Here is a 57671-nt window from a genome sequence, read left to right on the forward strand (position 1 = left end):
TGCATTCATACCCACCGGCGAGGCCACCACTGGCAGTCCACAGGCCATGTATTGAATCAGTTTGTAGGCGCATTTGCCCCGTTCCCAGGGATCGTCCGGCAGTGGCATGATGCCTACATCCAGGCGCAAAAGGGCAGCTGCCTCCCCCGCTTCGGTCCAGGGGATCGTTTGGACATTCCCCGGAAAGGGAGGCTTGCTTTTCTCATTGATAAGCAGCAATACCAGGTCAAATTTCCGATGCAAGCGTTCCCATACCGGTACCAGGGCGTTCAGGTACTTTCGGGTGCTGGGCGAGCCAATCCAGCCGATCGTAAGTGTCGCCTTTTGTTCGTGAACTTTTTTTTGGTAGCGTTTCGGATCGATCACGGTGGGCAGTTGTACCACCTGTTTTGCACCGGCCGCCTCCGCCCGCTGCATCAGGTAGGCGCTTCCTGCCGTAACAAGATCTGCCCACTGCATGACCCGATCAATTTTCTTTGGCATTAAACGGGAAACCAGGCTGTATTTTCCCCGATCGTAGTTGTGAAACACGGCATCGTCGTAGTCGACCCAATATCCCTTTAGTCGGGAGAGCATCCACTCCGGAAAGGCCGGCAAATAGGGAAACAGTTCTTTTTCTATACAAATGAGGTCGTACTTTCCTGCCGACAGCAGGATTATCAGCCGGCGCCAGTAGCAGCCAAGCACGTGGAGGTAGCTTGGTTTTTTGTTGGCATAGATGGCATTCAGGTAGGTATCGGTAAAAAAGGGGCAAACGGTATAGCCAACTCCCTGGGCTGACCAAAGGGGTAAAAACTGATAGGTCCGTAAGCGGCTACTCGCTCCTTTTCTGGGGTATTTGGGAAGGAAAAGGATTTTTTTTTTGCCCGGCTCAGTCATGATCGGAAAGCGCCTGTTTTTGTTCAATAATGGCCTGCCTGCGCTGGAAGAACCGCTGCCGATCCACTGCGCGCAGGTAGCGTTGCTTTTTGTTGTGTGCGATCAGAAAGAAGCAAAAAAGCAAAAAGTAAATCATGGTCATGTTTTTCATGCGCATGATTGCTCCCAAATTTCCCAGACTATTGGCGAAAGCCAGGCTCGTTGGAATAAACACGATGATCCCGGTTTTTAAAAAAACCGGCATGTCACGCAACGCTTCGGGACTCCAATTTCGATAAATAAAAAAACTAAGGTATAAATACAGGGCATTTTCAAAGGAACTCAAGATTGCCATGACATTGTGCGCATCAAAAAAGATCGGGCGAAACATAAACGTAAAAATCCGCATCGGTATCGAATACGATGCAACATCTATACCTGAATGACCCGAAGCCAACAATCCCGCCGTCTTCGAGGCGAGTGAACCCAGTTCTTCCAATGAAAATTCCTCCAGCTTTAAAAAACTTAAGGTTGTCGCACTCAAGTAGATGCTCCCAAATAAGGCAAGTATACCCAAGACAATTTTATATTCCTTCCTAATTTCAGACCCGAACAAAATCGAAATCGCTGCACCCGCGATCAATGCCTGACCCATGTGAGGCCTTGCCATGTAAACGAAAAACAAGGCAAGCAACCCCTGCCACCACCTTTTTCTATACGCCTGAACTGCGTAAACAAACCAGGCAATCCCCCAGAAACATATCGAATCCTTGCCCACTCCTGCCGTCCAAAAATGCATGTTTGGAAAGTAAAAAATAATCGGGAACAAGGAAATAGTTAAAACCTTATGGTTGTAGGGAAAATAAACTGCGGTCATTACGAACAAGTACCTGATCCCGATGAACCCTAAAGCGCCAAACAGAATATTCCCAGTCAGGTAGCTCAAACCAAGCACCCTACTCGGTAGGTAGGTCAACCATAAAATAAACGTAGTACTCGTCCCAAAATAACGCCCCCAGTATACATCGCCTCTAATCAATATTTGCTCCATGGTAAAATACCAATATCCCTGAGAGTCTCCACCGAAATTAAGAATATACCAAGTGAAAAATAAGGAAAAGAAAAGATGATACACTAGCAAATAATGCAGGTGTAGCTGGTATTTCCAAGGCAACCTAAACTTCTTGGAGATGCTCTCATTCGACTTGAATAAGGCCAGAAGCAAGATTACGATGACAATGATATCTAACAAATGAATAGCGTTTAAATTATTCCTTTTTCCCGAAGTAACCGTTGATACAGGTTATCCAAATTTTTGGCATACAAGTCACTGCTGTAGTTTTCCATCGCTATCCTGTAGCCATTTTCCCCAAATTCTTTTCTTAATTCGGGGCTTTCAAACAGCACTTTTAGTTTTGACGCCAGTTCCTGGAAACACGCTGGAGGAACTAGAAAACCACTTTTACCATCCGCTACAATGTCTTTCAATCCTCCAACCCTGCTACCGACGACCGGTAGCCTGTGAAGCATGGCCTCTACCGCTACCAATCCAAAGCCCTCCTGAAGGGAAGGAACACAAAAAATATCCATAATCGAATAGAAGCGGTTTGGATCTTCCTGGTACCCGACAAAATGCACCCGCTGCTCCATACCCAGTTTTTGCGTCCTTGCCTTTAATTTCTCTAAATCCGGCCCATTCCCCACCAATACCAATTTGAGCGTTGGGATGTTCAACATATGCAGGGCATCGACGATGTCAGAAAATCGTTTCACGCGATTGTAAACCCTTCCAACCGCGCCCACAACTACCTCCCCTTCTTTGATACCAAGCGTATCTTTGAGTAATTTACGTACCTCCGCCTTTGCCTTACCGGGAATGTCCAATCCATTCGGAATACACGTCAACTTGGATTCCCGTACGTTTACCTGCTTTCTCAAATAATCCATCACCGCGGGTGAAATACCAATGACTCCTTCCGCGAACCGACTGTAAAACGAGAGAAGTCGATTGGCCCGCCTTGAACGTGTGATCGGGTCAGAGGTTTCTTCCAAAATAGCAATGGGCACCCGACCGATTACCTTCCCAACAAATGCCATGGAGTTTCCTTCGAAAACCGCTCCATGAATAATATGCGGCTTAAATTCCCGTATTACCCGTAAAAGCTTTTTGTATTTTCGGATTTCCAGCGGGTGCTTAAAGGTTCCGACCGGGATTATTTCGATACCTAAGCGTGTTAAATCCGAAAGAATTTTACCCTTTGCCTGGGTACAAACAATTTTCAACTCATAGGTTTCCTTATCCATTTTGTTGGCATAGTTGAGCCGGACTCGCTCCACACCTCCAGAGGAAATCGTTTCAATACAGTGCAATAGCCGAATTTTTTCCATTGGTTCTCTCAGAAACAACACCAACCAAACCCTCGAGAAATGAATTTCTGTTTAGCGCATGGACGCAACTTCGAAAAAAAATCTGCATTGGATTGTGTTGGACAAATACCAGAATTACTGGCAAATGCGCCAATATCGCTAACCCCTGCTATATACCTCTTCCAAACGCTTGATGTAATTTTCCACGGAATACTTGCTCCCCGATTGTTTCGCACGCTCCCCCATCATTGCTCGTTCCCGCCCGGATGTCAACAATACCTCAAGCATCTTTTTTTTGATATCCTGCGAGTCCCGAGGATCAATTAAATGACCCGTTACGCCATCTTCAACGATCTCGGCAGGCCCGCCCTGGTTTGTGACGATACAGGGCAAGCTGCTGAGCATCGCTTCCACCAATGAAATGGAAAAACCTTCGGAAAATGAGGGCAAAACAAAGCAATCTGCTTGCTTTAAAAATGAACCCACCCCGGATTGAAATCCCCAGAAAACAACATATTCGTTTATAGACAAATCCTCACAAAGCGATTCCAACCGAGCCCTATCCGCACCGTCCCCAACAATCCAAAGCCTTGGTTCGAATCCCTGATTTTCTCCAAGAAGACTGGAAAAAACCAGGATCAATGTATCTAAATTCTTAATCGGAACAAGCCGACAAACGGTAATAAAGACGAATTCATTGGAGAGATTTCGATCAGATTTCCTCACATTTTGGGAAATACCGTCTCTGGGAAACCCCTCGTTACCGATTTTGGAGCGGAAGTTCGGGCCTACGTCGGTACGTGCATCTTTGCCCAAACTTGTTGCTTGCAACTCAACCGGATTATTTACCACCACCACCTTAGCTTCTTCGACTTCTCCCAAAGCGACGATCCTGGATTTAACCGAATAGGAAATGGCAATCACCCGATCTGCCAAACCGTATACCAGCTTAAACAATCTTCGCCACTTCCAATCGTGATTTGGAAAGCCAATCTCCTCACCAATACATACCGATACACCCGCTAATTTTGCGGCAATCAAGCCATGAAAATTAGCTTCCGCTGCAGACGTATGTACCACATCCGGACGAATCTCCCGAATCAGACGATACAACCTAAGAATTAGCCTAAAATTGGGAATCCTTATTTGCTCATGAAAATGATACACCTCCACTCCGGATTGCAAGAGATCCTTTGAAACGATTCCTTCGTTTCCAAGAACCAATACCCGTAGGGAGTGCGAAGTGAAGTCACGAAAACCAGACGCGGTGTGTACGATCCGCTGTTCAACGCCTCCAAAATCCAGATTTGGTACGATTCTAACGATGTTCAAAGGCTACAAATCGCTTTAATCCGATCCTTGGATGCTTGCCAGGAGTAATACGAAGAAATGATTTGCCGGTTCCTTTCCTTTTGATCATGTTCTAAAGGAATTTCTATCAGGCTTGGGTTGTCTTCTAAATCCTCAATGGTATACACCGACATATTTAGCTCCCGCAGAAAGGCGTAAACCGGGTTATCTTTGTATAAAAAAAGCTTGGAGCCAGCGTAAAGAAGTGCATAGATATTACCCATGGCCTGTTGTCTCAAGTGGCCCATGATGGTGAATTCACATTGCGTGACCTTGGTAAAATAAGCTCTCCGCGGCAAAAACTCGGTTATACACTCAGCTTGATTCGAAAAATGCTGCTCACAATACCTCACGATATGATTTCGGTAATTTTGATCCCCGTAGTTTAGCGGGAGAATGATTTTTTGAGCAACTCGCAGCTTTTTTAATAGCTTTAAAATATCAAGATGGTTGCCAGCATAGGTTGCACTGTTGTTCACCAGTATGTGGCTTTTTTGTTTGGTCGGAGCATAATCGGCAAACAAATAATCCAAATCACCAAAGGTGAAGCCGACGTTTGTCAAGTTGGAAAACGAATGGGTTTCTGCGACCATATCAAATTCATTGGGAATAATCGGGCTAAAATAGTCCAATGTTAGAATGGCTCGCCGAACCCAAAGGTTGAAATAGATAAACTGGTAGACTTTCAATCCCAAATTTTTCACCAAATTTCGCCGGTAATGCTGGTTAAAAATTTTCTCCGTCTCCTCCCGATACAATGATCGGTAGTAGGGAGGCCGAAGCAGGTAATAATAATAGTCTGATCCATAGCCAATCCAAAGCTTCTTAAACCTACGCTTCCGGTGCTTTATTAAAAAATCAATGGAATGCCGATGTAGGTAATAAAAAATAAACAAGTCGCTTTCCCTGGGAATAACCTCATCCAAAAACCGCTTTTTGGGAATAAATTCAATCCTCGGATCATCCAGGTAACCGGAGGTATTCGAATCACTCACCATTAGAAAAATATTTTTGGAAGGATTAACTTTTTCAAAAGCATCGATGACCCAATCCGAAAATTTTTCATCATTTAGAATGTGTATGATCACGAATAGAAAAATTTATACTCCCGAAACATAGCGTTCACGCCATAAAAAGAATGTATACCAATTTGCTTGACCACTTCAGAATAATTCGAAAAATGAGGATGTCTCTTCCGAAACATCTCCACGAGCAAGATCAACCGCGCCTTAGCTTGGTGAAAACTGTAACCAGCCGTATTCGACGAACTCAACCGCAAATGACCCTTTCTAACGAAATAGACGACTTCGGTAAGATTGAAAATTTCGTGGGGCCCAACAGTTAACAAGTACCTACCGTGCAGCAGCCATTCCTGTGAATTGTTCAAATTCGCGCGAAACGGATCACCGTCGAAAACAGCTCTATTCCACAAGATCCCCCCGATAGGCCACCGAATCTTACTTCTAATATGGTCAGAAAAATAATCGTCAGAAGTAGTACTTCTGGACCACAATCCCTGCATAGAAGAGCGGGTATTAAAAAAAATGGATCCATAACCCAAACACAACTTAGTTCCAGGGTTCGTTTTAAAAACTTCTACTTGACTACGTAGCGCATCCTCCGCTAATAAATCATCAGAATCGACCCATTTTACAAGTTCGCCTGAGGAAACCCTGAATCCGAGATTTCTGCAGGAATTTGGCCCTTTGGGTACGCGCGATGGTCTTTGAAAAAAGCGTATTCGGTCGTCCCGATCGCAATAAACGCCGACGACAGAATCCGTTCCATCGGAAGACCCATCGTCAACAACAATCAATTCCCAATCGGTATACGTCTGATGAATAATACTCTCGATCGTTTCACGGATGAGCGCGCTACGATTATAGGTTGGGACGATGATGGACACTTTCATACCCGCTGCAACCAATAGGTAACGCGTTTAAATAAAAGTCCTATTTTCAACCGCCTGCGAATGCTTTTAACAACACCAGGTTTTCGTTCTTTCTTTGCCTGTAGCTCCTGAATAACGGATTCAAATTCACTCGAATACCTAAACCCGTGAAATTCATTCAGATGTATTAAAATCCGAATCTTTAAGGATACATTGTTCCGATTGTAAGCGTCCGAATTGGTAATGCCGGTATCATGAACCCGGTAGGTGCTCATGCATCGATCAATCCTTTTAAATGGACCATATGCGGACAAAATTGAAGCCAGGGCAAAATCTCCGCTGAGCATGGTTCCGTACCAGTTCGGGAAAACCAACGCTTCCCTTCGAAAGAAAAGTGATGAGGTATGCATCAATGACTTCTCAGAAATTAAATCTTTCGTAGCTAAAATGGGCGCAACCGCACTGCCGTACTCACCGGTTAAATAGGGCTTACCCTCGTAATGAACGGCTACTCGATGAAAAGATCCAGCTAGTTCCGGATTTTCCTCCAACAAAACTGCCTGCCTGGCTAATTTTTCAGCATCCGTCCAAAAATCGTCCCCCTCGCAGATGGCAATGTATTTTCCGGTGCACTTTTTTAGCGCAAATATAAAGTTAGCGATAACTCCGAGATTCTGCGATTGGTAGTAAACCTCAACGTCCATTTTTGAACCGAGACTCTCAGACATTTTTTGGATGATTTGAGCTGTACGATCCGATGAACAGTCGTCGGAAATAACCAGCTGCACGTTGAACGCTACCTGCTGCCTTAAAATACCGTCCAGGGCAGCTTCAATAAACTTTTCGTGATTGTAGGAAATCACACAGACACTTACCAATGGCACATCTTCTGACCGATTTGCCATCATTTTAAGTAGTTTACGTGTTTCATGAAAAAGATTCTCAGCGCATGCCTATTGATAAGCGAGAGGTACATGTTTTTTAAATAAAACCTAAGCGCAACGGAATAGTCACCCTGTTTTAACGCGAAAATAATGATGGAATTAACAAACACTGCCATGGTTGCGATCCCACGTCGATCCTTAAAGTAGGCATATATTTTGGAGTAGGTGGTGTAACTCATTTTTGATCGCGCGTATGCATCCTTCATGCTCCATATCCCTCCTTGATGAATCGAATGAACGGCTCCGGAAATATCGGCGTGAAAATACACATCGCCGCCTTGGGCGACGAATAAAAACAAAAACGTATCACAATTCGTGATTTCAAAAAATTCCTTCGGCAGCTTATTACCAATGGTATTTCTAAAAAAAGTAGTAAGCGTAGGAATGGTATACTGCCCGGTTAGTAACGCACCAAAATCCAAATTCCGCCTGGTAGGCGGGGAAGGTATCACGCGTTCGTCACGTCCGTCTGCAGACACCGCACGTGCACAGTGAAAACTCATGACAAACCGGGGGTTATTTTCCAAAAAATCGAATTGCCTTTGAATCTTTGAAGTATCTGTCCACCAGTCATCTCCCTCGCAAATCGCAATATACTCGCCATTGCACGCATACAATGCATTCACAAAATTTCGATTGACGCCGACATTTCGCTGGTTTCGAATAAAACGGATTTGAATCGTACCCGTATATTTTAAGATTTCCTCCTGAATTAGTTCCGCTGTACCGTCCGTGGAACAATCATCCGCAACCACCAGCTCCAGGGGGAAGTTAACCCTTTGACTGAAAACCCCCTGCAAGGCTTTTTTAATATATCTCGCATGATTGTACGTAATCATGCAAACACTTACCCTACTGGTCGCCATTTTTGATGGGATCGATTTTACCCACAACCCTGCCCGGAACACCAACTACTTTACAAAAATCCGGGATATCACGGGTTACAACCGAACCCGCGCCAACTACCACATGATCGCCAATGGTAACATTTGGCAGTACGACCGCCCCACTTCCTACAAATGAGAAGTTACCAATGGTTGCCCTCCCCAGGATAATTGCGCCAGGGCTTATTTCGGAAAATTTCCCAATAATTGCCTCATGGTGCACCTGTGCACCTACATTTACAAGCGTTGCTGTACCAATAGCCACCGAGGACCCGATATAGGCAAAATGCATGATATCACAGTTTTGGCATTGGCTACGGTCACTGAGAACAGTATGCTGACCAAGGATACCTCGGTACCGCCCACCGAGACCGGATAAAAACCCATGCAATGCATACCTTATTTTGGGCGTTCCAACACCCAAAACAAAAGCAAATTCCGACCTAAAATTGGCCTGAATTTCGGCCGCTGATTTCAATACCGGACGGTTACGAAGCGAAAGCAGGTTCTCTCGTACGTCATCAAAGAAAAAAAGTGACGAGTCCGGGTGCGTAACAAGCAACGCATCGTAGACTTCCAGGGCGTGCCCCCCAGCACCAGCGATAATCATCCTAGGTACCATTTAGATGCGAATGGCGCCTTTAATAAATAAGAACTCATTTGATTCGTACACGCTTTGTGCAGTTTCCGATTGATACCATCTCTGCGGCTGAATAATCACGCGGTGCTCATAGTCGTTTAAATACGCTGCCCACCAGCTGAATGTGCTATTGGAAATAATTTGGTGTTTGCAACATCTCATCAAATCAAATTCATGGTAGTCTTCCAAAGATTCTACATCACTAACCAGGGTGTATGCTTGATCAATAGAGAAATATCCATTTACCCAATCCGGATCGTCAGAAAAAACGAAGAAGTAAGGGTTGCCTACTTTTCGTCTAATTTCCTCGATTGCGTCTATATAATATTGGATTGGCAAAACACCGAATATACTATTATATTCCCTATCCGATACATAATCCCCTCTCCGAATGTGAATAGCTACCGCTTCGGTACCCAGAATTCGCTCCTTAAAGGTCACATAAGAAATGTTAAAAAAAATCTCCTTAACAGTACACTTCGCAACAAGTTCACCACGGATTTCTTCGAAGTACCTATTAAACGACCAGTACCCTATCAAAATTAAGTTACCGCTCCCGCTTAACTCCAGCGGCCGCCATATCGGATCCCTGATTACTTTGTGGTAAAAATTAGATTGAAATAATCTTGAAATGGAATAAACGAAATTGGAGGAAAGAAACCACAATGTAAATTTCGATATAGAATTATAGTTAAGATTAAAGTAATTTAGTCTTAATATTCTATTGCCCTGTTTGAAGAGACTACTATCGAAAAGGAGCGGAGTATTCTTTTTCCTGGATAGGCTCAACCCCATCGCATATTGGAATAGTTGATTTCCTAAACCACTCTTCAGCCTGACGATGATCAACGAATTTTCACCTTTAAATAGTGGGGATGAAAAAAGATTGAGTTTATAAAGGTATCGGAATGGTGTGTATAACCATTATCCTTTAAATATTCGATTAATTCCAGATTCTTCTGCCATTCGCTGTCGTCAAGTTTCCTAATAGTCTCCACACAAATGACCTTCGGCAAACCAAATTGACTACTTACTGAAAAAATAGACTTCAAAATCTCCTCGTCCATCCCTTCCGTATCCAAACTTAAAAAATCTGGTATTGCTGAATATTGATGACGGAAAAGGACGTTTGCAATGGTTTCCACCTTTACCCTTTCCGTAGCTACCACACCACCTTGAATATTCGCTACTTTGCTATCAAACGTATTCAACATGGAATTGCCGAAAATATAAAAATCTTTTATTCCTTTTTCACTTCCGATACCGCAATGTACATTGATATCCTTTCTCCGCTTTTTATTGAACAATTTAATGGACTCCCTATTGGGATCGATATTTATACCGCTACACCCATTCCGATAAAGCTTGAAGGTATTGTTAAATAAAATCGGGTCATTTGCACCAATATCTAAAAAGCTAGGTTTCTCAATTTTTAGTAAATTTTTAAATACAAAGTCAACAATCAGATCTTCACCGCATTGAGAATAACTTGACTTTCCCCTTACAAGTATGTTATTAAAAACGAACATTAGCTTAAAAGTATGGTTTTAAACAATTCTATTCTTGGAATTATTTGATTTCGAAACGAATAATCATTTTTTACTTTTTCTCTAGCATTTAGAGCAATCTTCTTTAGTTTCTCCCTATTGTTTATGTATAAAATAATCTTATTACAACTATTGTCTAAATCCCCATCTAATTTACAAAAGTTGTACCCATCTATCCATCCAGTCGAATGCGATTCTTCTAAAAAATCCGTTAAAAAAAGACCATTTATAAAATATCCTGCTATCACACATGTACCCAAAGGAAAACCATCGAAACTTCCCGGTTTTAAAACAAAAGGTTTATTTGGTGAAATTATCATATGGGTCTCATTTAGAACAGCCGGGAATTGATCCTCATTTAACCTACCATGAAAGAAATAGTATGATTGGTCTGTTTGACTATCCAAATCTGATTCGTCAAAATTTCCAATTATTTCGAAACAGACATCGTATCCTTTTCTGATTAAAATTTTAGAAATACTAATAAAAAAATCAAATCCTTTGTCCTTTCCTCCTGCCATATTCTTTTGTGCCATGAATAGAATTTTCAGCTTGCCCGAAAACTCTTTGAGAAAATTCACTTTATCCAAATAAACAGTATCATTGAAAGGAACCCCCGGTATCAAAAATATACTCTCTTTCTTAATAGTAAAATTCGATTCAATATAATTTCTTGTTGCGTATTGATTTACAATCACTCCTTTAAAATTAGAAAGTGAAAAAATCTCATGTAAATTTTTATCTACAATTGGATTATTGAATAAAAAGCCACCACCCGGATAAAGAGTAAAAATAAAAGGTGTCTTGCTTTTTCTTAGAAAAGAAAGGTTTGCTAATAGATTATCATAGAATAAACAATAAAATAATTTCGTATTATATCCATTGAATAGTCTTTTCATATGTAATTTCCTATGCAAATTGGGGTAACCTTCAACTAATTCATTTCTTGAATGTGAAATAGTGGCTTCGTTAGAAAACTTTTTAAATCCAGTTAGACTGCATACAATTTTCGAGTTATCAATCAATTTTACTAACCATTCAAACTCGAAATTTCTCCAGGGAGAAAACGATAAAGGTAGAATGTTATCAAAAATAATTAAATCATACTTTCTGTTTAATAGGTGATAAAAAAAATAATTTAATATTTTCTTTTTTATAATTGAATAAAAATAAAACAAAGACATAGACTCAAAAATTGATTTCAATTAAGCTACTGGCTACAACTAACCGATTACTTGGGGACAGTTTTAAAGTTTATTTTTCTAATTTAGCACATAGATTGTCGATCCTCAGACGGTACCCGCTACGCTAACACCGCGTTTTCTAAAAATCTACGCGCAACGAAAATCACGTCAATCTGGCGTAAACTACCATCTCCCGCATAGGATGGATTGTAAACATCATAGAGGGAATAGTCCAAATCTGCCAAATAGCCAAGTATATCCTGAAATTTCGCTTGCTGTTTATACGTAGGTTTTAACAGTACTTCTAAGTAAATAATTTTAACTTTTCGGTGTTTCAGCGCATCAAAAGCTCCTTTCAAAATCAGAAATTCAGCACCTTGCGCATCAATTTTTAGTAGGTGAACCCGATCAATATTTTCGGCACGAGAAAAATCATCAAATGAGTAGCAATGCACCAACGCGTCTTTACGGTGCTCCAGGTTCGATGTAGGCCAATTTATCTCTGTTTCCGCGTCCAATGCCAATAGTGAGTTTGTTCGCAAATTTTTATTTACATAAAAATTTGCTGTCTCACTTTTCTCGGCCAATGCCGCGTTGTAGGTCCTTATTTTTGTATCCGTTCGAAATCTATCTTTTAAAATTGAATACGTTTCTTCGAAGGGTTCAAGGGAATAAATGGTAGAATTCGGAAATAGCTCCCGGTACAGTTCAGTAATATCCCCAATAAATGCACCAACGTCGATGATTACCGGGCATTCTATACCACGCAACAACCTTCGTTTGACCTCAAATGGATTCTTTCGTAAAAACTGCTCGTTTTTGTTGGAAAGAATTTCAAATCCGAACGTCGAAAATATTCTTTTTATTTTTCTCCTAAAATTCACTGACCTAATTCGCTTTTTTGTGCTGCGTTTGATAACAATCACTTTAGCGGGCGTATCAACCCGCTACATTACGCCTATCGGGTGTGCACTCGAAGATTTCAAATCACCTCTCTCAATTATTGCTAATGAAGCCGCAGCATTTATACTTTTTACGTAAACATCAAGAGAACAAACCTACTTTCCAATACCCTTAACGAGGCTTTTGCAGACAAGGTCCTTCTAAGCCATTTCAGCATAGCATTTCCCTGATGAATAGCGATGGCTCAGCGGCGCAAAATGGTCATTTCTGAAGCGTATCCGTCAGGATGGGTCCAAACCCATTAAACCAGTGCGTGTTCCTGAACGGTCACACTACCATTTTTTACCGAAATCACCTTATTGCAATTTTCAATCGTCTTGACCCGGTGTGTGGCAATAACCATCGTTAACGTCCCTTTTAGGAACTCGATGTTTTTTTGAATCAACGACTCCGCTTCAAAATCCAACGAAGAAGTCGCCTCATCCATTAAAAGGATGGCAATATCCTTGTACAGTTCTCGTGCGATTGCAATCCGCTGCCTTTGACCGCCGCTTACCATGATTCCATTGTTCCCCATTCTCGTGTCTTCCTGAAGTTCCAGACCGCTGACAAACTCATCAATTAACGCCTTTCGGCATGCCTGATTGAATTTACGTAAATTTTCTTCTGTTTTCTCGGCCCAAAAGGTCACGTTATTAAATATCGTATCATCGAAAATAACCGGCTCCTGTGTGATGTAGCCAATATGGGAATTGAAGGTAGAAATATCAAAATCGCTTAACCTTTGGCCATCCAGCAGGATCTCACCTTCATCCGGTCGAATCAACCCGGAAATCATATTCATCAAGGTAGACTTTCCACTTCCACTCGGACCAAGTATCGCAACGTTATCAAATTTTTTGATGGAAAAACTGAGATCTCTTAAGATCGTTCTTCCGTTAAATTGAATGGTGACATTTTTGAAATCGATACTTTTCTCAAATTTTTCAAAAACCAACGCTCCTCTTCGCTCCGCACCCTCCAATAGCTCCTGATTAAATGCCTTCATATTTTTCAGGGAACCGTAGGTGGCCATATAAGTATTCCAATAATTCTGAAGATTCATCAAGTGGGTCAAGGCCCGGTAAAAAAACAGCAGACTTAGCACAATCAAACTTAATTGACCGCCAAAAATTTCGACTTCGATGACAATCACAATAAATATCACCGTAACTACCAAGGGCTCCCTTAATGCATTGATTATGGCATTTAATTCACCAATCTTTTTCTGATAAACCTCGATGTCGGTAATTTTCCTAATTAATCTTCTTTTATACCGATTAATCAAACCAGAAGCTTTGAGGTATTTAAAGGAGGCAACATGCTGAATCAGTAAGCCTTGAAACTCACTGTTTGACTCGGTAAATGCCACTGAATACTTCTTCGTTTTGCTATAAATCACTTTGTAAATAAAGTTGGTACACAATCCACCCACTACCACCAATAGCGTAAACTGAAAATCTACCGTAAACGCTAAAACGATGTACACCATTACCACTAAAACACCATGAATCGTCTGAAAATAAGCTGTATAGGCCGTGAGGACCCTGTGAACTTCCCCGGTCACCGTGTTTTGTATTTTGCCGCTATCCGCTTCTACGAACGACCGATAACTTAATTGACTCAAGAGTTCAACATGAGACAGCCTCAGACTCGTAATGAACTGTCGTTGAAGAATGGTTTTATAAATGCCTTCTACATATTTTACCAAACCCTTGACAACAAAAAAGAATAGCATGATAGACAATACGCCCAGAAGGGTCATGGGGATGCGAAGCGTTTCCATCCAGGTTAGAATAAAACTTAAATTGCCTAAACCTGCTATTTCCTCATTGCTGCCAAGGCTTTTCATTAGCGGTAGGAACATCGCTATGCCAAAACCATCCAGGATAGCCACTAAAATATTCAACACAAAAGAAATAATCAGCTTATTTCCTAAATAGCCGTAGAAATAGCTAAAATCTGATAAATTTTTATTTAGTATTCTCTTTAAACTGCTCATTCCCCGGTAGATTTTTCTATTTTACCCAACTAACCCATGCGGAAACTAAGATCGACCGAATGCTGAACCAATGCTCGCATGTCATGGCTAGTCGAAAAATTGTAGCTATATTTTTGTCTTAGTACCGGTTTAACCCCATTTTATTATCCGGTGTGGTCCTCTATTGAACCAATTTAACTGACTGATTTATAAGTTATTCTGAACTCTCAGTAATAACCTCGCAACCATTCGTTGCTCTTCCTTTGTCAACGAATGGTACAGGGGTAAACAAATAACCCGCTCAGAAATGCGATCCGAAACAGGGCAAATTCCCTCGTTGAACCCAATATTATTCAATGCGGGATAAAAATACCTTCTACTTCCGATACCATTTTCCTCCAACAGGTGCATGCATTTTTTTAACAAAATCACGTCATTGAATATAATCGGAAAATACGCGTAATTGTAGTTCTCTAGTTGACTGGTCTCGGGATACCTCACCTGTAAGCCCTTCAATAGCTCTTTGTAGTATACAAACTGATTTTGCCTTTTCTTCCGAATTTCGTCCAAATAAGGAATAACCGCCAGCCCCATTCCTGCATGAAATTCCGAATTCTTTCCATTGATGCCAATCCCATTGAATTTTTCAAATCCATCGTGCCCGAAATTTCTTAAATAGGCCATCTTTTTTAGGATTTCCGGACATTTGGTCATTACAGCCCCTCCCTCAATGGTGTGGAAGAGTTTGGTCGCGTGAAAACTACAGGTGGAGATATCCCCGTATTCAAAGATCGATTTGCCATTTACCTGCACACCAAACGCATGTGCCCCATCGTAGATGACTTTCAGCCCATGCGCATCTGCTATCTGCTGTATGCGTTCAACTTCGCATGGAATTCCGTACACGTGAGTCGCTAAAATCGCCGAAGTATCGGGAGTAATCGCGGCCTCGATCAAATCGGGATCCATGGTCAATCTATCCTCTAAAATATCCACAAATACGGGCTTGCATCCCTCCCAGATAATCGAGGTGGTCGTAGCCACGTAGGAAAAAGGAGTGGTGATAATTTCACCCCGAAGTCCGAGGGCTTTAATCGCCAACTGAAGGGCAATGGTACCGTTCGACACAAAAAGCAAATGGTCCAGGTTCAGGTGTTCCTTGAGCTGGAGTTCCAGTTCATTGACAAGCGGGCCGTTATTGGTTAGCCAGTTTCTTTCCCAGATACCATCCAGGTATCGGTTGTACGCCTCCCGCGGAGGTAAAAATGGTTTGGTAACGGGAATCATCGTTCGTTTATCATTTTAGGTACGCTCAAACGAGCACAGGCATCAACTTTTCGGTATACTTCCGCAAACGAGGCAATACATTTTCGGCAGGTTCTTCATGAGCCTTGCATTAAAAATCGGTGCAATCGCACGAAATTTTCACCGTACATAGGTGCTGGATTTTGGCAACATAAAACCTATTCGGGTAAGGTAAAACTGGCGGAAATCATGCTGCATCCCGGCCGATCAGCTACCAAACCGGGATGAACCCTGCACTAAACCGAGGGGCAAATTGCCACTCGCTTTCCTGCACAAGTCCTCCCTCACATTGCTTCGTGTACATCCCCTTTCCAGCCCGCATACACCCTTTCAAACTCCTTTACCATACGTACCCCGTGTTCCGCAAGCAGATCGGGGGAGGAAAATTCGTCTACAAACCTGCCCAGAAATTGCCCCATACGCCCGGGGTGCTGCCGGCCAATGTCCTCGGTCAGATGCCGCACCTTGTGCCGGGGCAGGATTTCTACAAAGCCGGCAGCCAGGGCGGTAGGGATGATCATGTGCGAACCGTGTACCCCCATCACCAGATGACTCTGCCGGTGAATCTCATTCCAGCCTCGCTCCACTTCCAGATCAATCTGCTCCACCCGCTCGTCCGTCCAGCCTGCAGGAAGCCTACCCTGCTTGCCCAGGCCGGTGAGGTAAAAACGGGCCTCCGGAAGGGCTTCGCGGAGCTTTTGCCTCAGCCGTCCCAACAACCTGCCCTGCCGGTAGCACAGGATGCCGCGTACCCAGGACTGCAAACCAAACTTGATGGATGCCTTGTCGACCAGGGCAAGAAGCCGGCTATTCAACCAAAAGCGGTCGGAACGCCAGACAAAGGTTAGCTGCAAGGGGACCCGCATAAAGTCCTCCAGATCAAAGGGCCTGGCCTGCAGGATTTCTCCAAGATCCAACGCTGCTGGGTTTGGATGTACCGGAACCCGACTCAAGGCCACCGAACGAAACCGCGCAAACTGTTTCCTTACCCAGGCATCCAGTCCTTTTACGCCCTTGTGCAGCTCCTCCAAGGGCAGGTCTACCGACCAAATCTCCACCGTCGGATCCGTCAGCAGCCAGTGAAAACGGGAAGGCAACAGCACCGCCAGGGTTTTGGCTGGAAATTTCTTTTGTAGCAAATACACGTTCCAGAGTTTGGTAAACACGTGCCCAAAACACCCGTCCAGGCAGTTGACCACTACCAGGTCTCCTCCGGGATTTGCCTGCAACAGTTGCATGCCGGCCGCTACAGCGGTAGCCTCGCGCACGGAACGGATCAGCGGCAGGGCCATCCAGGAACCTTCCTTTTTGTCAAAGTGGGTAAATCTTCCATCCCGGCTAAAAGCAACGGGAAAAAGGGCGGCATGACCAATGGGCAAGGTCGCATAAAACGCCAACCCACAATCGGTACAGGCATGTTCTCCCAACACATGAGGCCCCTGAAAAAAGAGCGCTGTACCCGGCATTTCCTTTCCCGCACAGCGGGGACAGTCGGCGGTAATCGGATCGCTTTGCGGATACAGCTCAATCACTCCTTACCATTTTCGGATTCCCCACCGGTTTAGCAAGTAGGCCAGCAGCGTCTTTCGACGAGACCAGGCAGCCGCCCGGCTTTCTACCAGGGAATAGGGCAAGTCGGGCTGAAAAACCAAGGCTGCATAAGACAAATTCGAAGGGGATAGGATTAGCTCCTGGCAAAAAGAAAGCGACAGACAATCCAAAAGTGCTTGTTCGCCCAATAAAAGGCCAGTTTTTCCACTCCTATGATCGTGTACAGCTTGCTTGTCGTTAGATCGGTAAAAGTCATGTGCCAGTACCTTCTCTGGATACAACCGCTTCAGTGCTTCCAGAAAAACCGCATCATCCGTTGCCACAAACAAGCGGTCAAATTCCTGTATTTTTTTCTTAATTTTCAGCAGAAATACCTCCTCATCAACCGAAGGAACCTCTAAATAGTGATCCGTTCGCCGGGCATGTAGTCCTAAAACCCGGAAAGGTTTGAATTTTTCCTTTAGGGTTGCAATTTTTTCAGTCAGATTTTTCTGAAAGCGTATTTCAGACCGCAAGGTTTGATGCAGACTTCTAAGGAAACCCCGATGCCAAATTCTAAGTGGGTAGGTTTCGTACCTAAGGTTATAGACAGGAGAGCGATCTGGAGAAAGCGCTTGGGGTACCATCAACTCCTCCCAAAAATTGGTAGGAATTTCCTCCCCGGCATTGCTATAGGGATAAGTAGCGTTTGAAAAATCTACCTTGTATGGCAAACCGTATTTTATCGCGAAGGTCATTCCGTTGAGCGCTTGTATAAAAAGCGAGAAAAAACCTCTCATGCATCTACCATCCGGATGATCGTTGCAGTAAAATTCATCCTTAAAACAAGTAATGTGGTAGTAAGAGTCTTCCCTACGAAGTTGTGTTAGTCGTTCCCTATCCGGGGTGGATCGTTTGGGCATTTACCGGGGCGTTGTACGTTCTGCTTCGGCCAATTGCTTCCAGGCTGCGGTGGGTACCCGGTATTGTACCTGAGGGAAGGGCTCGGCGCCAAAGCTTTGTTTCCACCGAAAAAGAGACCGATTGATCGCACCGCCCTTTGGCTCATGGGAATGGCCAAAGTCCAGGTAGCGTTTTTTTCCGGCTACCTCGGTAGCCAGGTGGTATACGAGTAAATCCAGCGCATGCAACTCCCTGCCTCGGGCATTGCTTGCCAGATACTGGGTGTGCAGGCAGGTAGGTGTTTCGTACACCGTGGAGCCAGCCACCGGAGTTTCCGCTTCAAATACGGTGTATTGGTAAATTGAATCCGGATGCATGGACTTCAAGTAACGCATTTCTTCCCGGGTATGGGTGGGTTTCCTGCCGTAGCGTAGCAGCAGGTTGGGTACCAGGAGGTCATCCCAAAACTCGCCTACATCTTCCTGCAATCGTATTTCCAGGCCGGATTTGCCTGCCCGGCTAACGGTAGCTTTCCGCCCCTTGTGGGCCAGGACGAGCGGCAACACAATGGCTTGGGTTACTTTCATATCGATTGTCTCCGCTCCGGCCAGGTACATCAGGTAGGGAAGCGGGTCTGCGCATTCGCTTGCATACACGATTGGTGTTGGGTGGAGGACAAGTGCCGACACTCCCTGCTCCGAATAGTACTGCAGCAGGTGCCGGTAAAGCTGCATGGTTTGGTGAAACGAGCAGCCACGGTGAACAAGCCCCGCGTAGCTAAGCCCTCGGTGGGAATACACCTCGCTTCCTTCCCGGTGTGCGGGAAAAACCGCCAGGGGATGGTTCCTGGAAAAAACAAGTACCGATACGTCCCGAAAACGCTCCTCGTGGTATTCCAGGTACGATCGCCGATGCAGGAGGGTTGCGTTAGGAGCCGCAACCAGCACCTCCTGCCATGCGCTGGCAAACCGGGGGGAGTAGGGAACTACCTGTAGTCCTGTATCGGTATGTGTGATCAAGTAAGCGATGCTTTCATCCGGGGATTTCCGGCCGCCAGTGCGCAATCAAGGTTTCCTTCAGGGACTGAAATCCAGCACTTCGGTAAAATGCCATGGCCCGTTGGTTGGCTTTTTGCGTGGACAATCCCACTTGTACCAGGCCCGTGGCGTATACTTCCTGAAATACCTTGCGCATCAATTTTCTACCAATTCCTTTTCCTTGAGATTTGCCCTCTACGGCAAATAGGTCTACGTAGGCACGCCCCCGCAGCAGGCGAAAGGTGATAAAACCGAGGAGGCGGTCACCGTTTCGGGCCACCATCACCCGGTGGTTTTGGCTCGTGATGGTTTCCCACCAGGTACTATAGAGTTTTTCGTATTCCTTATTGGCAAGCAAGGGATCCTGCCGGAATCGGGAACATTGGCCGCTGGTAAAGACCAATTCCCGCAGTTGCTGCTGATCGGTATCGGAGAGCGAGCCGGAGAGATCCTGCTCACCTATCTCCACCTCGTCCAGATCCTCGGAATCGGCTTCCAGGTCCGATTTCAAAATCGCTTTCACCAGGTCCACCCGGGTACTGATGGGCGGCCAGCCTCCCAGCTTTACCAGGCCGGGCTTTCCCATTACGTAAATTAGCTGGTAACCGTGTGCTGCTGATTGGATGCGATCCATATCGGGAAGCGATTTTTCAAGGAGCAACTTACCAACCCGGTAACCAAACAAGGACGAATCAAAGGGTAAAAACTGTATCATATCAGGTTCGTTGGGCCACTACGTATAGCGGACGATTTTTGACCCCGTCGAATATTCTTCCTACATACAAACCCACGACTCCCAGCGTCATCAGGATAAGGCCCGACAACATCCAGATAGAAACGATCAGGCTTGCATATCCCTGTATCGCAATGCTTCCCGAGAAATACCGAAATAGGGTGACCAATGCAAATATAAACCCCATTAAGGCAATAACAAAACCCAATTTTACCGTTAAGCGCAGGGGCTTATCCGAAAAGGACAGCACAGCGTTTACCCCCAAATGAACCCTGGAGCGAAAGCCATAATTCGACTTTCCAGTGACCGAGTGCCCGTGTTGCACATCGAAGGTGCCCTGACGAAAACCCAGCCAATGGACCAGGGCAGGAAAATAGCGGATCGATTCCCGCATTTGCACCAGTTCCCCGATCACTTTTCTGTGGTAAATACCAAAATTACCAACCGCCGGATCTTGGGAAAAACCGCTCATATACCGAAAAACCCGATAAAATAGGGTTGAAAGCAACGTTTTATGCCAGACATCTTTCCGATGCATCCGCCTGCCCAATACCACCTCGTACCCGTGCTGGGCCTTGCTCAACAGGTGGGGAATCTCCTCTGGTAGATCCTGTAAATCGGCATCCATCACCACGGTCCATTCTCCAACCGACGCATCCAATCCGGCCGCGATGGCATGATGTTGTCCAAAATTTCGGCTCAACCGCAATCCCCGTATACGGGCATCGGTATCCGCGGCTTTTTGGATCAAATCCCAACTGCCATCCGAACTACCGTCGTCTACCAGAATCAGTTCCACTTGCGCACTTATCCCCTGAAGTACGGAACCCAGGCGCCGAATCAACGCTTCCAGGCTGGAGGCCGATTGGTATACCGGGATGACTACCGATAGAAAAATACCCGATTTTTCGTTCATGCCTCTTCTTTTTCAAATACCACTAATCCAGACAATGCTTCCTGCGGCACGAAGTCTTTTACCTCTACCCGTAATTTTCGCTGTATCTTTTCTTCGGTTTTTTTGATTAAAAAGTCCAGGTAGTCGGAATTAATCTCCTCCCCTACCAACAATAACTCAATTGTCCCGGAATCCTTGCCCCTGGCATAGTCGCCCAGAATGATGGCTTTTTTGACATTGCCCAGGTTGTGTACCACCTGCTCAATCAAGTGATCAAAGCCCAGGTACTTGCTGACGATGCTTCGGATTTCCTGGTACAAGGGATGGGATTCATTCGCCTGATAGCGCTTCGTCTTTCCGTGGTTTTGCCAGTGCAGCAGGCCCGCTTCAGACAGCCGGTTTAACTCGACCCGAACCGAATTCGTAGATTCGTTAAACTCATCCGCAAGGCCCCGCAAGTATCCGCGGTTTCCGGCATTGGAAAAGAACTTAACCAGTAATTTAATCCTCGTTTTGGAGGTGATCAGGGAATCCAGCAAGGGAAGGAAGTGCCGCTTAAAAAAGCGTTAAAACGATACGAAAAACGATAAAATAGCCATGAAATTCATTAAAGTAGCGACTGGTTGATTGGGTGCGGAAAACCGTATACAGCTTCGCCACGTGAGGCACAGGCTAAGAGTAACAAAATTACTCGATGAACCGAAAAAAGCAACTTTTCTTCTTCTTTTTATTTAAAGCACGGGTATTCGTTGTGGCGGCAGTTCTGGCAAACGCTCTGGGATTCCCGCTTCCCGTTCCGGCCAAAGAAGCCACAAAAACAGGGACCCACTACCGTGCTCCTTCGCAAACTGCGACGATGCTGGATATCGACGGGTCCAACTCTCAGCCTAAGGAAGCGGGCCTGCCAGCGCAGTACCCACTCACTCTATTTTAGCAGAACTCGCCGCTGCTGCTTCTGGAGAGAGACCGAAAAATTCTACCAAAACTCCGGACTATTTCCCAAGCAGCCAGCCCCTACCCGGAGACTGAGCCGCTATCAAAGTTTGCGCATGTGAAAGCCTCCATCTACGTTGATCACTTCACCGGTAGAATAGGGCAAAAACCCCCGAACCAGGCCCAATACCGCCTGGGCCACGTCGGCAGGTGTACCCCATCTGGGAATTGGCAGTCCTCCTTCCGCAATAAACCGATCGTATTTTTCCCTGGCCGCCGTGGTCATGTCGGTTTGGATGATACCTGGACGGATCTCGTAGACCGCAATCCCATGCGGCGCCAGTCGCTGCGCAAAAAGCTGGGTCATCATGCTCACCCCGGTCTTTGACAAACAATAAGGAGCCATGTGAATCGAAGCCGCATAGGATGTCAGCGACGCGATATTGATGATGCATGGGTTTCGCTCAGGGAACGCTTCCTTTTGCTGAATCATCCAACTAGCGATTTTTTGGGTAAGAAAAAACGGAGACCGTAAATTTGTATCCAAAACCCGGTCGTAGTCGCCTTCCTCCACTTCCAACAGGTCTCGTCGTTCCCGCACGTTGATCCCCGCATTGTTAACCAAGATATCCAGTCGGCCGGTACCGGCGGAAACGGTCTGAATCAGGTTCTCCCGCTGTTGGGCATCGGTGATATCACAAGGGACAAAAGCAGCCGTAGCTCCCAGCGCCCTGCAGGCCTGTACCGTTTCGTTTGCTTCCGGCAGCTTGTCGGCAAGAAAAAGCGAATACCCCTCCCTTGCCAATATCCGGGCGATTTCCTGCCCAATGCCCCGGGCGGCGCCTGTAACCAGTGCTGTTTTTCGATCCGTGTTCATGCGCTAAAAATAGGCATTCCCTACCAGCCTTTTGGTGGAAAATTGGAAAAATAGCCGTCGCCGGGAACGCTTTGCTGCCGGTCCTGCACCGGGAAAAGTGAGAGAGCATTGAAAAATACAAAAGTACCTTCTATCTTTAAGGCTATCTTTTACAATAAACCAATCATTATGGAAAAAGTACATGTAGCGGTAGTTGGCACAGGATTCATTGGCCCTGCCCATATCGAAGCGCTGAGAAGAAATCCCAATATCGAAGTAGCGGCGCTCTGTGAGGTAAACGAGGAATTGGCCCGGGCCAAAGCCGCGCAACTGGGCATAGCAAAAGCCATGGTATTTGAAGACATGCTTCGGGATGAATCCATTACCGCTGTGCATATCTGCACCCCAAACTTTCTACACTACGCCCAATCCAAGGCCGTTTTGGAGGCAGGAAAACACGTGATTTGTGAAAAGCCCCTGGCTACCAAAATAGAAGAAGCGGAAGAATTGGTAGCCCTGGCCAAAAAAACAGGCCTGGTCAATGCCGTTCATTTTAACCTGCGCTATTACCCCATGGTGCGGCAAATGAAAACCATGCGAGAAAGCGGGGAACTTGGAGACATTTACTCCATCATGGGTTCCTACCTGCAGGACTGGCTTTTTCTGCAAACAGACTACAACTGGCGACTGGAACCGGACAAGTCGGGAGACTCCCGGGCCATCGCGGATATCGGTTCTCATTTGCTCGATCTCACCGAATACGTCACGGGGTTGAAAGTAACGGAGGTCATGGCCGACTTTTCTACCGTGCACAAGACCCGCCTGAAGCCCCTTAAGGCCATCGAAACCTACAGCGGAAAAATGCTTCAGGAATCGGATTACGAAGAGGTGCCCATCAACACCGAAGACCATGCCACCGTGATGTTGCGGTTTGATAACGGCAACAAAGGATCGGTCACCGTCAGTCAGGTAAATGCCGGTCGAAAAAACCGTCTCAACATCGAAATCGCGGGTTCAAAGGCCAATTTCGAATGGTGCAGCGAGAAGCCCAACGAACTCTGGATTGGAAAACGAGAAACAGCCAACCAGCACCTGATGAAAGACCCCTCCCTTTTTAGCCCCGAGGCCGCCAAATTGATTGGTTTCCCGGGAGGCCACAACGAAGGATTTCCGGATACCTCCAAGCAAATGTTTAAAGAGGTCTACGCCGCGATCGCTGAAGGCAAGCAACCCGAAAAACCCAGCTTCCCTACGTTTGAGGACGGATACCGGGAGTTGCTGATTTGCGAACGCATCATCGAAAGTCATAAAAAACAGGCCTGGGTTAAAATTTAAGGTTGGAAAGACTAACCATCTCCTACCTTATACCGTTACGTATTTCAACTTCAAACCAAAAAATCAATACCAACATGAAAACATCAACCTTAAAAATGCTTGGTCTCTCCGGAGTACTTGTGCTAGCTGTTGTCTTTTTCTCCCAGGCTCAGGAAAGAGCCAGTCCCCCAAAAACTGCAGAAGGCACCGTTAATGGAGCGAAAATCACGGTAAATTACAGCAGCCCCGCCGTAAAGGGCCGCACGATTTTCGGCGAGCTCGTGCCGCTTGGCAAAGTCTGGCGAGCAGGGGCAAACGAAGCAACCATTTTCGAAACCAGCAAAGACATCCAAATCCAGGGGAAAACATTGCCTGCTGGCAAATACAGTTTCTTTATCATCCCGGATGAGTACAACAGTACCTTTATCTTTAACAAACAAACCGGGCAATGGGGCACCCAATACGACGAAAGTCAGGACGCCCTTCGGGTACAGGTACCCTCCGGCCAAACCCAAACCCTCACCGAAAATCTGATCTACGACATCGTCGCGGACGGCATGGAGGTGAAATGGGAATACGGACGTGCCAAAGCAACCATCAAGTAAATTTCCTTGCCTACGGCCGGAAATCCATTTTCGGCCGTAGGTTACTTTTTTAGCCAGAATTTTCCTTCCCCACCTGTCTTGAAGTCATTCCCTTCCCTACCCATACTGGAAGTCCTTCCCCGGCTGAAGGCTTTGTTGCAAGATCAGCCTTCCCTGTTGCTACACGCACCACCCGGTGCCGGAAAAAGCACCCTCTTGCCACTCACCTTGCTGGAAGAAAGCTGGCTGGCAGGTAAAAAAATCTTGTTACTGGAACCACGCAAATTGGCTGCAAAAACGGTGGCCCAGCGCATGGCACAGCTGCTGGGCGAATCCCCAGGCGAACGGGTGGGATACCGGGTACGTTTTGATACCTGCGTGGGAAAAAACACCCGCATCGAAGTCATCACGGAAGGAATTCTTACCCGCATGATGCAAGCAGATAATTCGCTGTCCGATACCGGGCTGGTGATTTTCGACGAGTTTCACGAACGCAGCATCCATGCAGACCTGGGCCTGGCGCTTTGCCGCGAGGTACGGCAGGTACTCCGACCGGACCTGAGATTGCTCGTCATGTCGGCTACCCTGGATAGCCGCTTGCTGGCCGAAAAGCTGCAAATTCCCTTACTGGAAAGCCTGGGAAGGCAGTATCCCGTCGACCTGTGCTACTGCGAAGGGACCGACCTCTACGCACTCCCCTCCACCATAAGCTCGGTGATTGGCGATGCCCTTGCCAATGGAGAAGGGGACATCCTGGCCTTTCTTCCGGGACAGGGGGAAATAAAGAAAACCGCAAAAATACTCCAAACACGCTACCCGGAACTGGCAATTCTTCCCCTATATGGACAGCTGCCGTTTGGTCGACAACAGGCAGTCCTGCTGCCGCACCCGGAAGGAAAGCGTAAAATTGTTCTGGCCACCGCCATTGCCGAGACCAGCCTCACCATCGAAGGCATTCGGATCGTGGTGGACGGGGGATTCATGCGAAGCTCCCGGTACAACCCCAATTCCGGACTCAACCGGCTGGAAACCCTCCCCGTCACCCAGGATACCGCCACCCAACGAGCCGGTAGAGCCGGACGCCTGGGGCCGGGAACCTGCTACCGTCTGTGGAGCCGGGCCACTCAGGACAAATTACTTCCGTTCCGGGAACCGGAAATACAGCAAACCGACCTCGCCTCACTGGTCTTGGAGCTGCACAAATGGGGCATTTCGGACTTCAGGGAATTGGACTGGATTACCCCTCCTCCACAGGGACATTGGGAGGAAGCCGTAACGACCCTGGAGCACCTGGGCGCCCTCGAATCCGGAAAAATCACGCCTCATGGAAAAGCCCTCCACGCGTTTCCCAGCCATCCCAGAATTGCCCACTTGCTGGTGGTTAGTCAGGAACTCGATCTACAGGCGCTGGCAACCGATCTGGCTGCGGTGTTGGAGGAAAAAGATCCCCTGCCCGCAGGAACAGGCCTGGACATCAACCTGCGAATAGAGGGCTTGCGCCGCTTTCGGCAAAGCAGCCGGGGTCAGCAGGAGTTCCGGAAAATTGAAAAAGCAGCCCAATCTTTCCGGCAATTGATCGGTATACAGGCCGCAAACGGAGCGGTAGACCCCCACCAAACGGGGTTGCTACTGGCGCAGGCTTTTCCGGAGAGAATTGCATCCGCACGACCGGGAAATCAGGGCCTATTCCAACTGGCCAACGGGAAAATGGCCAGCATGGAACGCAGAGACGACCTGGCCAGGGAAACCTGGCTCGCCATCGCCCAGGTAAACGAACGCGATCGAACGGGGAAAATCTTTTTGGCATCTCCCCTTTCCCCAAGTGACCTGAGACCCATGGTCAAAATACGGCCCAGAATCTACTGGGATGCCCAGGAAGAGGCAGTGCAGGCAGTAGAAGAATGGAAAATCGGACAAATTCTGCTGCAAAAAAAGACCATCCAGTCCCCCGATCCCGAGGCAATTCAACAAGTGCTCCTGGAAACTCTCGCTAATTCAGGAGAAAAATGGCTGCCGTTTGACGAGGCGGTCATCCAATGGCAAAACCGAATTCTCAGCCTTAAAACCTGGAATCCGGATGCCGATTGGCCGGACGTGCGCACCGATCAACTCCTGGCCTGGGCGGAAACCTGGCTTGCTCCTTACCTGAAGGGGGCACGCACCGCAAGCGACCTGAAAAAATTGCCCCTACGTGAAATCCTCCGGCATAGCCTCAGCTTTTCGCAACAAGCGGAAGCAGACAAGCTCGCACCCGAACGCATCCAATTGCCGAGCGGGTCCTGGGGTGCTATTCGGTACTTTTCTTCGGGAGAACCCCCGGTATTGGCGGCCCGCTTGCAGGAACTATTTGGGTGGAGACAGACCCCACGAATTAATGCGAATCGCGTGCCGTTACTGCTGCACGTACTGTCTCCGGGATACAAACCGGTTCAGGTGACTCAGGACCTGGAAAATTTCTGGAACCAAACCTACCACGAAGTTAAAAAAGAACTGAAACGCAGGTATCCCAAACACCTGTGGCCCGAAAACCCCTGGGAAGCGCAAGCCGTTACGGGGGTTCCCCGGAGAAAATAAGTCCACCCGTTTGTGGACCGGATCCGTGTCTTCCTGAAAATACCGATCTCCTTTAGGACGTACGCTTGCTACCACCGGCGTACTTACCTGCGGCCTACCCCTCCTACGAAGGACGTGGGAATAAAAAAGGCACCATAGAGGTGCCTCTTTTGAGTTTTTTACAATCGGTATCCCGGTCTATATGCCCGATGCAGGTGTTTTTCTGCCTCCGGATCGTTGACAAACTGCTCGGTATCCGGATCCCAATTCAAAGGCCTGCCCAGGTCGTATGCGATATTACCCAGCGTACAGGTGACACAGGTGCTGTGGCCGATCTCTACCGAAGCAATGGGATCTTTTCTTCGCCTCACCGATTCGATAAAGTCGATGTAATGATCTTTTGATCCACCTCCCTGCAGGCTTTCTCCTTCCGCAAGTGACGGATACAGGGAAGGGTCCGATGCCTCGTAATGCGAGCGGGATACTTCGATCCAGCCATCTTTGCCAAAAAACTTGCATCCCCTGGTTTCTTTTTTGTCAAAGGGCTGCTCGGTTATTGTTACACCATTTGGGTAGGTAAACGTGAGGTATTCGGTATCCTGATACCCTGCCGGGATAATGGAAACCGGTCCTTTACGGTCCATTCCAATGGCCCATTGGGCAATATCAAACATATGGGCACCCCAGTCCGTGGTCAATCCACCTCCGGTTTCTTTGTACCAGCGCCATCCGCCCCACATTTTCTCGTTTTCCGGTGGATCCAGAGAAATGGGCGGATTCAACTCGTGGTTAAAATGAATGGGGGCATTCAGCGGACCGAGCCAAAGGTCCCAGTTTAGATCAGCCGGCACCTCTTCCTTGGGCAGGTCAAATGGTTTCGGAGGACCACCCACGCAGGCATAGACCTTGCTAACCGGGCCAATTCTCCCTTTGTGCACCATTTTAACCGCATGCTGAAAATTGGCAAACGAGCGCTGCATGCAGCCGGTCGCCAGTACTATATTATTGGAACGGACCGCTTTGATCAATTCCTGTCCCTCCCGAATGGTATAGGTAAGCGGTTTCTCCAGATAAATGTCCTTTCCCGCCCTGCAAGCATCAATGGAAATCAGCGCATGCCAATGATCCGGCGTGGCAATAACCACCGCGTCCACATCTTTTCTGGCCAAGAGATCGTGGTAATTTTCGTAAACGGCCACCTCCACGTCCCGGTTATGCTCCTGGTAATAGGCAGTTGTCCGGTTTAAAAAACGTTGTCGTTTTGCCCCGTACACGTCGCATCCGGCGATAACTTCAATGTCTGGGAGGGCAATAAAGTTGCTCAACAACCCGTTGGCTTGCCGCCCTAGCCCGATAAAACCCAACCGAAGCGTTTCTACCCCTGTTTTTCCTGGCTGCATTGGCTGATCCATAGCTCCCTCCACCAATGGACCTCTGGCGTAACTGGCCTGGTTCAACATTCCCATGCCTGCTGCTCCCAGCAGGCCCGTTCCCATAAATTTTCTTCGGGAAAGTAGGTTCTTTTTTTTCTTGTTCATGATACTCGATTTATTGCTTGACTTTTCTATTAACTGAAACGTACCGATGGAGGGCGAGCAACGGTGGCCGCTTCTTCGATTTTTCGGGGCTGTAGTACGGAATCCAGTCTCCTATTCCCATTTTCTCGAGAAAGCCGGGGCGATACACGGACGCTCTCTCAGATACCGGTACGCCGGAACCCCCAGTAGTTGTCCTACGAACCGCAACCCTTCCCACAAAAGGTACCTGAAAACGGATCCAAACAGGTTGACTAGCCGACAGAAACCCGGCATCCTGTCCCGGGAAATTCCGGCTAAGGAAAGAACTACAAAAGGAAGTATTGGTTTCACGAACCTTACCAATAAAAAACAAGGTTGGTCCCAACGCTTTCTCCCGAACCGAATCTTTTCGAAATTTTCCGCACCGGCCACAACCTGTCTGGACTTCAGATTTTGCTGGTAAACGACCTTTCTGGCTTCGTTCAGACCTCGCTAGTTTAGGGGATGCAGCCGAAAAACGTCGCTCCACTGCTTCCGCTGAAAAACTTGATGCACGGGTTTGAAAGCAATCCTTCGGTCTAAGATTCGGGAACCCAAACGGTTCGCTTGTATTTTTCCACGAGGAAAAAAGGCCGTTTGTATTCGATAGGTTCGAGGTATTCAAAGCAAGCATCTGTATTCAGGTGTCCGTGAAGCAGGTACAAATAACAAAAAAAATATGAAACCAGCAGCCTTCGCACCAAATAAAATCACTCCACTTACTCGGTTTTCGAAAGTCTTTTACCTGCTCATCGAATTTTCGTTCCAGAACCGCATTGCATGTTGGCAGTTGTTTCCACTGCTTACTTTCGTAAACTACTTTCGGGGATGTGTCAAATGGTACGAGGCCAAGAGACAGTGCCCAACAAACCGATGAGAATATCCATAGCAAAGCTCCCGCATTTCTTACGAACCACTTCCAACCAAACATAAAGCTAATATCAGTACCTATATTCGTGAGAAAATTTGGTTTAGAAACAAGTTGGAAAGCGGGAAAGCCCAAACTTCTCTACCTGTTTTTCAAGCAGGAATAGTGCGGCAGGCCTGGCCTTCCTGTAAGCATTTTGACGTTTTTCCCAGAAAAACCTACCTACCGCGCATGAAATACAAAAATAATACAACAAAATACTATTTTATATTTACAAAAAAATACCCATAAAAACAACCTATTTTTATTAATTTTTGTAATTAAATTTTACTAATTTTGAAATGTTAATCAATCATTCGGAACTCTAAAACCAAATGGGTACCGAGAGCGGTTCGGAAGCCAAAAAAATAGGCCTGATTTTTAACTGATCGGAAATTATGGAAACGTACATCGTAGTGTCGGTAATACTTGCAATTAGTTTGAGCCTCTTGTATATAGTCAAGGCAGTTCGATCTGCGGCCGATGATCCGGAGACGTTTGACCATTTCCAGCAAGGAGAGAAATTCCGGAAGCCGGCCAACTGGAAGGTTGGAAAAATGCCCAAGGCTATCGAAAAAAAAAACGTCCGGGAAATTCTTCGGATCGACTTCAAGCTTGACTACCGGCAATTGAGCCAAAACTAACCGGAAGGGCTGTTCAGGCGTACGACGGTAGCTTTTCTTAAAATGCTTCTCCGATAAAAAAATAGACCCCGGATCCTTCGCTTGTAAACGCCAGATCCAATCGGGTATAAATATCTTTTTTCGGAAATAGCAAAAACCGCAGTCCCCCGCCAGCGGACCAAACCATTCTATTCCAATCAAAAGCCCTGATTTCCGGAAAAACCTGGCCTGTTCCGGCAAACACCGCTCCGCCGATTCGATCGGTAAATCTCAACGGAAAAGGTAAAAACCGCATTTCTACCTGAGCTGCCACCTGATTACGGTCCCGGTACCTCCCGGTATAGTAGCCTCGCATCAGGCTTTCCCCACCCATCAGCGATAGTTGGTTAAAGGGAACGATCCCGGATTGAAACTGACCAAATAGCTGTGCGGCCAGCACGTTGTTTTTTCCAACGGGCCGGTAGATCCGGTTATCTGACAAAACCGTGGTAAAATTAAATTCGCTTTTCCAAAATGGGTTGTACCGCATAACGGCCAATTCGGAGAAGTGACCATCCCGTACGTTCAACACGTTGTGCCGGTTATCGTAAACCAGGCCCAGCCCCAGACCCAGGTTCGAACTGCCCTGGTATCCAGCGGGGAGCTCCAGTGTCGCCCCTGGCTCCGAAGGGACAAATCGAACCTGCTGCAATCGTTGCCAATCGAATTCAAGCCCAAAAAACAGATTATCCCGTACCTTACGGAGTACGCGTTCTTTCACCCATACCTGATTGGCATCTACTCTGGCCAAAAAATCTGGCGGACTGTCGTTACCGATGCCGTAATACAGCAGTGGAAAACTCTGGAAGCGTATTCTACCCAGAAAAAACCAGCGATCTCCCGGTCCATAGTTGGCGTGGTCCATCCATAATCCGTATTGATTTTCTAGGGTAAAGAACGTAAATGCATTGATCTCACTCAGTCGATGGGTGGTGTCACGGTTTGCATAGTACACATACAGGGCACTGAATCCGATTTCCCAACTGGTCTCTGGCGCATAAGCCAGCGTGGGGTACAGAAGAAACTGCGGTTTGGAAATATCGCTGGTGTCGTTCAAAAAGGAATGGATATACCGTTTAATAAATCCCTGCGCGCCTGCCGGGTTCCCAATAGCTAGGCTTCCCATAAGGAAAACGATCATCCAACACTTCTTCATCATTGTAGTAGCCATTTCTTAAAAAAAGACAGAAAGCCTGCGCTTCCCTTATTCGCTTATTCTTCGGAAATCAATTTCTTCAACCGTTCCGGCAACTTCTCGTGTTGGGGTAGCTGTATCAAAAAAATCTCTTCCAATAGTTCCTTTAACTCCTGATAGTTCGTTATGGTTCGCTTTTGGCTTGCCTCATTCTTTCGGTGAATGGTAAAACGGTCGTTATAAAGCGCATACCTTCCCCAGGGCATGCACCGGGCAACCATCAAATCTTTCACAAACAGTGAGGAAGGATGGGTACACAGGTACCAGCTGACGACCTCGTAATCCGGCAATAACTGCGGTTCCAATCCAAACCGGTACATAAGCCTCCACTCCTCTTTTACCCAAATTTCCACGTAATAAAAGTCCGCCTCTTTGGAAATCCGGTACTGTTCGATGGGTGTATCCTGCGGATCGGGATCGTCCAGAGAAAGAGGTGCCGTGAACGATGCTCCTCCAAAACCCACGTCTGCGATGTATTTCCTTCCGCCTACCTGAACCAATAGCAACATGTGGTCTCTGGGTTTGATCTCCCCCTCCGGTACCTCCCAAAAAACCCGGGCGGACAATCCCTTTACCAGGAATCCCATGGTCCTCAATACCTGCCCAAAGAGTAGGTTTTGCTCGAAACAGTACCCTCCCCTACCTTCCAACACCAACTTTTGCACCAATTCCGGAAGGCCTAAGGCAACGGGGAGTCCCAAAAAGGAATGGATGTTTTCAAAGGGAATGGCCTGCGGATGCAGGTAATGAAGTTGCTGGAGCACCTCCAGAGTAGGTTCCCGTTCCCCTCCATACCCAACTCGGTTAAAATAAGCTTGCAGGGATTTTTCTTCCAGTCCTCCCTCGAAAAGTTCCAGGCTTTTTATTGCATCTGACATTCGTTGTAGATTTTTCGTTGAATTAAATTTACTCTTTCCAAACCAATAGAAATAATTTCACAAAAGAAAATTACCTGCCCCTCCCATTTCCGAAGCGAACAATGTGCAAAAAAAACAAGGATTAACTGGGAATACCGATGATTTACTGTATCTTAAAAACAGGTTTTTCCGGTAGAACGGAAATAAAATCCAAAGAAAACCACCTGGTAACCTTCCACCTGCCTCCTGATTGCACATGAAAAAGAAACCGAGCTCCTCCCGAAGAAAATTCTTGCGAAATTCCAGCCTGGCTGCCGGATACCTGAGTCTGGCGCCTCCACTGATCGGGCAAAACCTGGCGAACGACTTTACGGGATCAAAAGCGGTTCTCCCGAGCAAAATTGCCGACCTCGTAAAAGCGGCTTTTGCAGAGGGAGACATTTCTCCTACACTGGGCATGGAACAGCCGGGAAATTACGGCAAACAGTACCACCGATCTTTTCATGACCCCTGCAAGGTACGCATCGCTGCCTTTCAATCGGGGACGGAACAGGTGCTGATCGTTTCGCTGGATGCACTGGCGGTATACCGACCCTGGGTAGATGAGGTCAAACGGACCATTCAGGAAAAGGGCGGCATCGCTGTAGAAAAAATACTGATGACAGCTTCACACTCCCATTCCTCTGGCCCAACAGCCATGGTGCAACCGGGGCAATACGAACAATCCGATGCCTTCATTCAGGAGCTTGCTTACACCCATTCTTCTTGCGCAGACCCGGCCTACCTGGATCAGGTAAAGGAAACAACCCTGGCTACAGCCCTGCGGGCCCTGGAAAACCTACAGGAAGCGCGTATTGGGATCGGTAGCGGCAAGGAGGAGAAGGTGGCCTTCAATAGGCGCTTTCTCATGAAAAACGGAAGGACCTATACCCATCCGGGGCAGTTGAATCCGGATATTTTGCAGGTTGCCGGACCAATTGATCCGGAAGTTGGCGTCATTGGCAGCTGGGATGCCGACGGTAAATGCATGGGCTGCCTGGTCAACTACGCCTGCCATACCACCACCAACCCTGGAGGTATTTCCGCAAATTGGGTGTATTACATGGAACAAACCATTCGGGGAGCATTCGGCCCGGATTGCGTGGTGGTTTTTTTGCAAGGCGCTAGCGGCGACATAACTCAGGTAAACAACCGCAACCCAAGCCCGAACCCCTCCGGAGAGGATTGGGCCCGATTGGTGGGCGCCAGCGTGGGTGCGGAGGTGGTCAAAACCATGCTCCACCTGTCCCGGTCCAACCGGATGAGGGTGGACAGCAAGCAGCTTCTGTTGCCCCTGAAGCGAAGGATGCCTACCGAAGGCAGGGTACGGGAATCCTTGCAACTGGTAAAACAGGCACCGGAGCAGGTAGGCAAAACGAATTGGATATTCGCCAAAGAAACCCTGTTGCTCGACAGCTGGGGCAAGCAAAACCCCATCCATGATGTTCCGCTGCAGGTAATCCAGCTAGGTCCCGCAGTATTGACTGCCAATCCTGCTGAATTTTTCTGCGACCTTGGCTTACAGATCAAAGCAGAAAGTCCCTTCCCGAGTACCTTTCCCGTGACCATGGCCAACGACTGCGTGGGCTACGTACCCAGCCGGGAGGCCTTCGGTCCCCAGGGCGGCGGATACGAAACCCGCCTTACCTCCTACAGCAACCTGGAAATAGATGCCGGTCCCAAGATTGTCGCGGCCAGTCTGGCGTTGATCCGGCAACTCGAACCGGGGGCCATTCCGGAAGCGCCGAAGGCTCCGCCTTTTCTGGGGCGACCCTGGGACTACGGGAATGTGCCCCCAGAACGAGGCCGGGAACTGTGATCCATTTCTGCACCATTTCCGTCTATGCCATGAACTTTCGTTACCGTATGCCTTACGCCTATTTCCTTGTTTTCCTGCTGTTGCTTTCTACTGCCTGTAGCGAAAAAACCGATACCGAAGACATCGGCCCCTTGTTTGAACGGCAAGAAAGCCCGGTCAATTCCTACCTCTATAGCTACCAGGACTCGCTTCCGCTAAAAGCGGCCTTGGCAGCCTTCCAGCTGGAGCCCGGATTGCAAATTGAATTACTGGCAGCGGAGCCGCTCGTGGCGGACCCGGCAGCCTTTGCTTTTGATGAAACCGGGGTGTTGTATGTCGCTGAAAATACCGGCTATCCCGATCCGGTTGACGGGACTGCCCGCGAAATGGAGGGGACAATAGCGCGGCTGGAAGACCGGGATGGGGATGGAAAATTTGATTACCGAACCGATTTCGTAACGGGCCTTAGCTATCCCAACGGCATTTTGCCCTGGAAAGGCGGGGTATTTGTTACCTGTGCGCCACACCTGTATTATTTCAAAGATACCAGTGGAAACGGCAAGGCCGATATCCGGGAAATCGTCCTTAGGGGATTTGACGACAGCAAAACCGCCCAGATACGGGTCAGCCATCCCGTACTGGGCCTGGATGGATGGGTCTACCTTACCTCCGGGCTGACCGGTGGAAAGGTGCACGCGCCTTCCCGTCCAGACAAAGAACCTGTGGAATTCACCGCCTCTGATAGCCGCTTTCACCCGGAAACCTTGGAATTTGAGCGTACCGCGGGCCGCAGTCAGTTTGGTTTGGCCTTTGATGCCTTCGGTCGAAGGTTCGGCAGCAGCAACCGGCACCCCCTGCAGCACTTGGTACTGGAACCCCGGCACCTGGAACGAAATCCTCATCTCCCATTTTCCAACACCGTTCAAAATGTTTCGCCGGTCGAATCAGAAGCGCTCGTTTTTCCGATCAGCAAATCCGTAACCACGGCGGACTACATCCCCCGGCTGATGGGCCGCTCCCACCAGGGCACCTTTACCTCGGCCTGTGGTACCTTAATTTTTCAGGGCCCAGGATTATCCGAAGCTCATGTGGGAAATGCCTTTATATGCGAGCCGGCGCAAAACCTGGTACAGCGGCAACGCTTGGAAAAAAAAGGTGCCACGTTTGTATCGCAACGGGTACACGAAGGATGGGAGTTTTTAGCCTCATCCGACACCTGGTTTAATCCGGTATTTCTGGGCCACGGGCCAAACGGCGCCCTATACCTGGCAGACATGTACCGAAAAACCATCGATCACCCCGCCTACGTACCCGAAGAAACCCGCCCGGCATTGGACTTTAGCAGCGGTAAAAATCAGGGGAGAATTTACCGCATACGCGCCAAAGGACCCGAAATGCCGGTGAACTCCTTCGTCTTTCCAAAAAAAGATCCGGTCAGCCTCTCGGAAACCCTCAAGGCCCTATCAGACGGGGATGCCTGGTCCAGAGAAACCGCCTTTCGCTTATTGCTGGAAGCCAAACCAGCCGAAAGCCTGGCCGCACTCCGCTCCCTGGCGAGGGAGGCGACGCTACCGGAAACCCGGGTGCGGGCACTTTGGCTGGTTCACCACACAGCCGGCATGAGCCCGGAGCTTCTCCGCGCCGCCCTGCAGGATCCCCATCCGGGTGTACGGGAACAGGGCCTATGGCTGGCAGCCCGGTCCAAAAACCTGATACCACAGGTGGAAGCCCAAATTTTTGAGCGATCCGAAGATCCCGAGCCCCGAGTCCGGTTTGCGGCGGCCTTGGTTCTGGGAGAGCAGTCCGGGGAGGGTAAAGTAGCTCCTCTGGCACACATTGCCTATCAGGATGCCGCTGATTCCTGGCTGCGAACGGCCGTTCTGGCTGGTCTAAACAACCAAACCCTGGGATTTCTGCAATTGCTGAGGGAAAGCAGTAATGAACCCGCTTCGGCCGGGATGCGGGAGCTTTTTTCCGATTTGGGGAAACTTCTGGCGGCAAGCCATTCCTTTGAAACGTCCAAAAACCTGATTCTTTCGATATGGGCAGAAGAGACCACTCTCGCGGAAGCCGCCCTACTTGCCGGTCTTTGCCAGGGCCTGGCAGAAAAAGACGGGCAATTCCTCCATCTGGATCAATTGGGGCTTACCGAAAATCAGCTAAAAGCATGGCGAGCCGAATTGACAACGCTTCTAAACGCAGCCTCCACTGCGGAAGACGACCGCATTCGGGCCGTACGCACGCTGGGGTATTTTCCTCCCGGTCAGACCGAAAACTTGCTGGGTAGTTTGCTGACTCCCGATCAATCCAATGCCGTTCAGCTGGAAGCTGTGACTGCGCTGACCCGCCAAAATCATTCCAAGGCCGGCAAATTGCTCACCGAGGCCCAGCAATGGAAAACGTTTACCCCCCAGATCAAGGCCGCCGTGATCAATCGCCTCGTATCCCAGCCGGTACTCCTGGAGGAATTGATACACGCGCTGAAAACGGGCGCCATTCCAGCCGCCGACATTCCGTCAACCACCCGGCAGGCGCTCATGAAATCGGCTAACCCGCGGGTACAATCGGCCGCCGATTCCCTTTTTGATTTCCTGGAAGAAGGCGGCAGAATGGAGGTATTCAGTCGATACAAAGAGGTGTTGACCCTGGTAGGCGATTTCGCTGCGGGCAAAGCCGTTTTTCGCAAGCAATGTGCCGTCTGTCACAGGCATTCGGGGGAGGGAGCCGAAGTCGGACCCGATTTGACCGGTATTGGCAATCAACCGGCTTCGGCCATCCTGTTGCATACACTGGTACCGAATTATGAAATTTTGCCGGAATACCAGACCACCACCGTGCAGACCACCGATGGGCGGCAGCTAAGCGGCCGCATTCTCTCCGAGTCGGCCCATTCCATCCGGTTAAAAACTTCTTTCGGAACCGAAGAAACCCTGCTCCGTTCCCGAATTGAACGCATGGAAAACCCGGGCACGTCCCTGATGCCCGACGGACTGGAACAAACCATGACTCGGCAAGACCTTGCTAACCTGCTGTCCTTTCTTAAAGGATCCTCGTACCCTTAAAACGGCAAACGCACGTTTACCTACGCAGCAGAAAAATGGCTGTTTCGATCAGGTTGTCTTCTCCCCTGCCTACCGCTGCCGGGTTTAGGTCCAACCGAAGGTCAGGCACCACACCATCTTCCAATTGCCGTTCGTCCAGGTCGATGGTCTGCGTTGCCGAAAAGCGGTAGGTCCACCCGTTGGGTAACTCACCAAATACCGGGGTCCCTCCGCCTCCACCCGTTTGGTCTCCTACCAGGGACACGTTGGGGAGGGCCTTCATCATTTGGGCAAAAAAAGTGGTCGCGCTATAGGACCGGCGATTGGTAAGGACGATCACGCGGCCGGTATACGTTCCTTCCTCCCAGGGGCGAATTGTCATCGGCTCCCAGGGGCCAAATTCATCCGGTCCCGGGCCCGATTTGATCCGTTGCCTTGCATACTCAATCTCTTCTGCCGCGAAGGCAGAAGCCAGTAACTCAGCATTGCTCAGATTGCCCCCGCCGTTATTCCGCACATCGATGATTACCCCCCTGCTTCGTTTTGCCCGCTCGACGACCACCTGCAGATTGGCTTCGGAAATCCGTTGCCCGAAGGATCGGTAATTGACATACAACACCTCGTCCACCACCTGATGCTGTAATGGCCCGCTGATCCAATAATCTCCTCCCAGGTATTCCTGCTCGATCAGGTTTTCGTCGTAATTCACGGGGAAATCCCGATACCAATCCCAGTTTCGGCTGCGGTTAAATCCCGTACTTAGATTTACGTGCCCGTCCCGGAGTTCAAAAAGCATTTCGGCCAACAGGTCATACAGCTCCAGTTGGCCCATCTGATCGTTTACCCTGGGCCGGTAATCCGCGCGTACCTGTTCCCAGTCAATGTCTTTGTGGGTAAAAAACGAATACCTATGGTTTACGTCTTCCCATAAGGTGTCGAATACAGCCGTTGGGTCCGACGCGGGGTCGGGTGGCAGCAGCCATTGGTCGCAGGAAAACAAAAAAACCACAAGGATCCAACTAAACGATGCCGGTCTTACCATATGCGAAAATTTATTAAAAGACTGACTGCATGTCCAACTCGATGAATCGGTTGGCCTCCCTTTAAGACAGCGAACTCTGGTCGGTAACGCAGTGCCAGGTCATTACCGGCAGGCAATGTCCAAACCAGCGTGGATTCCAGTCCCAGGTTCCAATCCCTTCCTACGTAAAAAGGGTCCACCGCCCGGAGAAAATTATCCAAGGGTTCCCCATCCTCGGTGACTCCTGCCGGGTCGGCTCCGATAAAGCCGGACTTAATCTGAAAGCCCACTACCTGCCAATGGGCCAGGGTTTGCCAGGAAAACTGCTGCCCTTTCCATTGAAAGGGGTACTGGTACCGAAGCGCCGGTCCAATGGAGGTGAAATAATCGTACCGGAGACTGTAATTGGTAAATCCATTGTGCCGACGGAGATTCAACAAATTCTGATTGGACCAGCCCCAATGCAGACCCCGGTCGGCGTCTTTTTCCCGGTGATAAAAGGTACTGTTCCAAAAGCCCGCAGACAAAGCGTTTAGGGAGTTGCCGATTTGGTTGCTTAGCGGGCCAATGCCAAATTCAACTTGGAAGGTCTCTGTCTTATGGGGGCGTTGAAGCGCGAACGCGCCCGTACTGAAACTGCGGGGCCCGCTGTACTTCATGGAAGAAAATCCGGCGTCACGACTGGTGAATGCCTGAAAGCCGGTGGACAACCATAGATTCCCTGACGACTGCGAAAAGGCGTTCAGGTGGACCATGCAGGTCAACAGGAAAAGAAATAAAAAATGGTTACAGGTACTCCGCATCAGGTTTCGTCTCTGGTAAAATAGTATTGGTCCGCCAAAGTACTAAAATCTGAAAAAAATCTAACCTTCCGATTCATATTCCAGGTATTTTTGTGTTAATTTATCAAGCAATAGCGGTTAACTTTTATTACGAAGATTGATGAAACAGGGTTTGTACCTTTTCCTTCTCTTTTTTGGCTTGGGAGGAATTTGCCAGGGTCAGGAAAGCTTTTTAGGCATCCAAAACAGCCAGCGGAAAGGCATGATCAATGCCATGATGAACCCAGCCGAACTGAACCACCTGCACAAAAAAGTGGAAGTGTCGTTTTTTGCAGTGGGCGAAACCCTGGATAACAATGTCTTGTCTTTTCAAGACATGCTCTCCGACTTTAACCAATTCGAAAGCATCTTTGCGCGCATATCGGAGCCGGTCAACGTGCGAACAGACTTTACGGTAATGGGTCCATCCGTAGGCATTCGGTTAAAAAAGTGGTCCCTGGGATTTACCTCCCAGGCCCGGGCAAAGGTGGATGTCATCGATTTTAACCCCAAGCTGGGCGACGCCATCGTCAACGAAACGACGGCAAGCGGAACCAACCAAACGCAATTGGACCTACCCTACAATCAGCGTATCAATGCCGTCGGCTGGCTGGAACTTGGGCTAATGGCGGGCACCAGTATCTGGGAAACCGAAACCCAGTCTCTATCGCTGGGTGGGCATTTCAAAGTGCTCTTTCCCGGCACCTATGCCAACCTGGGATTGGACCAAATCCAGGCAACCCTGCTAACCGGACCCGACCAAATACGCCTTGCCAACGCACGGGGTATATTGAACCTATCGTACGACGATCGCTGGGATATCAATCGCAATGGTGGACTGGGCTTCGACACCGACCTTTGGTCGGGTTTTTCTCCCCGTGGCTTTGCAGTCGACCTGGGCGCCAATTACCTTATAAACCGAAATGGGAGACGCTTCCTGAATCTGGGCATGTCCATGAAAAACCTGGGCGCAATGACCACAGCTAGCAGCCAAATTACCCGAAATTACCAGATCGACATTGGTCAAGGTGAATCCTTTCGGATCGACAACCTGGCAGGAAGCATCGAAGAAATCGAGCAGCAATTGGTGAATAGCGGGTTCTTTTCAGTTTCCCGTGAGCAAACCGCCACACGTATTCACCTGCCCCAACAACTCGCGGCTTATGTAGAATTCAGTCCCGTACGCCATTTTCAGGTAGCGGTCTACGGACAAAAACGCATCGACGACGAAAGCCACAACCGGCAATTGAGCGCCCCGGATTTGCTAGTCATCACGCCCCGGTTTATTGCAGGCAAACTAGAGATTTACTCACCCTGGATGCACCATCAGGTTTCTGGCCTGGCAGGCGGACTCGGTATACAATTCGGCGGCTTCTTTGTTGGCAGCCAATCCCTTATCACCGGACTCCTGGCGGATAGCAGTCGACTGGATGTACATGCCGGATTATCCTGGGGATTTTGATTTCTGATTTCGGCAACGGTCGGAACAATACCTGACTTCCTCCCAGTTTTTCTCCCATTTCTTCCGCCAGACAAACGGCCTTCCACAAACCGGGCAAGTCTTCTGAGGCAGGTCTCTTTTTTTTATCATTGCAGCGTAGGTTTCGGTTGGTAACTACACCTCCCCGGAAAATTGTTTACCAAAACCAGGAAAAGAATTCTGTAGATAGGCAACGTGCAAGAAATTCCTTCCCACAGGTAGATAAGATTGGGCTAAATTCCCAAAAAAATAGGGCCTTTCACAATTGAAATTGCTATATTGGATCGTCAAAAAAATCTGATTAACCCGATATCCATTCATGTTATCCAACGAACAAAAGCAACAAATTAGCGCACTGGGAATGCCCCTACAAACGGTAGAAGAGCAACTACAAAACTTTAAACAGGGCTTCCCATTTTTAGAAATTCAAGATGCTGCTAAAATCGGAGACGGCATCCAGGTTTTGACGGAGGAGCAGTTAACCACCGCGGTGAATGAATACGAATCCGCTGCCCCATCGCAAGCACTGGTGAAATTTGTTCCTGCGAGTGGTGCCGCCAGCCGCATGTTTAAAAACCTATTCGGCTTTCTCGAAAAAGGAACCGACTCCCTGGAAGACGATGCCTTTGTGCGCCAATTTTTCGCGTCCATCGACTCCTTTGCCTTTTATGAAGACCTGAACCGGGAACTTCAAAAAAGCGGCAACGATTTGCCCACTGCACTAAACCAAAAGGAATATGCACGTATTCTGACTGTCCTTTTGGAAGACGAGGGCCTTGGATACGGAAATTTGCCCAAGGGCCTATTAAAATTCCATGCGTACGGCAGCGAAAACCGCACGCCGGTAGAAGAACATTTTGTCGAAGGCGCACAGTATGGCGTAGGAAAGGACCGAACGGTACGGCTTCATTTTACCGTATCGCCCGAGCATCAGAAAAAATTTGAAGAAAAAGTAGCCGAGGTACGACCCGCTATGGAGAAAAGGTTTGGTGTTACGTTTTCTGTCGATTTTTCTCAGCAAAAAAAGACCACCGACACCATTGCCGTAGACCTGGACAACGAGCCGTTTGTCGAAGACAATGGGGACCTGCTCTTTCGGCCCGCAGGGCACGGGGCGCTGTTGGCGAATCTAAACGAAATCGATGCAGATCTGGTCTTTATCAAAAACATCGACAACGTGGTACCGGATCGCCTGAAAGAGACCACTACGACCTATAAAAAAGCCATTGGCGGCTTGCTCCTTCGGGCACAGTCTGAGGCCTTTCAGGCGCTGAAAGCGCTCGATAAGGCGGTCAGCGAGGCCACCGTAGAAAATGCCCGGCAGGTATTTACGCAGACCCTCGGAGGGAAACTCCCGGATGCATTTCAAACGCTTACACTAGACGAACAGGGCAGTTTCCTGCACAACAAACTAAACCGTCCCATTCGGGTTTGTGGGATGGTAGAAAATACCGGTGAGCCCGGAGGCGGCCCCTTTTGGGTGAAAGAGTTGGATGGCTCGCTTTCCCTGCAGATCGCCGAAACGGCCCAGTTAGACCTCGATGATCCGGATCAAAAAGCCATCTTTCAGGCAGCGACGCATTTCAACCCGACCGACCTGGTTTGTGGCATCAAAGACTACAGGGGCAAACCCTTCGACCTGATGGCCTACCGGGACCCAAAGACCGGGTTCATTACCCAAAAATCCAAAAGCGGACGGGATTTAAAAGCCCAGGAACTTCCCGGTCTGTGGAACGGATCCATGGCTCACTGGAACTCCCTCTTCGTAGAGGTACCGCTGATTACTTTTAACCCCGTCAAAACCATCAACGACCTCCTGCGTGATGTTCATCAATAATCCATTAGGCCTGTCAACAACCTCCTTATGATTCTAAAAACGTTTTCTTTCCCTCGTTTACTTCCTTTCTGCCTATCGGCCTTCTTCCTGCTGTTCCTGTTGCTTCAAGTACCCGCGAGGGCGCAGTTGGACGTGGGCGCCGCCGCTCCTAAGGGCGCGGAACAGCTGTTCAACGGAAAGAAAAAATCCCTACATAAAAACTGGACCTATTGGGAAGGCCCCCGGCTTACTGCCAAACTGCCCATCAAATGGGAAATTGTACCGGATCCGGTCGACAAAGGAACCGCAGTCAGTTCCAACGATCCCGACGGCGCCGGTGGGAAATACGGTGCGGCCGACATTGTCACGAAGCAAAAATTTACGGATTTTCGCCTGCATGTGGAGTTTCTGATCAAAGAACCGGGGGGTAATAGCGGCGTGTACCTGCAAAATCGCTACGAAATACAGATCCTCGATGGAGACAGCACCGATCATGGCATGGCGGCAGTGATCAACGAGAAAGCGGCTCCCTATAGCGTTTACCGGGGGGTAGGCAAATGGAATGCCTACGACATCCAATTCCGAAGTGCCCGTTTCGATGAGAACGGCAAACTGTCGGAAAAAGCAATGACCACCATTTATTTTAACGGGGAAAAAATCCACGAAAATGTGGCCATTCAGCAGGTATGGGGCGGCGCAAACTCCGGCCTGGACGGAGGCAGGGATGGTGGAAAAGGCATCACCAATCGCCCAGGAGGCATCAAACTGCAAGCCGAAGGACACGAAGTGCTGTTCCGCAATATCTGGGTCCAACGGCTCAAGCTGGAAGAATCGGATACCGATTTCTAATCCCCGGCGACGAGGATAAACAAAATCGGAAATCCAGAACTTGTTTTTCAGTCTGGCAGTGTTTTTGTTTCCTTACCGGTAAAAAACGGTATGAACTTTAAACGCATTTTTGGACCCATTCTCACCTTGATCGGGTTGGGTGCTCTTATTTACGGAGCCTACGCATTTTTGGGGCCTGGGGAAGCCGATTGGAAAACACTTCTGGTGGTATTCGTATTGGGGTTCGTTTTCTTCAGTTCGGGCCTGGGACTCTTAAAAACAATCAAAGACCGGAGCTAGGCGTACCTGTAGCGCTACCTGTAGCTCCTTCCCTGTAAAGGAAATACCGCCTGGTTGTATCTTTGGAGAATAAAGTGTATGTTAAGGGATAGTTTACTACCTATATCCCGTATCAATTAATGAAAATCCACTTTCCTACCGCTGGACTTCTCCTGCTACTCGTATGTTGCCAGCAGCCCAGGCAATTCACGCAATCGGCCGACCTATCGGAACCCAGACCTTCCACCTACGTGGAAGAAGATCCAGACCCCATTTATTCCGCCCATGTGCGAACCAGCCCCTTCCAGACGCCAGAGGAAGAGAAGGCCGATTTTATTCTTCCACCGGGATTTGAGGTGACGCTATTTGCCGCCGAACCGGACATCACCAAACCCATCAACATGGCCTTTGACGAAAAAGGGCGGCTGTGGGTCAGCCAGTCCTCGGAATACCCCATTAAAGCCGGTGAGGGACAGGGAAGAGATAGAATAAGTATTCTGGAAGACAGCAACAAGGACGGCAGGGCCGATAAAATCACCCATTTTGCCGAGGACTTGAATATCCCCATCGGTGTCCAACCGGTGAAGGGTGGAGCCATTGGCTTCAGCATTCCGCACGTTTATCGCTTTTACGATACCGACGGAGACGATAAAGCGGACAAGCGGGAAATACTATTGGGGCCTTTTGAGACCCGCGATACGCATGGGATGGTGAATAACCTGTTTCGTGGATTTGACGGATGGATCCACGCTTCCCATGGCTTTAGCAATGTTTCTACCGTGGCCGGAAAAGATGGTGATTCCATCCGCATGGTTTCGGGAAACACGTTTCGATTTGCCATGGACGGCAGCCGTGCCGAAAAAACCAGCGACGGACGGATCAACCCCTTCGGTTCCGATTTGGACGAGTTGGGGTACCATTATTCGGCCGATTGCCATACCCTGCCCATTTACCAATTAATCCGGGAGGGGAATTATACCCAATGGGGGAAAAAGGAACCCAACCGGGGCTTTGCCCCTACCATGATGGATTACGGGCTGAATTCCACGGCACTGTCCGGACTGGTATATTACACAGATACCCAGTTTCCTGAAGCGTACCAAAACAGTTTTTATTCGGGAGACGTGGTCACCTGCCGGATCAGCAGGAGCACCATGAGTTTTAATGGTTCCACGCCGCAGGCCACCCGGCAGGCGGATTTTCTGGTGAGCCAAGATCCCTGGTTCCGTCCGGTAGATATCAAAGTGGGACCGGATGGTGCCTTGTATATTGCCGATTTTTATAACCCCATTATCGGGCATTACGAGGTTCCTCTGGATCACCCGGATCGGGACCGAAACAGCGGGCGCATTTGGAAAATCACCTACCGCGGACAGCAAAAAACCGTTACCGACTGGTCACGGGCCAGCATGGCACGACTCATAGAAGCCATAGGAAATCCCGTGCTCCAAACCCGGCTGGTTGCTACGGACGAGCTGGTGGATCGGTACGGAAGCGAAGCGACCGCCGCCCTTCAAAAGATTGTCAACCACCGGCGTAGCCCTTCGCGCCAACTGGTACAAGCCCTCTGGGCACTATCACGCCTGGAGGCCCTACCGAAGAAGACCCTGGAGAAAACACGCCTGCATCCCGATCCCCTGGTTCGGGTTCACCTGCACCGGATTCTGGGGGAACAGACCAAATTTGACTCAACCGACTATGAATGGACCAAAGAAGCCCTGGTGGACAACAGCCCCCACGTGCGACGCGTGGCTGCCGAAAATCTCATCCGGCATCAGGACAGAAGCATGGTCCGCCCCCTGATGCAGGCATTTTTGGAAACCCCGGAAAGCGACAGCCACCTGAGATATGCCTTGCAGCATGCCTTTTATCACCACGCAAGCCATCCTGAGATCGCCAATACCGTTGCCAGTGAATCCTGGAACGAAGAGGAAGCAGCCGAAGTGGCCCTGGTTTTTTCGGACATCACCTCCCGCGTTTCCGCAGCCTTTCTGGTGGCGCACTTGCGAACCAACCCCGTATCGGAAGATCGTTTTTTACCCTATTTGACAGCTGCCGCACAAGCATTACCTGCTTCCAAAATACGTGGACTGATCCAGCTGGCCCAGCAAAAACAGCCAGGATTACCCCTGTATCGGAAAGCCATCGCTATCAACGCCGGGCTTACCCAGCAGGATGTGGAATGGCCCGAAGAACTGATCACCTGGAACCGGTCTTTGTGTGAACAGCTGCTGGAAAAACAGGCTGGGAACTCCAGTTCCCTTAACGAAGCCCAAATCGACGAACTGCACTACGCGACCGGCGTATCTGGTATGCTGCGGCTTAGGTCCACTATTCCCCAACTTCGGCAACTGGTAAGCGGGCCCTATCTGCTGGAGGAGATCCGGGTAGCAGCTGCCAGAGCCTTGATGGAAATTGACCCGGAGACGCAACTGACATTTTTACAGGATTGGATGACCGATCCGGAAAACGCCCTCGACTTTCGTCGCAAAATGGCACAATCCATGGCCCTTTTCTCATCCAGCCGCAGCCTGGATGCATTGGGTGAGGGAATGCGGCATGCACCAATTGAACTACAGGAAACCATTGCTGCGTTACTCGCTGCGGAGGATGAAGGCAAAGACCTTTTGATCAGGCTTATCCGGGAGGGCATGGCCCCCGCGAGAATTTTACAGCGCCGAAACGTGGAAGAGAACTTCCTTTCCGGTGCCAGCAGCGCGCAGCAGGAGTCCTTCCAGGCCCTCACCGAAAACCTTCTTCCCATCAGTCAGGAACGTGAACAGTTGATTGCCGAGCGTGTGGAGAATTTTGAACAGTCCGCAGCACAGGTGCTAACCGGTAGATCCCTTTACGAACAGCATTGCAGCATGTGCCACCGAATCGAGGAAGACGGAGGCATGATTGGCCCTCAACTAGACGGCATTGGTAATTGGGGCCTTTCCGCTCTGGCCACCAAAGTGCTGGATCCCAACCGAAATATTTCCGAGAACTTCCGGACCTATACCCTGAAACTCAAAAATGGGCAAACCCGCTCCGGTCTTTTCCGGCGGGAAGAAGGACAGCTGCTGGTAATGGCAGACCAGACTGGACAGGAGTTTTCCGTTCCCAAAAGCGCTATTGCCGAACAAACCGCCTCTACCATTACCCTGATGCCAGATTACTTCAGCACCACAATGAATCAGGAACAGTTCAATGATTTGATGAATTACCTACTTAGCCTTCGTTAAGATGATTATTCCAGCCCACCTCCCCAACAAAATTGCAGCATCACTAATCACCCTGGTTGGAACGGTTTTGCTTCCACCCTGTATGGCCCGTCAGGATACGTCCGGAGTTCCCGCGTCCAAGATTTCTTTCCAGAAACATACGCTCAGCAGTACCTTTCTGGCAGAAGGCGCTGCCATCGGTGATGTGAACCGGGACGGCTTAATGGACGTAATGGCCGGGGCCTATTGGTTTGAAGCGCCGGACTGGACACCGCACGAACTGGAAGAACCGCAGGAGTTTTACTACGACAAAGGATACAGCAATGCCTTTATCAGCTACGGCATGGATGTGAATCAGGACGGCTGGGTAGATTTTGTGCGGATAGGCTTTCCGGGGAAGGAGGTTCAGTGGTTTGAAAACCCAAAAAACCAAGCCGGACAATGGAAGACACATCGGATTTCCGGATCGCTCGGCAACGAGTCGGCGGGCTTTTTTGACATGGATAAGGACGGCATCAAGGATATTGTCGGCAGTATTCCCGAGACGGGCGAAATGGTCTGGTTCAAAGCCCCCGGGGATCCGGATGATCTGGCCTGGGAAAAATACCCAATCAGTGAAAAAGAGAGTCCGGGCACGGCGCGATTTGCCCACGGTATGGGCATGGGAGATATCAACGGGGATGGAAAAATGGACCTGATCATCACCGAGGGCTGGTGGGAAGGCCCGGAAGACCCTCGCCAGGGGCCCTGGAAATTTCATCCCGCCGACCTGGGTGAACCGGCCGCACAGATGTACGTGTACGATTTCAATGGGGACGGTCTTGCGGATGTGGTTTCTTCCTCTGCCCATCAATTGGGAGTCTGGTGGCACGAGCAAAGAAAATCCGGGCAATGGGAAACCCACCTTATTGATGACTCTTTTACGCAAACGCACGGACTGGAACTCGTGGACATCAATGGAGACGGACATCCGGATCTGGTTACCGGCAAACGCTATTTCGCCCATATGGGCAACGACCCCGGCGAATACGACACGCCGTATCTGTCCTGGTACGAGTTTGTTTCGGGGTCAGACCCCCAATGGATCCAGCATGTGATCGATACCGATTCCGGTGTGGGGGTCCATGTGGTTACGGAGGATTTTACCGGCAACGGGTTGGTGGATATCGTAGTCGGCAACAAGAAGGGGGTTTTTGTATTTGAGCAAATCAGGGAGTAAGCGGAAGGAGCGCATAAGCGCTGGCAGGCTCGGAGCGTAGCGAAGACCCAGAGGGCGGTGCGGCTTGCTGGAAAACCCTGTTTTTTTAAAATTAGTCCTAAAAGACTAATTCTTAACGCTCAGTCCTCAACTTCATATCTGTTGCTATCGGCATCATATAGTGCATAGATGAGATAGGCTTCAAGAGCATCTTTTCGCTGCAGGTCACCGGCTAGTATATTGGCCAGATTCAGCAAAGCAATGGGGTTGCCGGATCCGGAGCGTCGCAGACCTCCGGCCAGCTCACTATCACCATCTGGTCCTTTGCGTGTTGAGTCAGCTAGGTGCCTGCGTTGAGTTTGGTGAGCGTTGGCTCGGCGGATTCGCCACCCTACCAATTAGGGAAAATATTCTTATCTTCATCAGTTTGTCAAAGCTTCCAGCAGGCAGGTAATGGAGGATCTACCCGTACCGTAGAGAACGAGTTAAACTGCCCGCTGCCCGGGTACCTGATGAAACCTTGTTCACGTAACATCCAAAGCCGATAAATTTCTTCGGAAGGACCGATCGTCCTCAAATTGGTATTTTTTTTCATTTCGCGTACGTGTTTTATCCAGCTTAACGGACATAGAGAAAAATCATACTACTATGAAAAATCTCATTATTCTGTTCTTCTCTTTTTTCTCTGTACATGCTGCCACGTCCCAGACGACGGTCAGTATAATGGGAGGCCTAAACTATTCCTCTGGCAATTCTTCATTTTCCTCATCCTACATCGGTGGAAGTGCGCGTGCGCAGGTTTCGCCCAGAATCGGCCTGACACTGGACCAGGGATTCCACGATCAGTTTGGCCTGCATACCGGCCTACTTTATTCAGGGAAAGGATTCCAACTGGATTTTGAGCAGCTGAGAGATGGTGTTGGAAAGGGTGAGGCAACGTTTGCCCTCAATTACATGGAACTGCCACTGATGGCTTATTACAACGTCAACAAATTCCAAATACAACTTGGGGCATACGCTGCCTACACGATCAGCGGCAGGAGTACCACAATCTTTGAGTACCTGGAATTGGGGGAACCTCGAAAATTTGTCAATGAGCAATCACTGACTTTCGGCGATACACCGGCAGCTGAGGATGATCCACTGATTCCCATAGGGTTCCGGAGAAGCGATTTTGGCTTCATGGCAGGCATCGCCTATCGGCTATCCGATACCGGTACGCTCAGCTTTCAATACAGTAAAGGACTGAGCAACCTGATTTCAAATGCGCTGGATAATGCCAATCCTGTTCTACATAATGCAGCTTTTAGCCTGTCTCTGGCTTTTGCCATAAAAAGAATAAATCATCGATAAACGCGCAGGATCAAGCACTTTTGATTTAAATTCCGGAAATTCATTAGTATCAACTTATTCTCAGGCTACTTTGCAATGAATGACTACGATAAAAAGTTTAAACTAATGTACCTGCAATTTTTTAAGCCCCTGGCGGTCTTTTCGCACAAATACACCCGCGATCTGGAGTTGGCGGAGGATGTGGTACAGAACGTTTTTCTGTCCCTCTACGACAGCCGAAACCACCTGAAGATACATAGTTCTCTAAAATCCTACTTATACAGAGCGGTGTATAATCAGACCATGGATGTCTTAAAGCGTGAATCCAGAAAAATATCGGGTATACATACCGATGAAATGGTGCAAGAAGAATTCCGCGATCTGATGGAAGAAGCGGAATTTGAGCGAAAAATACAGGTGGCCATAGATGCGCTGCCCCAGGGCTGCAGAAACGTTTTCACCATGAGCCGAAATGATGGACTCAGTAACAAGGATATCTCCATTCAGCTGAATATCTCTATCAGAACCGTAGAAACCCAAATTAGCAAAGCTCTGAAGCTACTACGGGAAAGGGTGTACACAATCCTGGCATTCCTACTTCTTTTCTTCGAATTGAACCCGTAGGAGACAGACCGAGCCAATACCGTTAAATCACGACAAATTATGAAAACAAGTAAAAATATCGATACGCTCATCATCAGAAAACTCAGCGGTACCGCGACTGAGGAAGAACTACATACGCTGGGAGATTGGCTGAACAGTAGCGAGGTAAATCGACAGTATGCGGAGCAGACACAGAAAATATGGGAAAAGTCCATGGATTTCAAAATTTACCGGGCGATTGATCTTGACAAAAACTGGAAAACGTTTAAAACACAATCCAAGTGGGGTGAGGGCAGGTCAGTCCACAACACCTGGTGGAAAGTAGCAGCGGTACTGGTATTTGCACTGAGCTTTGCCTGGCTGGGATACGATTTTTGGATTGGACAGCAAACGGTCACAATTGCCGCCCAAGAGCAGGCTGAATCCCATTATCTTCCCGATGGCAGCCTCGTTTACCTACAGCCCGACTCCTGGATAAGCTATAGGCCCGAAAGCTTTCAGTCCTCGGATCGGAACGTATCTTTTGCTGGAAAAGCCTACTTTCAGATTCAGAAAAAAAATGCCGCTGAGCACTTCATCGTCAATACGTTCAACAGTCAAACCATTGTACTGGGAACCGCCTTCACGCTCAATACCGATAAAAATGAAACGTCTACCCGTCTGAGGCTTTACGAAGGAAAAGTTTTATTTACCACTACCCGTGACTCTGTAACACTACAACCCGGTGAAGAGGTAATTTTAACGGGAAGTAAGCTAGAGAAAGAAAACTTTCGGGAGAATCCAAAGTCCCTGAACTTCCAAAATAGCCCACTAGAGGAGGTATTCAGTGTTCTGAGTGAAACCTATCTGGTAGAATTCTTCTACGATGGCGCCTGGCCCGGCTGCGAGATAAGCGGAAATCTGGATGCCGGAACACTGGAAGAAACGATGCAACACCTGGATTTCATCCTGGGAATCAACTACAGCATAAACGCGCAGCTGGTCATTATTGAAAAAATTGACTGTAATGAATAAGGCCGGCGGATTTCAGCGATACCATCATGCTTCCCTTCGCAAGTTCAAAAAAGTAAGTAAATGATATGAAAAATGTATATATGTTGCTTTTTTTCCTATCGGCATTCGATATAAAAGCACAGGATCACTTCGGCATAAGCCTACCTCAGCAGGAATACCGGATCCGTAATCTTCTGAAGATCATCAACGAGCAGACGCAGCATTCGTTTATCTATCCGTCTTCTGATGTAGACGAAGAGCAGATCGTCAGCACCCCTGAAGAAAGATATGAACTCACACGACTTCTCAACCTTATGTTTCCTTCCCAAACCCACGAACACCAGATCAGCGACAAGAAAGTCCTAGTCAAAAAGAAAAAAAGGGTAAAACAGGCATCCAAAGAAAGGTTTAGCATTAGCGGCTATGTGACAGACAGCGCTTCCGGCGAATCGCTTATTGGTGCGCACATTTTCTTTCCGGAACTCAATTCAGGTGTCGTGACCAATGCGTACGGCTTCTTTTCTGCCAGCCTGCCGGCAGGTACCCATACCATCGGGGTAGGCTATTTGGGATATGAGCGGTTAAAGCACAGCCTGGAGCTACGCGAGGATGTAAAACTTAATGTGGCGCTGGTCCAAAACACCAGTAACCTGGAAGAAGTACTTGTACACGGCGGGCAGTCGCTCGTTGAGACCTCACAAATCAGCGGCCTGAAAATACCGATACGGCAGATGAGCAACTTACCTGTTTTACTGGGAGAAACGGACCTGATGAAGAGCATTCAACTGCTACCGGGCATTAGTGGTGGCTTGGAGGGCTTTAGCAACTTTTACGTGCGAGGCGGCGGGCCTGACCAGAATCTAATTCTTCTGGATGGCGTTCCCCTGTACAACACGCAGCACCTATTTGGCTTTCTGTCCACGTTTAACAACGATGCCCTCAACAATGTGGATCTTTACAAGGGCGGGTTTCCGGCCCGCTACGGCGGTAGGTTATCTTCGGTACTGGACATTCAAATGAAAGAAGGAAATCGACAGGAGTTTCGGGGAGATGCCACGGTAGGGCTGCTCGCCTCCGCAATCACGCTGGAAGGACCCATAAATGAACAAACTTCCTTTATGGTTTCGGGCCGCCGTACGTACTGGGATGTGCTTGCCAGGCCCATTTTGAGGTCCCTGAACCAAGATATCGGCTACCATTTCTATGACTTGTACACCAAGATAAACCATTCGCTGTCAGATCGGGATAAAATTTATTTCAGTACGTATCTGGGTAACGACAAACTAAGCCTGATGAATGACGCTATCGCTGAAAACAGTAGTCAGGTAGTCAGTAATGAGGAAAGAAATGCACTCAAATGGGGCAATTTCATCTCCGCCTTCCGGTGGAATCACACCTATAATTCAAAGCTTTTTGGCAATATGGGCATCACCTACAGCCGGTTTTATTATGACATTAGCAATGCCTATGTGCGCACGTTTGAAGGCGTAGCAGGAAATACCCCTGAACCGGAAATTTATAGCAATTCACTCAACTCGGGCATTGAAGATGTGGCCTTTAAAGCCGATTTCGATTATTTCCCGCTTCCAAACCAATCCATCAAGTTTGGCAGCATGCTTACCTATCATACGTTTACGCCCAAAGCGCTGTCCACCGCTAATTTCAACTCCGCAATCAGCTTGTTTACCGAACCCATTACTGCCTTGGAAACTGCCAGCTATTTTGAGGATGCTGTCAAGCTGGGCAACAGATTCGACATCAACATGGGGCTGCATTTTTCTTCGTTTTCCCTACCAGAAAAAACCTACAGTTCGCTACAACCAAGGGTTTCTATGAATTACCGGCTAGGCCCCAAGCTATCTACCAAGATGGCCTATGCAAAAATGACCCAGTTTTTGCACCTGTTAACAACGACTACCGTCGGACTGCCTTCCGATCTATGGGTGCCGACTACCGAAAATATACCTCCCCAGGATGCGTATCAGGTAACCGGAGGTTTGGCTTATACCCCCAATCCTAATGTGGAGTTCTCTCTCGAAGGCTACTATAAGGAAATGGATAACCTGCTGGAATACAAGGAAGGAATCAACTACGCCGATATCAATACCGACTGGCAGGAAACAGTAACTGCCGTGGAAGGCCAGAGTTATGGCGTAGAATTTCTCGCTCAGAAGAAAGCCGGAAAATTGGACGGATTCCTGGGTTATACCCTTGCATGGGCTTTCAGAAAATCTCCAGACCTTAACCTGGGAAAGGAATATTTTTACCGCTTTGATCGTCGACACGATTTAAGTCTGGCGGTAAACTTCAATAAAAGTAAAAAAATTGTCTACTCAGGGGTGTGGGTACTTGGAACGGGACAGGCGGTGACCTTACCGGAAGTACAATACCTCAATCCAGATAATCAGCTCATTGTGGCATTTAGTAAAAGAGGCGCGTATCGGATGCCGGCTTATCATCGCTTGGACCTTAGCGCTTCCCTCATCAGAGAAAAGAAAAATGGGGAGCGTCGCTGGATTTTCGGAATCTACAATAGTTATGCCCGAAGAAATCCGGTTTTTCTGGAGTATCTAAGTGGGGAGAATGCAGGATTTGTCCAGTACAGCCTCTTTCAGTTGATCCCAAGTATTTCTTATAGAAGAAGTTTCTGATATGAAAAAAATGCTATATCTCTTATTGTGCAGCTCAATACTGTTATCCTGCGAGGACGACATCAGTATTGCTATCATCCGGGAGGAACCCAAGGTAGTATTGCATGCCTATTTTGAAAAAGAAAAGCCGATGACCGTGGACCTGGTACGATCCATTCCCGTTCCTGCTCAGGTAGATTACGACCGCGCACGTTACCACATTGCCGATGCCGAAGTAAACGTGTTTGAGAACGACGCGCTGCTGGGAACCATGACCCATGAGGGAGCGGGGGTATATGTGTTGGACCAAATTCCCACGGAAAATCGCATTTACAGTATTTCGGTGAAGGCTGAAGGACTGCCAGAGGTAACCACCAATGTTGAGGTATTACCAGCCAAGCCCAAAGTCAACGATCACCGTTATACTAAAAACAGCCCCTTAACCAACAGTCCGAATCCTTCAGTTGAGCATACCCTCACGCTCGAGAATACTCCAGGTCAGACAGCATACTACAAAATCAGTCTGGATATCCGGGCCATACATTATTCAAACGAAGAAATTCAGCGTGAGGAAACCATCAATTGGTACAGACTGGCCTCCGCTAATCCGCTCCTGAAGGATTATACTTGCCTGGATAACTGCTACGGCGACACGGGTAATAGGAAAGCGCTTTACTTCAGTAACGAAGCGTTTGCCGACAGCCCGGATATCACATTACAACTGACAACGGATTACTTTGAGGATTACGAGGTATCTTTCCCAAACGAAACTGTAAAAATAGAATACGCGCAGACCGTCCGGGTGTCCAAAATCTCAAAATCCATGATGGATTATGCCAGATCTATTTATGATAACAGCAACGCCAACCAGATTTTTCAGGAGCCAGTGACCATTTTGTCAAATGTAAGCGGTGGGTTCGGAATATTCGGTACGCTCAGCTCGGTAGATTTACCATTTCGGTTCACTGAATGATCCCGGGCTGAACACTATGCGAAGCGCCTACTCATTGTATTCCAGGTACTTCTTACGTTTGGGGTTGTCTCTAGGCGAACCCTATCTGAGTCCCGGCGGCTCACCGATCGACGATCCCCTCCAGCTGGGCTTTAAGCTCTTCTACCACCTGTGGATAATTCGCATATAGGTTGTCTCTTTCATAGGGATCTTCCCGGATTCGGTACAACTGCCCCTTGGGCCCGCCTTTCGCGGGCTTAAGCCGGGTTGGAGCGCTAAAGCCCCCCGAACCCAGCCCATCTATGTATTTCCATTCCGACGTCCGGATAGCAAACACACCGGAAGAGGAATGATGGACCATCTCAGTACGAGCCAGGTATTCCTTGTCTCCCTGCACTACCGGTAAAAAACTGTAGCTGTCCAGGGCCGCTCCTGCCGGTATCTTTTGATCCAGCAAGCCGGCCACCGTGGCGAAAAGATCGGTCAGACTGACTAGCCCGGGGTAAGTTGCTTTTTTCCGTATGCCCTTCGGCCAGGATAGCAGCAGCGGAACCCGGTGGCCACCATCCCAAGCATCGCCCTTCTGTCCCCGTACACCCCTATTCGAATCGTGACCATGCAACAAAATCTCTTCTTCCGGCCAATAGGCCCCATTGTCACTTGAAAAAATCAGAATGGTGTTTTCCAGCAAGCCCTGCGCGTGGAGCTGCTGCTTTATGCGGGCTACCACCTGATCGATATCCATGACAAAATCTCCGTACAGGCCAGCTCCCGATTTACCTGTATGCTCCTCCGAGGGAAGCCAGGGGGTATGGGGCCCGGTCAGTGGTACATACAAAAAAAACGGGGTGTCCGCCGATTGACGTTCGATAAAGGCCAGGCCCTGACTGGTAATTTCATCCAGGCAATCTTCCACCCGAAAGGAAGGGGCCATCTCTCCCTGCCGCCACCATACGCCTTTTTCCCAATACACGGCCTGATCGTTGCTGTGTTTCTTATCCCAGGAAAATTCCGTATTTTCCTTGCGTCTGGGGTACACGTCTGTCGTTAAAATCACTTCCGGATCCACCGTCCGGTGATTTTCCAAAAAAACGTAGGGAGGGATATCCAAAGATGCCGGGTGAATAAACGAATAATCGAAACCAAAGTCGTTGGGTCCGGTCCGAACCGGCTGGCTGTAATCCACATTGGAATGGCCACTTTCCACATCCAATACCGCAGCCTTGCCGTCCTTAGTGACCCATTCCAAACCCAGGTGCCACTTCCCGACGATAGCGGTGCGGTACCCGGCATTTTGAAGAAGTGTAGCCATGGTCATTCGGTCTGTGTCCATTACCGGGGGAGTAAATCCTCCGATTCCCCGGGCTGCTGCGGGCGTTCGGAAGGCGTATTCCCCGGTAAGCAGGCCGAAACGGGAGGGCGTACATACGGAGGCACTGGCATGGGCATTGGAAAAAGTAATGCCTTCCGCAGCCAGTGCATCCAAGGCAGGTGTTTCAATTTTGGACAAGGGATTCAGGGCCTTGATATCCCCGTACCCCATATCATCCGCAAAGATGATGACAATATTGGGGGGATTCTCCCTCGCATCCAGACCCTGAGCAAGGACATCTGTTCCCCAGAAAAGGATCAGGTACAGGAAAAAGCTAAAATTCAAGCAATTTTTCATGGGTTCTCAATTTAAAGGAACGGAAGTGGCCAGTGCAATCACCCGGCCCCGGTCTCCGACTGCATTGTAAAAATGATAGGTAATACCCTCCCAACGAATCACCCAGGGTTTGTGGGCGTACACGGCATCGTAGGGCTCGGAGGGCGCCACCAGGTCTTCCCCTTCCCAATCCGTCCAATGCAGCAGATCGTAGGAGCAGGCAAAGCGCTCAAAAGCCCCGGGTTTCCAGAAAGCGCCAAAGTAAAACATCACATATAGGTCATCTATCTTTACTACCTGCGCATCTCCGCAAATACCCTCTCCACGGGTGATAACTGGTTCTTCGCCGATCCGAGTCCAGTTTACCATGTCCTCCGACCCCGCCATGCCGATACTTTCATAGGCGGCGGTGTCCCCTTTGGCATTGTAATACATGACAAACCGGTACCCGGTCAATTGATCTTCATCGCGGATGACGTGGGATTTGTAGATTTTATCGTTTTCGAACCAGCGCGCGGGGGAGTCGCCAGGCAACAGTACCGGACTAGTGATCCGCTCCCATTCTTCGGCAAGGACCAGATTTTCCGATTTGGCCATACCCACACCCAGCGTACCGGCTTCATACCCCGCGGTGGCTCCACCGAGATACGACATCCAGTAGGTACCTGCATGGCGATGCACTTCGTTTCCGGCACCCCATTCGGTGTCGACGAGCGCCAGGTATCCGGCTTTTTGATTGGCATCCCAGGTATCCTTCGTAAAGGAAAGCAGCTTACCCAGCTCTTCCCAATCCAATAAATTACTGCTTTTGGCCAGCCAGGTCTCGTAGCCCGTTCCGTCAAAGACGATGTAGCTCATGTACCACTGATCGTCGTATCGGAAGACGGTGGGACTGTCTACCAGTTTGGTGGTATCGCTGTGCTGAAATACCACGCCGTATTTATAAGGGGTTTTGATCCGTTCGTACACCTCCTGCATGGTTTCCATAGAAACCTCCAATGGAAGCTGGGGGGAGGGCTTGCAGCAAACCCCTCCCCAGCAGCCTAGCGTAACCAGCAGAAATTGCTGAAAACGATTCATCAACAAGCCAATTTATAGCTTGTAATATTCCTCCCAGCCTTTTCGTGGCGGAACGCCTGCCAGCAACTGATTGGCCAGTGCGTGATTGGTGATTTGTTTGGACTCCCGGTCAAACGTCAAATGGGCCTTGAGTCGCTGTGAAAGAACACCCAGGGTAAATACCTGACTCAAGGGTCCGGCGATATCGAAAGAAGACCGGCATTTCTCCTCTCCCTTGCAGGCTTTCAGGAAATTGGCAAAGTGGTTGGAAGGGCTTTCCATAACTTCCGGGAGCTTCGAAGCCATGTCTTTGGCTGCTTCCTCGGGAATAATGGAAAGCGTGCTGCCGTGCGATCCGCCCTTAAAGGTAAGGTCTTTTCCGTAAATAATTTTTCCGGGGTTGAGCTTGGCCGGCTGCAGTTGTCCGTCACTCGGAGGAGGGATGTTCGGGTCCAATTCGGATACACCGTATCCTTCCGGTACCGGCGGGATGTTATTTTGCCCATCATACCAGGTAAT

At 48.6% G+C, this 57671-nt stretch carries 49 protein-coding genes (2 of these 49 running past the window's edge); 18 read left to right on the forward strand and 31 right to left on the reverse strand.

The genetic code is table 11. From position 1 onward, the window contains the following. The 21 genes from BMW71_RS17775 to BMW71_RS17875 all read right to left on the reverse strand — a co-directional run. Positions 1–879, reverse strand: the 5' portion of a protein-coding gene (locus BMW71_RS17775; protein WP_092177134.1) for a glycosyltransferase family 4 protein. 216 nt of this gene lie to the left of the window's left edge; 879 of the gene's 1095 nt are visible here — the first part of the coding sequence; the start codon lies at positions 877–879; its stop codon lies off the left edge, out of view. Further along, positions 872–1657, reverse strand: a complete 786-nt coding sequence (locus tag BMW71_RS17780; protein WP_244891212.1) for a hypothetical protein — start codon at positions 1655–1657, stop codon at positions 872–874. The genes BMW71_RS17775 and BMW71_RS17780 overlap by 8 nt, the downstream gene beginning before the upstream one ends. A gap of 464 nt (positions 1658–2121) precedes the next feature. After that, the gene (locus BMW71_RS17785) at positions 2122–3246 is read right to left on the reverse strand and encodes a glycosyltransferase family 4 protein (RefSeq protein WP_092177137.1); all 1125 of its coding nucleotides are present in this window, start codon (positions 3244–3246) and stop codon (positions 2122–2124) included. A 138-nt stretch (positions 3247–3384) separates the two neighbouring features. Further along, a complete protein-coding gene (locus tag BMW71_RS17790) occupies positions 3385–4557 on the reverse strand; it encodes a glycosyltransferase (RefSeq protein WP_092177140.1) in 1173 nt (390 codons plus the stop codon). Continuing rightward, complete coding sequence (locus tag BMW71_RS17795; protein WP_092177143.1) at positions 4554–5663, reverse strand: TDP-N-acetylfucosamine:lipid II N-acetylfucosaminyltransferase family protein; 1110 nt, start codon at positions 5661–5663, stop codon at positions 4554–4556. The genes BMW71_RS17790 and BMW71_RS17795 overlap by 4 nt, the downstream gene beginning before the upstream one ends. Next, positions 5660–6487 (reverse strand): glycosyltransferase family 2 protein, encoded by an 828-nt coding sequence (locus BMW71_RS24150; protein WP_092177146.1) that lies wholly within the window; start codon positions 6485–6487, stop codon positions 5660–5662. The genes BMW71_RS17795 and BMW71_RS24150 overlap by 4 nt, the downstream gene beginning before the upstream one ends. Next, the gene (locus tag BMW71_RS17805) at positions 6484–7374 is read right to left on the reverse strand and encodes a glycosyltransferase family 2 protein (RefSeq protein ID WP_092177149.1); all 891 of its coding nucleotides are present in this window, start codon (positions 7372–7374) and stop codon (positions 6484–6486) included. The genes BMW71_RS24150 and BMW71_RS17805 overlap by 4 nt, the downstream gene beginning before the upstream one ends. After that, positions 7371–8276, reverse strand: coding sequence for a glycosyltransferase (locus BMW71_RS17810; protein ID WP_092177152.1), 906 nt, complete (start codon positions 8274–8276; stop codon positions 7371–7373). Before BMW71_RS17810 ends, BMW71_RS17805 begins: the two co-directional genes overlap by 4 nt. Continuing rightward, positions 8263–8904, reverse strand: coding sequence for an acetyltransferase (locus tag BMW71_RS17815; RefSeq protein WP_177179699.1), 642 nt, complete (start codon positions 8902–8904; stop codon positions 8263–8265). The genes BMW71_RS17810 and BMW71_RS17815 overlap by 14 nt, the downstream gene beginning before the upstream one ends. A 12-nt stretch (positions 8905–8916) precedes the next feature. Next, entirely contained in the window at positions 8917–9729 is an 813-nt protein-coding gene (locus BMW71_RS17820; protein ID WP_244891215.1) for an alpha-1,2-fucosyltransferase, read from the reverse strand. 50 nt (positions 9730–9779) lie between these two features. After that, the gene (locus tag BMW71_RS17825) at positions 9780–10463 is read right to left on the reverse strand and encodes an FkbM family methyltransferase (protein ID WP_092177161.1); all 684 of its coding nucleotides are present in this window, start codon (positions 10461–10463) and stop codon (positions 9780–9782) included. Next, entirely contained in the window at positions 10463–11380 is a 918-nt protein-coding gene (locus BMW71_RS17830; protein ID WP_143057674.1) for a glycosyltransferase family protein, read from the reverse strand. Before BMW71_RS17830 ends, BMW71_RS17825 begins: the two co-directional genes overlap by 1 nt. 404 nt (positions 11381–11784) lie before the next feature. Next, positions 11785–12591 (reverse strand): FkbM family methyltransferase, encoded by an 807-nt coding sequence (locus BMW71_RS17835; protein ID WP_092177167.1) that lies wholly within the window; start codon positions 12589–12591, stop codon positions 11785–11787. A 278-nt stretch (positions 12592–12869) separates the two neighbouring features. Next, positions 12870–14609, reverse strand: coding sequence for an ABC transporter ATP-binding protein (locus tag BMW71_RS17840; RefSeq protein WP_092177170.1), 1740 nt, complete (start codon positions 14607–14609; stop codon positions 12870–12872). Positions 14610–14795: 186 nt separating this feature from the next. Continuing rightward, positions 14796–15875 carry a DegT/DnrJ/EryC1/StrS family aminotransferase gene (locus BMW71_RS17845; protein ID WP_092177173.1) on the reverse strand — a complete coding sequence of 360 codons (1080 nt, stop codon included), beginning with the start codon at positions 15873–15875 and terminating at the stop codon, positions 14796–14798. A gap of 302 nt (positions 15876–16177) precedes the next feature. Further along, positions 16178–17425, reverse strand: coding sequence for a hypothetical protein (locus tag BMW71_RS17850; protein ID WP_092177176.1), 1248 nt, complete (start codon positions 17423–17425; stop codon positions 16178–16180). A gap of 3 nt (positions 17426–17428) precedes the next feature. After that, complete coding sequence (locus BMW71_RS17855; RefSeq protein WP_143057675.1) at positions 17429–18346, reverse strand: O-fucosyltransferase family protein; 918 nt, start codon at positions 18344–18346, stop codon at positions 17429–17431. Next, complete coding sequence (locus tag BMW71_RS17860; RefSeq protein ID WP_143057676.1) at positions 18347–19345, reverse strand: hypothetical protein; 999 nt, start codon at positions 19343–19345, stop codon at positions 18347–18349. It abuts the gene before it with no gap. A gap of 13 nt (positions 19346–19358) precedes the next feature. Next, positions 19359–20078, reverse strand: coding sequence for a GNAT family N-acetyltransferase (locus tag BMW71_RS17865; protein WP_092177185.1), 720 nt, complete (start codon positions 20076–20078; stop codon positions 19359–19361). Position 20079: 1 nt separating this feature from the next. Continuing rightward, positions 20080–21012 carry a glycosyltransferase family 2 protein gene (locus tag BMW71_RS17870; RefSeq protein WP_092177187.1) on the reverse strand — a complete coding sequence of 311 codons (933 nt, stop codon included), beginning with the start codon at positions 21010–21012 and terminating at the stop codon, positions 20080–20082. Next, on the reverse strand, positions 21009–21530 hold the full coding sequence (locus tag BMW71_RS17875) for a PaaX family transcriptional regulator (RefSeq protein ID WP_092177190.1): 522 nt from the start codon (positions 21528–21530) through the stop codon (positions 21009–21011). The genes BMW71_RS17870 and BMW71_RS17875 overlap by 4 nt, the downstream gene beginning before the upstream one ends. A gap of 155 nt (positions 21531–21685) precedes the next feature. On the opposite strand from BMW71_RS17875, the gene BMW71_RS17880 reads away from it, so the two are divergent. Continuing rightward, entirely contained in the window at positions 21686–21925 is a 240-nt protein-coding gene (locus BMW71_RS17880) for a hypothetical protein (RefSeq protein WP_092177193.1), read from the forward strand. A 102-nt stretch (positions 21926–22027) separates the two neighbouring features. Here BMW71_RS17880 and BMW71_RS17885 read toward each other — a convergent pair whose 3' ends face one another. After that, complete coding sequence (locus BMW71_RS17885) at positions 22028–22801, reverse strand: 3-ketoacyl-ACP reductase (protein WP_092177196.1); 774 nt, start codon at positions 22799–22801, stop codon at positions 22028–22030. 168 nt (positions 22802–22969) lie between these two features. On the opposite strand from BMW71_RS17885, the gene BMW71_RS17890 reads away from it, so the two are divergent. From BMW71_RS17890 to hrpB, 3 genes are all read left to right on the forward strand, one after another. Then, positions 22970–24115 (forward strand): Gfo/Idh/MocA family protein, encoded by a 1146-nt coding sequence (locus BMW71_RS17890; protein WP_092177199.1) that lies wholly within the window; start codon positions 22970–22972, stop codon positions 24113–24115. 74 nt (positions 24116–24189) lie between these two features. Further along, entirely contained in the window at positions 24190–24699 is a 510-nt protein-coding gene (locus tag BMW71_RS17895) for a DUF2911 domain-containing protein (protein WP_092177344.1), read from the forward strand. Positions 24700–24777: 78 nt separating this feature from the next. Beyond that, entirely contained in the window at positions 24778–27252 is a 2475-nt protein-coding gene (gene hrpB / locus BMW71_RS17900; RefSeq protein ID WP_092177346.1) for an ATP-dependent helicase HrpB, read from the forward strand. Positions 27253–27410: 158 nt separating this feature from the next. Here hrpB and BMW71_RS17905 read toward each other — a convergent pair whose 3' ends face one another. Next, a complete protein-coding gene (locus tag BMW71_RS17905) occupies positions 27411–28769 on the reverse strand; it encodes a Gfo/Idh/MocA family protein (protein WP_092177202.1) in 1359 nt (452 codons plus the stop codon). A 1323-nt stretch (positions 28770–30092) separates the two neighbouring features. Here BMW71_RS17905 and BMW71_RS17915 point away from each other — a divergent pair. Further along, positions 30093–30338 carry a hypothetical protein gene (locus BMW71_RS17915; RefSeq protein ID WP_092177208.1) on the forward strand — a complete coding sequence of 82 codons (246 nt, stop codon included), beginning with the start codon at positions 30093–30095 and terminating at the stop codon, positions 30336–30338. A gap of 37 nt (positions 30339–30375) precedes the next feature. Here the strand turns inward: BMW71_RS17915 and BMW71_RS17920 are convergent, their stop codons facing one another. Then, complete coding sequence (locus tag BMW71_RS17920; protein WP_092177211.1) at positions 30376–31515, reverse strand: BamA/TamA family outer membrane protein; 1140 nt, start codon at positions 31513–31515, stop codon at positions 30376–30378. A 53-nt stretch (positions 31516–31568) separates the two neighbouring features. After that, positions 31569–32429 (reverse strand): arylamine N-acetyltransferase family protein, encoded by an 861-nt coding sequence (locus BMW71_RS17925; protein WP_092177213.1) that lies wholly within the window; start codon positions 32427–32429, stop codon positions 31569–31571. A gap of 235 nt (positions 32430–32664) precedes the next feature. Here BMW71_RS17925 and BMW71_RS17935 point away from each other — a divergent pair, with 235 nt between their 5' ends. Continuing rightward, positions 32665–34266: a hypothetical protein gene (locus tag BMW71_RS17935; protein WP_092177216.1), complete on the forward strand. Its 1602-nt coding sequence runs from the start codon at positions 32665–32667 to the stop codon at positions 34264–34266. 29 nt (positions 34267–34295) lie between these two features. Further along, the gene (locus tag BMW71_RS17940) at positions 34296–37307 is read left to right on the forward strand and encodes a PVC-type heme-binding CxxCH protein (RefSeq protein WP_092177218.1); all 3012 of its coding nucleotides are present in this window, start codon (positions 34296–34298) and stop codon (positions 37305–37307) included. Between the two features lie 16 nt (positions 37308–37323). Here the strand turns inward: BMW71_RS17940 and BMW71_RS17945 are convergent, their stop codons facing one another. Then, entirely contained in the window at positions 37324–38328 is a 1005-nt protein-coding gene (locus BMW71_RS17945; RefSeq protein WP_092177220.1) for a S41 family peptidase, read from the reverse strand. Then, the gene (locus BMW71_RS17950; RefSeq protein ID WP_092177222.1) at positions 38322–39110 is read right to left on the reverse strand and encodes a hypothetical protein; all 789 of its coding nucleotides are present in this window, start codon (positions 39108–39110) and stop codon (positions 38322–38324) included. The genes BMW71_RS17945 and BMW71_RS17950 overlap by 7 nt, the downstream gene beginning before the upstream one ends. Positions 39111–39249: 139 nt before the next feature. Between BMW71_RS17950 and BMW71_RS17955 the strand changes: the two genes are divergently transcribed. After that, positions 39250–40590 carry a DUF5723 family protein gene (locus tag BMW71_RS17955; RefSeq protein ID WP_092177224.1) on the forward strand — a complete coding sequence of 447 codons (1341 nt, stop codon included), beginning with the start codon at positions 39250–39252 and terminating at the stop codon, positions 40588–40590. Here BMW71_RS17955 and BMW71_RS17960 read toward each other — a convergent pair. Beyond that, entirely contained in the window at positions 40573–40719 is a 147-nt protein-coding gene (locus tag BMW71_RS17960; protein WP_174238233.1) for a DUF2256 domain-containing protein, read from the reverse strand. The genes BMW71_RS17955 and BMW71_RS17960 overlap by 18 nt on opposite strands. 208 nt (positions 40720–40927) lie before the next feature. On the opposite strand from BMW71_RS17960, the gene BMW71_RS17970 reads away from it, so the two are divergent. The 10 genes from BMW71_RS17970 (at position 40928) to BMW71_RS18020 (ending at position 54466) form a co-directional block, all read left to right on the forward strand. Next, a complete protein-coding gene (locus BMW71_RS17970; protein ID WP_092177228.1) occupies positions 40928–42445 on the forward strand; it encodes a DUF4301 family protein in 1518 nt (505 codons plus the stop codon). A 27-nt stretch (positions 42446–42472) separates the two neighbouring features. Next, positions 42473–43273, forward strand: coding sequence for a 3-keto-disaccharide hydrolase (locus tag BMW71_RS17975; RefSeq protein WP_092177230.1), 801 nt, complete (start codon positions 42473–42475; stop codon positions 43271–43273). A gap of 90 nt (positions 43274–43363) precedes the next feature. After that, the gene (locus BMW71_RS17980) at positions 43364–43552 is read left to right on the forward strand and encodes a hypothetical protein (RefSeq protein WP_092177232.1); all 189 of its coding nucleotides are present in this window, start codon (positions 43364–43366) and stop codon (positions 43550–43552) included. Between the two features lie 119 nt (positions 43553–43671). Then, on the forward strand, positions 43672–46758 hold the full coding sequence (locus tag BMW71_RS17985; protein WP_092177234.1) for a PVC-type heme-binding CxxCH protein: 3087 nt from the start codon (positions 43672–43674) through the stop codon (positions 46756–46758). Position 46759: 1 nt separating this feature from the next. Further along, on the forward strand, positions 46760–47956 hold the full coding sequence (locus tag BMW71_RS17990; RefSeq protein WP_092177236.1) for an FG-GAP repeat domain-containing protein: 1197 nt from the start codon (positions 46760–46762) through the stop codon (positions 47954–47956). A gap of 627 nt (positions 47957–48583) precedes the next feature. Beyond that, positions 48584–49288, forward strand: a complete 705-nt coding sequence (locus BMW71_RS18000) for an outer membrane beta-barrel protein (RefSeq protein WP_092177240.1) — start codon at positions 48584–48586, stop codon at positions 49286–49288. Between the two features lie 75 nt (positions 49289–49363). Continuing rightward, the gene (locus tag BMW71_RS18005; RefSeq protein ID WP_092177242.1) at positions 49364–49891 is read left to right on the forward strand and encodes an RNA polymerase sigma-70 factor; all 528 of its coding nucleotides are present in this window, start codon (positions 49364–49366) and stop codon (positions 49889–49891) included. Between the two features lie 39 nt (positions 49892–49930). After that, positions 49931–50884: a FecR family protein gene (locus tag BMW71_RS18010; RefSeq protein ID WP_092177244.1), complete on the forward strand. Its 954-nt coding sequence runs from the start codon at positions 49931–49933 to the stop codon at positions 50882–50884. Between the two features lie 65 nt (positions 50885–50949). After that, positions 50950–53514, forward strand: a complete 2565-nt coding sequence (locus BMW71_RS18015; protein WP_092177246.1) for a TonB-dependent receptor — start codon at positions 50950–50952, stop codon at positions 53512–53514. Position 53515: 1 nt separating this feature from the next. Then, on the forward strand, positions 53516–54466 hold the full coding sequence (locus tag BMW71_RS18020) for a DUF4249 domain-containing protein (RefSeq protein WP_092177248.1): 951 nt from the start codon (positions 53516–53518) through the stop codon (positions 54464–54466). Positions 54467–54566: 100 nt separating this feature from the next. On the opposite strand, the gene BMW71_RS18025 is transcribed toward BMW71_RS18020, so the two are convergent. The 3 genes in view from BMW71_RS18025 to BMW71_RS18035 are tightly spaced (at most 12 nt apart) and all read right to left on the reverse strand, a layout consistent with a single transcriptional unit that may run on beyond the window. Continuing rightward, on the reverse strand, positions 54567–56114 hold the full coding sequence (locus BMW71_RS18025) for a sulfatase family protein (RefSeq protein ID WP_092177250.1): 1548 nt from the start codon (positions 56112–56114) through the stop codon (positions 54567–54569). Positions 56115–56120: 6 nt separating this feature from the next. Further along, entirely contained in the window at positions 56121–57173 is a 1053-nt protein-coding gene (locus BMW71_RS18030; RefSeq protein WP_244891213.1) for a glycoside hydrolase family protein, read from the reverse strand. Between the two features lie 12 nt (positions 57174–57185). Then, positions 57186–57671 carry the 3' portion of a Gfo/Idh/MocA family protein gene (locus BMW71_RS18035; RefSeq protein WP_092177252.1) on the reverse strand. It continues 927 nt past the right edge of the window, so only the last 486 of its 1413 coding nucleotides appear in the window; its start codon lies off the right edge, out of view; its stop codon occupies positions 57186–57188.

This window comes from Cyclobacterium xiamenense (assembly GCF_900109255.1).
GTDB classification, from domain to species: domain Bacteria; phylum Bacteroidota; class Bacteroidia; order Cytophagales; family Cyclobacteriaceae; genus Cyclobacterium; species Cyclobacterium xiamenense.

Coding starts and splice junctions, on each gene's coding strand:
- BMW71_RS17780 (WP_244891212.1), bottom strand. CDS start 1,657: ATGCATTTTTGGACGGCAGGAGTGGGCAAGGATTCGATATGTTTCTGG.
- BMW71_RS17785 (WP_092177137.1), bottom strand. CDS start 3,246: ATGGAAAAAATTCGGCTATTGCACTGTATTGAAACGATTTCCTCTGGA.
- BMW71_RS24150 (WP_092177146.1), bottom strand. CDS start 6,487: ATGAAAGTGTCCATCATCGTCCCAACCTATAATCGTAGCGCGCTCATC.
- BMW71_RS17805 (WP_092177149.1), bottom strand. CDS start 7,374: ATGATGGCAAATCGGTCAGAAGATGTGCCATTGGTAAGTGTCTGTGTG.
- BMW71_RS17810 (WP_092177152.1), bottom strand. CDS start 8,276: ATGGCGACCAGTAGGGTAAGTGTTTGCATGATTACGTACAATCATGCG.
- BMW71_RS17815 (WP_177179699.1), bottom strand. CDS start 8,904: ATGATTATCGCTGGTGCTGGGGGGCACGCCCTGGAAGTCTACGATGCG.
- BMW71_RS17820 (WP_244891215.1), bottom strand. CDS start 9,729: ATGGGGTTGAGCCTATCCAGGAAAAAGAATACTCCGCTCCTTTTCGAT.
- BMW71_RS17825 (WP_092177161.1), bottom strand. CDS start 10,463: ATGTTCGTTTTTAATAACATACTTGTAAGGGGAAAGTCAAGTTATTCT.
- BMW71_RS17830 (WP_143057674.1), bottom strand. CDS start 11,380: ATGAAAAGACTATTCAATGGATATAATACGAAATTATTTTATTGTTTA.
- BMW71_RS17840 (WP_092177170.1), bottom strand. CDS start 14,609: ATGAGCAGTTTAAAGAGAATACTAAATAAAAATTTATCAGATTTTAGC.
- BMW71_RS17845 (WP_092177173.1), bottom strand. CDS start 15,875: ATGATTCCCGTTACCAAACCATTTTTACCTCCGCGGGAGGCGTACAAC.
- BMW71_RS17855 (WP_143057675.1), bottom strand. CDS start 18,346: ATGCCCAAACGATCCACCCCGGATAGGGAACGACTAACACAACTTCGT.
- BMW71_RS17865 (WP_092177185.1), bottom strand. CDS start 20,078: ATGATACAGTTTTTACCCTTTGATTCGTCCTTGTTTGGTTACCGGGTT.
- BMW71_RS17870 (WP_092177187.1), bottom strand. CDS start 21,012: ATGAACGAAAAATCGGGTATTTTTCTATCGGTAGTCATCCCGGTATAC.
- BMW71_RS17880 (WP_092177193.1), top strand. CDS start 21,686: ATGAACCGAAAAAAGCAACTTTTCTTCTTCTTTTTATTTAAAGCACGG.
- BMW71_RS17885 (WP_092177196.1), bottom strand. CDS start 22,801: ATGAACACGGATCGAAAAACAGCACTGGTTACAGGCGCCGCCCGGGGC.
- BMW71_RS17890 (WP_092177199.1), top strand. CDS start 22,970: ATGGAAAAAGTACATGTAGCGGTAGTTGGCACAGGATTCATTGGCCCT.
- BMW71_RS17895 (WP_092177344.1), top strand. CDS start 24,190: ATGAAAACATCAACCTTAAAAATGCTTGGTCTCTCCGGAGTACTTGTG.
- BMW71_RS17905 (WP_092177202.1), bottom strand. CDS start 28,769: ATGAACAAGAAAAAAAAGAACCTACTTTCCCGAAGAAAATTTATGGGA.
- BMW71_RS17915 (WP_092177208.1), top strand. CDS start 30,093: ATGGAAACGTACATCGTAGTGTCGGTAATACTTGCAATTAGTTTGAGC.
- BMW71_RS17920 (WP_092177211.1), bottom strand. CDS start 31,515: ATGATGAAGAAGTGTTGGATGATCGTTTTCCTTATGGGAAGCCTAGCT.
- BMW71_RS17925 (WP_092177213.1), bottom strand. CDS start 32,429: ATGTCAGATGCAATAAAAAGCCTGGAACTTTTCGAGGGAGGACTGGAA.
- BMW71_RS17935 (WP_092177216.1), top strand. CDS start 32,665: ATGAAAAAGAAACCGAGCTCCTCCCGAAGAAAATTCTTGCGAAATTCC.
- BMW71_RS17940 (WP_092177218.1), top strand. CDS start 34,296: ATGAACTTTCGTTACCGTATGCCTTACGCCTATTTCCTTGTTTTCCTG.
- BMW71_RS17945 (WP_092177220.1), bottom strand. CDS start 38,328: ATGGTAAGACCGGCATCGTTTAGTTGGATCCTTGTGGTTTTTTTGTTT.
- BMW71_RS17950 (WP_092177222.1), bottom strand. CDS start 39,110: ATGCGGAGTACCTGTAACCATTTTTTATTTCTTTTCCTGTTGACCTGC.
- BMW71_RS17955 (WP_092177224.1), top strand. CDS start 39,250: ATGAAACAGGGTTTGTACCTTTTCCTTCTCTTTTTTGGCTTGGGAGGA.
- BMW71_RS17960 (WP_174238233.1), bottom strand. CDS start 40,719: ATGATAAAAAAAAGAGACCTGCCTCAGAAGACTTGCCCGGTTTGTGGA.
- BMW71_RS17970 (WP_092177228.1), top strand. CDS start 40,928: ATGTTATCCAACGAACAAAAGCAACAAATTAGCGCACTGGGAATGCCC.
- BMW71_RS17975 (WP_092177230.1), top strand. CDS start 42,473: ATGATTCTAAAAACGTTTTCTTTCCCTCGTTTACTTCCTTTCTGCCTA.
- BMW71_RS17980 (WP_092177232.1), top strand. CDS start 43,364: ATGAACTTTAAACGCATTTTTGGACCCATTCTCACCTTGATCGGGTTG.
- BMW71_RS17985 (WP_092177234.1), top strand. CDS start 43,672: ATGAAAATCCACTTTCCTACCGCTGGACTTCTCCTGCTACTCGTATGT.
- BMW71_RS17990 (WP_092177236.1), top strand. CDS start 46,760: ATGATTATTCCAGCCCACCTCCCCAACAAAATTGCAGCATCACTAATC.
- BMW71_RS18000 (WP_092177240.1), top strand. CDS start 48,584: ATGAAAAATCTCATTATTCTGTTCTTCTCTTTTTTCTCTGTACATGCT.
- BMW71_RS18005 (WP_092177242.1), top strand. CDS start 49,364: ATGAATGACTACGATAAAAAGTTTAAACTAATGTACCTGCAATTTTTT.
- BMW71_RS18010 (WP_092177244.1), top strand. CDS start 49,931: ATGAAAACAAGTAAAAATATCGATACGCTCATCATCAGAAAACTCAGC.
- BMW71_RS18015 (WP_092177246.1), top strand. CDS start 50,950: ATGAAAAATGTATATATGTTGCTTTTTTTCCTATCGGCATTCGATATA.
- BMW71_RS18020 (WP_092177248.1), top strand. CDS start 53,516: ATGAAAAAAATGCTATATCTCTTATTGTGCAGCTCAATACTGTTATCC.
- BMW71_RS18025 (WP_092177250.1), bottom strand. CDS start 56,114: ATGAAAAATTGCTTGAATTTTAGCTTTTTCCTGTACCTGATCCTTTTC.
- BMW71_RS18030 (WP_244891213.1), bottom strand. CDS start 57,173: ATGAATCGTTTTCAGCAATTTCTGCTGGTTACGCTAGGCTGCTGGGGA.